We start from the raw sequence: 56088 nt of genomic DNA on the forward strand, positions 1-56088 counted from the left end.
TACGCCTGTGCAAGCAATGAGGAAGCCGCGACGCCGTTGCAACCCGACGGCGTGCAGGCTGTCCATGGAAGGGACGGCGGCCAGCGCCGTCCGATGAGAGTCGACGACCAAGGAGACGGCATGAAACTGTTCAAGAGTCTGGCGGTGCTCGGTGCGCTGTTGCTGATGATGCCGCTGACGGCGAGTGCCGACGAGGCGGCGGCGCAGCGTCTGACCCACCTGCTCGATCCGCTCAAGACCTACGCGGCCGATTTCGATCAGCAGATCCTCGACGGCAGCGGCAATCGCCTGCAGGAAGCCAAGGGCCGCATGTGGCTGTCGCGCCCCGGCAAGTTCCGCTGGGAGGTCGACGCCCCCTATCGCCAGGAGGTGGTCTCGGACGGCGATCAGGTCTATCTGTACGACCCCGACCTCGAGCAGGTCACGGTGCAGCCCCTCGACAAGCGGGTCACGCACACGCCGGCCCTGCTGCTGTCCGGCAGCAGCGCGGCATTGACCGACAGCTACAAGGTCTCGCGCACGCAGCAGGGGGCGGCGGAAACCTTCACGCTGATTCCCAAGACGCCCGATACCCTGTTCGAGTCGCTGAAGCTGACCTTCCGCGGCGAGCAACTGGCCGGGTTGCGGATGACCGACAGCACTGGGCAGCAGACGGCGATCCGCTTCGACGAGGTCGAGACCAACCCGAGGCTGGAAGCGTCGCGCTTTACGTTCGAGATTCCCGACGGTGCCGACGTGATTCGCGAAGCCGGCTGAACGGGCTTCTCGCGGTACTGCCAGGACCCCGGTCGCGGTGTGCGCGACCGGGGTCTTTTTCGTGCGCGGCTCAGGTGCTTTCGGTGCCGCGATCGGCCTGGGCGTCGAGCTCGGCGCGCCAGGCCTGCATCTGCTTGAAGCGTTTCTCCTGACCGTACTCGCTGGGGGCGAAGAAGGTCGTTGCCGGCAACTCGTCGGGCCAGCAGTCGTGAGCGTGGCCGGCGGGATAGGCGTTGGGTTCGTTGTGGGCGTAGCGGTAGCCCTCGCCGTGACCCAGCGAGGCCATCAGCTTGGTCGGCGCGTTGCGCAGGTAGGTGGGCACCTCGAAATCGGGGTGCTCGGCGACGAAGCCCTTGGCGCCTTTCCAGGCGCGGTCGATGGCGTTGCTCTTGGGGGCCACGGCGAGATGGATGGCGGCGTGGGCGATGGCCCGCTGGCCCTCGTAATCGCCGAGCCGCAGATAGGCGTCCCAGGCGGCCATGACCAGGGGCAGGGCGCGGGGTTCGGCGTTGCCGACGTCTTCCGAGGCGATCGCCGCCAGGCGGCGGACGACGTCCAGCGGGTCGCCGCCACCCTGCATGAACTGGGCCATGTAGAGCAGCGCCGCGTCGGGCCGCGAGGAGCGAATCGACTTGTGGATGGCCGAGAGCAGGTCGTAGTAGTGATCGCCCTGCTTGTCGAAGGCGCTGGCCTGATGGCCGAGCACCTCCTCGAGGGCGTCGCGCGTCAGCCGCTCGCGATCGCCGTCCGTCCGGGTGAAGTCGCAGGCGGTCTCGAGCAGGCCCAGCGCGCGTCGGGCATCGCCGCTGCTGGCCCGGGCGAGGGTCGTCAGCACCTCGGCGTCGGCCTGGATGCGGCGCTGGCCCAGACCGCGTTGCGGGTCGTCGAGCGCGCGTTGCAGCACCTCGATCAGATCCGCTTCGTCGAGCTTCCTGAGCACGTAGACCCGCGCCCGGGAGAGCAGTGCCGAGTTGACCTCGAAGGAGGGATTCTCGGTGGTCGCGCCGATCAGCGTCAGCAGTCCCGATTCGACATGGGGCAGCAGGGCGTCCTGCTGGCTCTTGTTGAGGCGGTGGATCTCGTCGAGGAACAGCACCGTGCGTTGCTGCCGGGCCTGGGCGGCGCGGGCCCGCTCGACGGCGGTGCGGATCTCCTTGACCCCGGCCATCACCGCCGACAAATGCTCGAGGTTGGCCTCGGAGGCCGCGGCGAGGATGTCGGCGAGCGTGGTCTTGCCGACGCCGGGCGGGCCCCACAGGATCATCGAGCGCAACTGGCCGCTCTCGGCCATGCGGCGCAGCGGCTTGTCGGGCCCGACCAGCGCCTGCTGGCCGATGTAGTCGTCGAGGCGTCGCGGGCGCATGCGAAAGGCGAGCGGCGCGCTGTCGGCGTCTGCCGATTGGCTGAAAAGGTCCATAATGAATCGTCGGTTCGTCGTGCGAAGTGGGTGCCTGGGGTGTCATTCAACGGGCACAACGGCGTCTTTGCCACTAGTTTTATACAGTCGACGGGCCGAAGGACAGTGCCCTGCGCCGTTCGTCGTCCGCTGACATTCGCGCGTCGCGAGGTATCGCCTTAACTGGGCCGTGTCCGAAACACTGGCGAGCGCCGGCATTTTTCAGGCACGGTGACGGATGAGTCCAGTGCTCCCCCCTGTCGGTCAATGCTCTAGCAGAGGAGGCTCCCCCCATGCCCATGCTCAATCAATTGCGCCAGGACCATGCCAACATGGCGCGTCTGCTGCACGTGCTGTCGCTCAAGCACAAGACGCTGGACGAGGGCGAGCGGCCGAACTTCCAGCTGGTTCGTGAGGTCGTCGACTACATCCTCGACTACATGAAAGGCTTCACCGTGCCTCTCGAGCAGATCTGCGGCGAGCGTCTCATCGCCCGCGTTTCCGGTGTCGAGGATCTGATCGCCCGTCTCACCGCCGATTACGAGGCGCTGCATCAGCGGCTGATGCGGCTGTCCGAGAGTCTGGACATGATCCTGATGGATGCCGTGGTGCCCATGGATCGCTTCGCCGATGACCTCAAGGCCTACCTGGATGCCCACCGTGCCTACCTGCGTGCCGAACGCGAGGAACTCTTTCCGCTGATTCGCGATCACTTCGACGACGCCGACCTCGACCAGTTGGCCAGGGCGTTGCCGGAGGGCGCCGAGCAGGAACTGGCACGCCTGCAGGAGGCGTATTCCGAACTGTACGCCGAATTCCGCGAGGCGCCGTCGCCGTTGAGCTGAAAGGCGTGATGGTACTGTAAAAGTAACCAGTATTCGTGGCGTGCGCAAGGCGTTGGGCCAAGCCCGGCGGGCTGCGGTAGACTAGGCGGCCTACGAGCGGGGTGAGGGACGACGATGGACCGCCTTCAGGCGATGCAGACCTTTCGTGCGGTGGTCGAGGCCGGGAGCTTTGCCGGCGGTGCGCGCAAGCTGGGCCTGTCCAACGCCATGGTCAGCAAGCAGGTGGCGCGGCTCGAACGCCAGTTGGGGGTGCGCCTGCTGACGCGCACCACGCGGCGGTTGCAGCTCACCGCCGAAGGCGAGCGTTACCTGCACGGGGCGTCCCGGCTGCTCGACGAGTTGTATGAGCTAGAGGCGGGCCTCGGCGAGCAGCGCGGTGAGCTGCGTGGCCGCTTGCGGCTCTCGGCGCCGCTGGATTTCGGGGTGGGCGAGCTGATACCCGCGCTGCAGGCGTTCGAGCATCGCCATCCGGAGATCCAGCTCGACGTCATGCTCGAGGATCGTTGTGTCGATCTGGTGGCCGAGGATTTCGACCTGGCCATCCGGATCGGCGAACTCGACGACTCGAGCCTGATCGCGCGGCGGCTGCTGAGCATGCCGGTGGGGGTCTATGCAGCGCCCGCCTATCTGGCCGAGTACGGCGAGCCGACGCATCCGGACCAGTTGAGCGGCCATCGCTGCCTGCATTACAGCCTGCAGCGCGAGGGCCCGAACTGGGTCTTCGAGGTCGACGGGCGCCTCAGGCGCTACCCCGTCCGCCCGGTGCTGACCTGCAACAACGGACGCGCGCTGGTCGAGGCCGCGGCCCGTGGCATGGGGCTGGTCTACAAGCCGGCCTTCCTGGGCGAGCCGGACGTGGCGCAGGGGCGCCTGACCCGGGTCCTCGAGGGCTTCGCCGTGCCGGCGCTGGGTGTCAATCTGCTCTACGCCGAACGCGACCTGATGCCGGCACGGCTGTCGGCGCTGATCGCGTCCCTGGTCACGCACTTTCACCGCGAGGCGCCATGGCCGGCCCGATCCTGATCTTCGACTCCGGTGTCGGCGGGCTGTCGGTGGCCGCGGCGATTCGCGAGCGGCTCCCGGCGGCGACGCTGGCCTATGTCTGCGACAATGCCATGCTGCCCTACGGCACCAAGCCCGATGCCTGGCTGGTCGAGCGGATCACCGCCGTGTGTCGCGAGGCGGTTCGGGTCAGTGACGCCGCCGTGCTGGTGGTGGCCTGCAATACCGCCAGCACCCTGGCCCTGGAGGCGTTGCGCGCGGCGCTCGACATCCCGGTGGTGGGCACCGTGCCGGCGATCAAGCCCGCGGCGGCGCTGAGCCGAACCGGCACCATCGCCTTGCTGGCGACGTCGGCGACCGTCAATCGTGCCTATACCCGGCGGCTGATCGAGGAGTTCGCCGGGCACTGCCGGGTGCTGCGTCTCGCCGCCGATCCCCTGGTCGCCGAGGCGGAGCGTCATCTGGCCGGTGAGCCGGCCGACGAGGCGACCCTGGTGGCCAGTCTGGCGCCGCTGTGGCGCGAGCCGGAGCTCGACACCGTGGTGCTCGGCTGTACCCATTTTCCCCTGCTGCGCGCGCGGTTCGCCGCCTGTGCGCCCCGCGTCGTGTCCTGGGTCGATTCGGGCGACGCGATCGCCCGTCGCGTCGCCGCTATCGTCGCCACCCCGCTCGCCGGCCAGACGAACCGGGCCTGGGCCACCGCTCCCGGCCGTGCGCTGGCGGCGATCCTCGCCGAGCGTGGCTTCGGTTCCCCGCAGGTCCTGGACCCCGGAGCCGTGCGTGTCCCGGTGGCGCGCTGACGCGCTTTTTCCGTTTACCCTCATCGAAGGAGATGTCGTGGCCGTACCCGTCGTCGAACCCGAGCGCTACACCGCCCAACTGGAAGCCAAGCGTGAGCGCATCACGGCGCAGTTCGCGTCTTTCGATCCGCCGGCGCTGGAGGTGTTCGCCTCGCCGGCCAGTCATTACCGGATGCGCTGCGAGTTCCGCGTCTGGCACGAGGGCGACGACCTGTTCTACGCGATGTTCGAGGTCGACCCGGCGGATCCCAAGAACAAGCAGGTGATCCGGCTCGATCAGTATGCGGTGGCCAGCCGGACCATCAATGCGCTGATGCCCCGGCTTCGCGAGGCGGTGATCGACGACCCGGTATTGCGGCACCGGCTGTTTCAGGTGGAGTTTCTGACCACCCTCAGCGGTGAGGCGCTGGTCACCCTGATCTATCATCGCCGGCTCGACGCGGCCTGGGAGGCGAAGGCGCGCGCCCTGCAGGAGCGACTGAACGTGTCGATCATCGGCCGCGCCCGCAAGCAGCGTCTGGTGCTCGATCGCGACCACGTCTGGGAGCGCCTCGCGGTGGACGGGCGCACGCTGGTCTACCAGCAGGTCGAGAACAGCTTCACCCAGCCCAACGCCGAGATCAATCGCGCCATGCTGGGCTGGGCCCGGGACGTGACGCGGGACGGCCAGGACGGTGATCTGGTCGAGCTCTACTGCGGCAACGGCAACTTCACCGTGGCCCTGGCCGAGAACTTTCGCCGGGTATTGGCCACCGAGATCTCGCGCACCTCGGTGGCCTCGGCGGGGGTCAACCTCGCCGCCAACGGTGTCGACAACGCCGTCGTCGCCCGCATGTCGGCGGAGGAGTTCGCCGAGGCGCTGGCCGGGGAGCGCCAGGGCCGCCGGGTCAGCGAGATGGCGCTCGACGACTACCGCTTCACCACGGTGCTGGTCGACCCGCCACGGGCCGGGCTGGATGCCGAGAGCTGCGAGCGGCTGCGCGCCTATCCGCGGATCGTCTATATCTCCTGCAACCCGACCACCCTGGCCGAGAACCTCGCTCAGTTGCAGGATACCCACCGCATCCGGCGCTTCGCGCTGTTCGACCAGTTTCCCTGGACCGACCATTGCGAATGCGGCGTGCTGCTCGAGCGTCGCGGATGAGCGCGCAGGCGCGTTTCGCCGCCGCCGTCAAGAGGCGATGCGCAACTGACATGCACCATGAGAAAGCCGGCATGACGATGGGGCGCGCCGATTGAGCTAGAGTATCCTCACGGGTAGCGTGATAGACCACGTCACAAGCACATCCCCGGTCGCAGGCAGCGACCGGACGCAGCCGAGGTGATTGATGCAACACGTCGCTATCGATGGCAAGCAGGAATTTCTGGCCCAGCTTCGCGAACAGCTCGCCAAGCGCCTGCCGGAGGAAAAGGTCAAGGAAGTGGCCACGTTCGCCGAGGATTTCTACGCCAGTGCGCCCCTGGAGGATCTGCTCGAGCGCCACCTCGACGATACCTACGGGGCAACGCTGACGACCTGGCACTTCATCCAGCACTTTGATCCGCGCTCGCCCAAGGTGCACGTCTACAACCCCGATTTCGAGGAGCATGGCTGGCAGTCCTCGCACACCGTGATCGAAGTGCTCCACGAGGACATGCCGTTTCTGGTCGATTCGGTGCGTATCGAACTCAACCGGCGCGGCATCACCGTGCATGCCATCCACAACGCCGTGCTGGCGGTCGAGCGTGACAGCAAGCACGATCTCAAGCGGGTGACCGGAACCCAGGCCAAGAACGCCCCCGAGTCGCGCGAGTCGATCATGGTCATCGAGATCGACCGCCACTCCGATCCCGACACCCTCGAGGAACTGGAGAACAGCCTGCTCGACGTGCTGGGCGACGTGCGCACCGCCGTCGAGGACTTCGACCCGATGCGCGACAAGGTTCGCGACGCCCTCGAGGAACTCAAGTCGGTGCGCCCCGAGCAGGTGGACAAGGCGGACCACAAGGAGGCGGTGGCCTTCCTCGAATGGCTGCTCGACGACAACTTCACCTTTCTCGGCTACGACGAGTACGAGGTGGTCGAGAAGAAGAAGGGCCAGGACGACCTGCGCCCGGTGAAGGGCAGCGAGCTGGGCGTGTTCAAGCTCGACCAGCCCCGCTATCGCGAGCGCATCCGCAGCGACATGGGGGTGGAGGGCGATCATTACGTGCTGATCCCCGAGCTGCTGTCCTTCGCCAAGAGCGCCTATCACTCGCGCATTCACCGGCCGGCCTACCCGGACTACATCTCCATCGAGCGCTACGACGAGAACGGCAACGTCATCGGCGAGCGGCGCTTCATCGGCCTCTACGCCGCGGTGGTCTACAATGACTCGCCACGGCACATCCCGGTGCTGCGCAAGAAGATCCAGGCGGTGCTGGACGCCTCGGGGGTCAACCCCAAGGGGCACAACGGCAAGCACCTGTTGCAGATTCTGGAGGTCTATCCCCGCGACGACCTGTTCCAGATCAGCAGCGAGGAACTGACCCGCACGGCGCTGGGGATTCTCAACATCCGCGAGCGGCGCCGCGTGCGACTGTTCGTGCGCGAGGATCGTTTCGGGCGTTTCTACTCCTGTCTGGTGTTCGTGCCTCGCGACGTGTTCTCCACCGATCTGCGCCTGCGTGTCCAGCAGCTGCTGTGCGAGGAGCTCGATGCCACCTTCGGCGACTTCAACACCTATCTGTCGGAGTCGGTGCTGGCGCGTATCCAGTTCATCCTGCGCTTCAACGACGAGACGCCGGTCGACTACGACCTGCGCAAGATCGAGAAGAAGATCGCCGGCCTGGCGCGCAGCTGGCGCGACGACCTGCTCAATGCCCTGGTCGAGGGCGTGGGCGAGGAGAAGGCCAATCGCCTGATGAACGTCTATCGCGATGCCTTCCCGAGCAGCTATCGCGACGACTTCACGGCGCGCACCGCGGTCTACGACATCCACCACCTCAGCGAGGTCGAGCAGGGCGAACCGATTTCGGTGAGCCTCTACCGGCTGGTTGAGGAGGACGAGGAGGGCGTCAATCTCAAGCTGTTCCACGGCGACGCGCCGGTTCCGCTGTCCGACGTCCTGCCGGTGATGGAGAACCTGGGCCTGCGCGTGCTCGGTGAACGCCCCTATGGCGTGCATCGCGAGGATCGCGCCTTCTGGATCCACGACTTCACCCTCGAGCACCACGGGCGGGAAGTGGTCAACCTGCAGGACATGCGCGAGACCTTCATCGACGCGCTCAAGCGTATCTGGACCGGCGAGGCCGAGAACGACCCGTTCAACCGGCTGGTGATCGGCGCCAACCTGGACTGGCGCGAGGTCGCCTTGCTGCGCGCCTATGCACGCTATCTCAAGCAGATCCGTTTCGGCCTGTCGCAGCTGTATATCGCCACCACCCTGGCCAACTACCCGGAGATCACCCGCGAGCTGGTCACCCTGTTCGGCCTGCGCTTCGATCCCGAGCGCCAGGACGGCGACGACGCCGGCAACGCCAAGGCGATCGAGCAGTGTGTCGAGCGCGTCAACGGCCTGCTCGACGAGGTCGGCAGCCTCAACGACGATCTGCTGCTGCGCCGTTACATCGAGCTGATCCAGGCGACATTGCGCACCAACTTCTACCAGCGTGACGACCAGGGCCACCACAAGGACTATATCTCCTTCAAGCTCGACCCCACGCGTGTGCCGCTGATGCCCAAGCCGCGGCCCAAGTTCGAGATCTTCGTCTATTCGCCGCGGGTCGAGGGCGTGCACCTGCGCGGCGGCAAGGTCGCCCGCGGCGGGTTGCGCTGGTCGGATCGCCACGAGGATTTCCGCACCGAGATCCTCGGCCTGGTCAAGGCGCAGCAGGTCAAGAACGCGGTGATCGTGCCGGTGGGCGCCAAGGGCGGTTTCGTCTGCAAGCGGATGCCCGAGAACGCCGACCGGGATGCCGTGCAGAAGGAAGGCATCGCCTGCTACCAGATCTTCATCCGCGCGCTGCTCGACCTGACCGACAACCTGGACGGCGGCGAGGTGGTGCCGCCCGCCGACGTGGTCCGTCACGACGACGACGACCCCTACCTGGTGGTCGCGGCGGACAAGGGCACGGCGACCTTCTCCGACATCGCCAACGAAATCTCCCTGGAGTATGGCCACTGGCTGGGCGATGCCTTCGCCTCCGGCGGGGCGCACGGCTACGATCACAAGAAGATGGCGATCACCGCCCGCGGCGCCTGGGAGTCGGTCAAGCGCCACTTCCGCGACATGGGCGTGGACACCCAGAAGGATCCGTTCACGGTCGTCGGGGTCGGCGACATGGCCGGCGACGTGTTCGGCAACGGCATGCTGCTCTCCGACAAGATCCGGCTGGTCGGGGCCTTCAACCACCTGCACATCTTCGTCGACCCCGATCCCGATCCCGAGACCTCGTTCGCCGAACGCAAACGGCTGTTCGACAAGCCGCGCTCGAGCTGGGAGGAGTACGACAGCTCGCTGATCTCGGAGGGTGGCGGTGTCTTCAAGCGCAGCGCCAAGTCGATTTCGATCACCGCGGCGATGAAGAAGGCCTTCGGCATCACGGCCGACAAGCTTTCGCCCAACGAGCTGATCCAGGCGATGCTCAAGGCCCAGGTGGACCTGGTCTGGAACGGCGGCATCGGTACCTACGTGAAGTCCAGTCAGGAGACCCACGCCGAGGTCGGCGACAAGGCCAACGACGGCCTGCGCATCGACGGCCGGGACTTGCGCTGCCGGGTGGTCGGCGAGGGCGGCAACCTCGGCCTGACCCAGCGCGGACGCATGGAGGCGGCGCATCACGGCGTGAAGGTGAACACCGACTTCATCGACAATGCCGGCGGGGTCAACTGTTCCGACCATGAGGTCAACATCAAGATCCTGCTCGATGACATCGTCAAGAACGGCGACATGACCGAGAAGCAGCGCAATCAGCTGCTGGCCGACATGACCGAGGAGGTCGCAGGACTCGTCCTGCGCGACAACTACCGCCAGACCCAGGCGCTGTCGCTCAGCGAGATCCTCTCCCGCGAGGGGCTGGGACCCTATCGGCGTTTCATCAACGAGCTGGAAGCCAGCGGCCATCTCGACCGCGAACTGGAGTTCCTGCCCGACGACGAGACCCTGCTCGAGCGTTCCAACAACGAAGAGGGGCTGACGCTGCCCGAGCTGTCGGTGCTGATCTCCTACGCCAAGAGCACCCTCAAGGGCGACCTGATCGCCTCCGAGGTGCCCGATGACCCCTACATCCAGCGATACCTCGAGCGTGCCTTCCCCAAGGCGCTGATCGAGCGCTTCCCCGAGGCGATGTATCAGCACCGCCTCAAGCGCGAGATCGTCGCCACGCAGATCGCCAACGATCTGGTCGATCACATGGGCATCGTCTTCGTGCGCCGGCTGATCGACACCACCGGCGCCAGCCGGGCCGATATCGCACGGGCCTACATCATCGCCCGTGACAGCTTCAACCTGGAAGGGCTGTGGCAACAGATCGAGGCGTTGGACAACCGCGTCGACAGTCGGGTGCAGTACCAGATGATGCTCGACCTGATGCGCCTGCTGCGTCGCGCCACGCGCTGGTTCCTGCGTCAGCGCAGCAGCCTGTCGGTGAGCGAGAGCATCGAGCACTTCGCACCGCGGATCGGCCAGTTGCAGGAGAACATCGGCAAGCGCCTGCGCGGTCAGGAACTGGAAACCTGGCAGGAGCGTCGCGACGAACTGGCCGAGGCCAAGGTGCCCAAGACCCTGGCGAGTATCGTCGCCGCCACCGGCAACCTCTATGCGGGGCTGGGGATCATCGAGGCCGCCAAGCAGACCGGCGAGAAGATCCAGCGCGTCGCCGAACTCTACTACGAGATCGGCCATCGCCTGGAGCTGCCGTGGATGAGCGAGCAGATCGACGCGCTCCAGGTCCGCGACAGCTGGCAGGCGCAGGCCCGCGAGACGTTCCGCGACGACCTGGATCGTCAACAGCTCGCGCTGACGGTGAGCGTGGTCAAGATGGACGATGCGCCACGCGACGTCGAGCCGCGGGTCGAACAGTGGCTGTCGCGCCACGACGATCTGCACAAGCGCTGGCGCGGCCTGATCGACGAGGTCAGCGGCGGCACCCATGGCGGTTATCCGCTGTTCGCGGTGGCGATCCGCGAACTGGTCGATCTCGCCGAGAGCGATGGCGATTGAACCATCGTCCCTGGTCCGGGTCGCTAGGCTCGACGAAATCCCGGTCAACGGGGTTTCGTCGTTGCCCCCTTGAGTCACGAGGGTTGGCGCGAGTCCTCGCACGTGATGGAGTGAGGGGCACGATCCTCGAAGACGGGTCTGATATGCTTGGCCCACCGGATCCATTGCCAATTAGAGAAACGTCATGAAGCATCGCGTATTAACCGTCGCAGTCGCCTTGGGACTCATCGCGGGGACCCCCGAGGCGCTGGCGCAGAGCGCCGCCTTGCAGAAGGCCCAGGAAGCCGCCGATCAGTTCGATATCAGCAAGTACCTCACGGCGCGTACCGACGCGCGTAGCCAGAGCTTCGGCTTCGGGGGAACGCACACACACACCGTCACGGTGAAGAAGCCCGGGCGTTACGTCTTCACCAGCGGCACCCTGGCCGGCGAGTCGGATGACTATCGCATCGAGGCCCAGTTGCTCGACGAGCAGGGGCGGGTGCTCGCCCGCAGCGAAGGACTTGGCCAGAACGGTGGCCTGCACCTCGAGCAGCAGCTCGAGCCGGGCGAGTACACGCTACGCGTCTCGGCCAACAAGTTCGGTTCCGAGGCCCACGGCGGCAACAGTTTCACGGTCTCGGTGGCCGGGTTGAGTGATGAAGGCGAGCGGCTCAACACCGACGAAAGCGGCATCGATGGCGGTACCGATATTCACTTCGGCAGTGACGAGGGCAAGACGGCGTTCGTCGACAACAAGGACGCGGTGGCGACCATCGCCGCACCCGGGGCCGCAGCGTCCGATCGTGCCGGCAAGGCCGCGACGTCGGAGGCTTCCGGAGATCGCCGAGAGCGGCAACCCAAGGCCTTCGAGGAGATCGTCGCGGACATTCGCATTCGCCAGGAAGGCGAGGTCATGACCTTCGACGTCGCCCAGGCCGGCACCATCTCGGTGACCAGTTCGACGTTCCCCGGTAGCGGTGGCGACTACACGCTCCAGGCCAAGTTGCTCGACGAGAACGGCAATGTCGTGGCCAGTGACAAGGGTGTCGGCGCCCAAGGCGACTTCGCCATCGAGACGCCGTTGCAGCCGGGTCGCTATCGGGTCTGGGTCAGCGGACGCAAGTTCGGTTCGGCCATGCAGGGCGCCAACCGGTACACCCTACGCGTACGGCAGCTCAATACCCGACCCTGAACCGGTGATCCCGAGTTCCGACGATCTGCGATATACTCCCGCCGCCTTACCGTCCGCCGAGGAAGCCGATGTACGCGCCCGTCCGTTCGATCCTGTTTCGTCTCGACCCGGAAACCGCGCACGGCGTCACGCTGGGTGCGCTGGATGCCGCGCACCGCTGCGGGCTGACGGGACTGTTGCGCGGCGGGGCGCGGGTCGACGACCCGGTCGAGGTGATGGGGCTGCGCTTCGGCAACCGCGTGGGCCTCGCCGCCGGCCTCGACAAGAATGCCGATCATCTCGACGCCCTGGGGGCGCTGGGGTTCGGTTTCGTCGAGGTCGGGACCGTCACGCCCCGGCCGCAGTCCGGCAATCCGCGCCCGCGGCTGTTTCGCCTGCCGGCGCGTGGCGCGATCATCAACCGCATGGGCTTCAACAACGCCGGGGTCGACCATCTCGTCGCCAGGGTGCGCAAGAGCCGCTATGACGGGGTGATCGGCGTCAACATCGGCAAGAATCTGACCACCCCGGTGGAACGGGCGGTCGATGATTATCTGGCCTGTCTCGAGCGGGTGCACGGCGTGGCGCATTACGTCACGGTGAACATCTCCTCGCCGAATACCCCCGGGCTTCGCGATCTGCAGTTCGGCGAGCACCTCGATGCCCTGCTGGGCACGTTGCGCGAGACCGCGACACGCCTGGATCAGGCAGCGAACCGGCGCGTGCCGCTGGCCGTCAAGATCGCCCCGGACATGGACGACGAGGCGATCGCCCTGGTCGCCGAGGCGCTGATGCGCAATGGTATCGATGGAGTGGTCGCCACCAACACCACGGTCTCGCGCGAGGGCGTGGCGGGGCTGGCGCATGCCGAGGAGGCGGGTGGCCTGTCGGGCGCCCCGGTGCGCACCCTGTCCGATCATGTCGTCACCGCCCTGCGCGAACAGCTGCCCGAGATGCCGATCATCGGCGTGGGCGGTATCGACAGCGGCCAGGCGGCGCGGACCAAGCGCGATGCGGGCGCCGATCTGGTGCAACTCTACTCGGGGTTCATCTATCGGGGGCCGGCCCTGGTCGGCGAGTGCGCCAGGGCGCTGCGCGCGTGAATCGCGTGGCGGCGACACGATAAAAAGGCCCGCGGTGGAGGCGGGCCTTGGAGGGTGTTCTTCACGATGAGACGAAGAGTGTCACATCACCATGGGGTTCTTGTGGATACCGGCCACACCCGTCATGCCGGACCACTGATCCCCTCGACCTTCACGCCAACCGCTCATCCAGTATTCACGTAGATTGATATCCTGGCTGGGGCAGTCGTCTCTAGAGCGTCCGGTAATGCCCGCCTTGTAGCCATGAACATAAGCACGCTGGAAGCGATCACGTTTCTGTCGTTTCATCGGATGACCTCTTAGGTGAGAACCCAATTTATATCGTGACGAGCCACTTCACGACGACAGGCCGAATGCCCCTTGCCGCCGCTGCTCTAGGGCCCGCGGACAGAACGCATGCGTTTTGTAGTAGCTACTGAATTCATTTCTAGTTGAAAAGTGGCAGGGCTGTCGAGCCGTCTTTTGTCACAGTACTGTTACGCAAATGAAATTAAAGGAACATTAACGCATATGAGCGTCGAGCGAGATCGCAGTCAGGCCGTCGCCGCGTCATGCCAGGCGTTCTTCGCCAGTTGCCCCAAGGATATCGAAGGGTTGCTGGCCGACGAACTGAGCGCGCTGGGCGCCGACGTCACCAAGCAGACAGTCGCGGGGGTGCACTTTCGTGCCGAGCTCGCCGTTGCCTACCGTGTCTGCCTCTGGTCGCGACTGGCCAATCGCGTGGTTCTCTGCCTGGTACAGGCGACCGGCGTCGAGGCGCCGGAGGCCATCAAGGCCCGCGTCGCCGAGGCGAACTGGGCGGAGCAGACGGCACCCGGGGCCACCCTGGCGGTGGATTTCCACGGCCAGTCGCGGGAGATCCGGCATACCCGCTTCGGCGCACAGCTCGTCAAGGACGGCGTCGTCGATGCGCTGCGCGCGGCGGGGCGCGAGCGGCCCAGCGTCGACCTGCGCGATCCCGATCTGCGCCTGTACGCGCACCTGCATCGCGGGCGGCTGATGGTGGGCATCGACCTGTCCGGTGGCAGCCTCCATCAGCGTGGCTACCGGCGTGACCCGGGGCATGCGCCGCTCAAGGAGAACCTGGCCGCGGCCCTGCTGATCCGCGCCGACTGGCCGGCGCGCGCCAAGCGCGGCGAGACCCTGATCGATCCGCTGTGCGGGGCGGGGACGCTGCTCATCGAGGCGGCCTGGATCGCCGCCGACATCGCCCCCGGGCTGCAGCGTCGGCGTTTCGGGTTCCAGGGCTGGGCCGGGCACGACGCGTCGCTGTGGCGTGAGGTGCATCGTGAGGCGGAGGTGCGCGCCGGGCTCGGCCGGCGGCGCGTCAAGTCGCGGTTGTTCGGCCGTGATCGCAGTCCCCAGGCGCTGGCCGCCGCCAAGGCCAACGCGATGCGCGCCGGGATTCCGGCGCTGATCGAGCTCGAGGGCGGCGACGTCGACCACTGGCAACGCCCGCCGGAGCACGACACACCGGGGCTGATCATCACCAACCCGCCCTACGGCGAGCGCATCGGCGAGCTGCCCGAGCTGGTCACGCTCTATGCCTCGCTGGGCGAGCGGGCGCGTCGCCAGTTCCCCGGCTGGACGCTGGCACTGTTCACCGGCAACCCCGACCTGGGGCATCGCACCGGCCTGCGTGCCGCGAAGCAGTATGCCTTCAAGAACGGGCCGATCGACTGCAAGCTGTTGCTGATGACGGTGCCGGACGAGGCGCAGGCCGCTGAAACGCCGCAGTCGCCGAGTCGCTCGTCGGGGGCGACCATGTTCGCCAACCGGCTGGTGAAGAACCGCAAGCGTCTGGCCAAGTGGCTCAAGCGCAGTGGCGAGACCTGTTACCGGCTCTACGACGCCGACATGCCGGAATATGCCCTGGCGGTGGATGTCTACGGCGAGCGGGTGCATGTACAGGAGTATGCGCCGCCGCGCTCGGTGGATCCCGACCAGGCGAAGCGCCGGCTGATGGAGGCCCTGGAGGTGATTCCCGAGGTGCTCGGGGTAAGGTCGGAGGCGGTCTATCTCAAGCATCGCGAACGCCAGGCGGGCAAGGCGCAGTATCAGAAGCGCGACGCCAGCGGCGAGCGCTTCCAGGTGCGGGAAGGCCCGGCCACGCTCTGGGTCAATCTGCGCGACTACCTCGACACCGGGCTGTTCCTGGACCACCGTCCGGTACGCCGGTTGATCGGCGAGATGGCCGGCGGCACGCGGTTTCTCAACCTGTTCTGCTATACCGGGGCGGCGACGGTGCAGGCCGCGCTGGGTGGCGCCAGCGAGACGCTCAGCGTGGACCTGTCCAATAGCTATCTCGACTGGGCGCGCGACAACCTGGCGCTCAATCGCCTCGATCCCGCCCGGCACCGGGTGGTGCGCGACGACTGCCTGCGCTGGCTGGAGACGGCCCGGGGCACCTTCGATCTGATCTTCCTCGACCCGCCGACGTTCTCCAACTCCAAGCGCATGGACGGCACGCTGGATATCCAGCGCGACCACGCCGCGCTGATCGAGCGTTGCATGGCACGCCTGGACGCCTCAGGCACCCTGATCTTCTCCAACAACCAGCGCCGCTTCCGGCTCGACGAGGCGCTGACGACGCGTTATCACGTCGAGGAGATCACCGGGTCCACCTATGATCCGGATTTTCGCCGTCGGCCCGATCTCCACCACTGTTTCCTGATCCGCCATGCCGAGGGCGCGGGGTGACGGTGACACCGCCGAGCCGCTGGACCACGCCGTGAGGCCGGCGTCTCGGCGCCGTCCGTAGAATGGTAGGCGAAGGGCTATTCGAGCAGCGACAGCTGGCGCACGGCATCGCGCCCTTCGGGGGTGTCGGCGCGGGTCTCGAGCACCCGCCGGAAGCCCCGCGACCGCTGGATGTGATCGACGTCGTCGAGCCACATCATCGCCTGGTCGTAACCGTCGGCCAACTGGTGCTTGAGGCCGCCGAACTGGGTGCCGATCTGGCCCCAGGCGCGACTGAATATCCAGTCGCCGAACATGTCCTGATGGACATGCACCAGCACGTAGTCATGGTCGCTTTCCCAACGGACGATCACGGTGGCTCCTGAATCGGTGGCGGCTTGTCGCGTCCCGTGCCGCGGCCTAAGATGGCTGGCGGTCGGGGTCCCCATTTTAGCCGCCCCTCGCCCGCGAACAAGGAGCGACCCGCATGCGCATACTCGCCGATCAGAACATTCCCCTCATCGAGGCCTTCTTCGGCGAGTTGGGTGACATCACCCGGTTGCCGGGGCGCGAGATCGACGCCGCGGCGGTACGCGATCACGACATCCTGCTGGTGCGCTCGATCACCCGCGTCGATGCGGCGTTGCTCGAGGGCTCACGGGTGCGTTTCGTGGGCACCTGCACCATCGGCACCGATCATGTCGATCTCGACTACCTGCGCGAGCGTCACATCGGTTTCGCCAGTGCCCCGGGCAGCAACGCCGATTCGGTGGTCGACTACGTGCTTTCCAGCCTGCTGCTGCTGGCCGAGGAGGAGGGCGAGGCGCTGTCGGAGCGCAGCGTGGGTATCGTCGGCGCCGGCAACGTCGGCGGGCGGCTGGCCCGACGGCTCGGCGAGATGGGCGTGCGTTCGCTGATCTGCGATCCGCCGCGGGCCCGCGACGAGGGGCGCGAGGATTTCGTCGACCTGGACACCCTGATCGCGCGTAGCGACGTCATCTGCCTGCACACGCCGCTGGTCGAGGCGGGCGAGCATGCCACCCATCATTTGATGGACGCCCGCCGTGTCGCGGCCATACGCCCGGGAAGCGTGCTGCTCAACGCTGGACGCGGCGCCTGCCTCGACAACGCCGCGCTGCGCCGTCGGCTCGAGGAGCAAGCCGATCTGCGCTGCGTGCTGGATGTCTGGGAGCAGGAGCCGGCCATCGACGAGGCGCTATTCGCGCTGGTGGATATCGCCACCCCGCACATCGCCGGCCATAGCCTGGACGGCAAGATGCGTGGCACCGAACTCGTCTACCAGGCGGTGATGCAGCACTATGGCCTGCCCGTGCGCTGCAAGCTCGGCCAGATCAAGCCGGATCCCTGGCTGCGCAAGCTGGTGCTGACCGAATGGGCGCCGCCCCTCGAGGCGCTGTCGCTGTGCGTGCGCGCCTGCTACGACGTGCGCCGCGACATGGTCGGCTTCGAGCGTTACCGGCGGCGACTGGGCATGGCGCAGGCCTTCGATCGCTACCGCGCCGAGTATCCGGTACGCCGCGAGTTCTCGACGCTGCGTGTGGACTTCAAGAAGAACAACAACGACCTGCGCGAAGCCATCGCCGGGTTCGGCTTCAAGGTCAAGCTGGCGGGCAAGTGACACTGGGTTGCGGTGGCCGCGGGCTGAGCCCGCGGCCTTGTCGCGTCATGCAGGGGCTCACCGGAGAGGGGCTCACCAGAGCGCGACGAGTTCCTTGTGCAGCGAACCCTTGACCTTCTCGACCTGACCGCTGTCGATGTGCCGGGCCAGCGTCGCGAATACCGCGCGGGTCGCGGTGGCGGGGTCGATGTCCTGCTTGGTCTTGGCCATCTCTTCGTCGACGCGCTGCAGGAAGGTCTCCTGATGGCGGGTCCGCTCGGGTTGCTCCGAGGGCTGCCAGCGCTCGAAGAAGGCGCCGCGCAGCAACAGCGGCAACTGGGCGCCCAGGTGCGCCGTCAGCGAGGTCGGCAGGCAGTCGCGCAGGTTTCTGAGTACCGTGCCCAGCAGGTGCCAGGCGGTCTGCCGGCTGGCGTCGGTGTCTTGCATCACGTCATCCAGCCAGACATGCGTGGTGTGCAGGGTTCTGTCGAAGACTTCCAGGCCATTATCGCTCATGACAACACTCCTTATTCGTGCGATGGGCCGGGGTATCCGGCACGTCCATCCGGGACGTGCCGTCACTATAGGCGGTGTCGGCGTGTCTTTCCTTGTGGCTGCGTTGCCAGGTGCAACGAGAGGTTGCCAGAGGTTTCCGGCGGGGCGCTCGCCATGCAAGAGGCCCGCGCATGGCGGGCCTCGATGACAGGAGAGCGGATGCGTCACTGCCGGTAGGCGGACTCCTTGAGCGCGCGGATGCGGTCGTCGAGTGGCGGGTGGCTGGCGAACAGGCGCTCCATCAGCTTGCGGGTCTGGCCGGTGGTGATGGCGAAGGCGGTGAGCGTGTCCGGCATCTGGTCGGGCATCTGGGTTTCCGCCTTGAGACGCGCCAGGGCGTTGATCATCGCTCCGCTGCCCGCCAGCCGGGCCCCGGCGGCGTCGGCGCGGTATTCGCGGAAGCGCGAGAACCAGGCGACGATCACCGAGGCGACCAGCCCGAAGACGATCTCGGCGACGATCACCACCGCGAAGTAGCCGAAGAAGCCCAGCCCGCCCCCGTTGTCGTCGCGGCGCAGGAAGCTGTCGATCAGTTGGGCGACCACCCGGGCGAAGAACATCACGAAGGTGTTGAGCACGCCCTGGACCAGCGCCAGGGTGACCATGTCGCCATTGGCGACGTGGCCGATCTCGTGGCCCAGCACCGCGCGGACCTCCTCGGGGCGCATGCGGTTGAGCAGCCCCGACGAGACCGCGACGAGGGCGTCGTTCTTGTTCCAGCCGGTGGCGAAGGCGTTGGACTGTTCGGCCGGGAAGATGGCGACTTCCGGCATCTTGATGCCGGCGTCCCGAGCCAGTTCCGCCACGCTATCGAGCAGCCATTTCTCGTTGGCGTCGCGGGGCGTTTCGATCACCTGAGCCCGGGTGCTCATCTTGGCCATCGTCTTGGAGAGCAGCAGCGAGACCAGCGAGCCGGCCATGCCGAAGACGAAACAGAAGATCAACAGGGCGTTCAGGTTCAGTCCGTTGGCGTTCAGATAGGGCTCGACGCCCAGCAGTCGCAGGGTAATGCTGGCGACCAGGACCACGGCCAGGTTGGTCGCCAGGAACAGCACGATGCGCATCATATGACGAAACCTCAGTAGTCGGTAAACCAGGGGCAGTCGGTAAAATCAGGTATTTCAGGGTGTTGTTCGACTTCTTAGATAACCGCCGGCGGGGCGGGTTTCAAGCCCCCGGCGGTTTTTTTCGTGATGCGGGAATTACTGCCGGTAGCGGCTCAGAAAGCGCGCGAAACGATCCAGGGCGTCCTCGAGCTGCTCGGCCCAGGGCAGGGTGACGATGCGCAGGTGGTCGGGTTGCGGCCAGTTGAAGGCCGTCCCCTGGACCAGCAGGATCTTTTCCTGCAGCAGCAGGTCGAGCACCAGCTTCTGGTCGTCCTGAATGTTGAAGACCTTGGGATCGAGCCTGGGAAAGGCGTAGAGCGCACCGCGCGGCTTGGTGCAGGAGACGCCGGGGATCGCGTTGAGCTTCTCGAAGGTGATGTCGCGCTGCGCGCGCAAGCGCCCGCCGGGGAGCACCAGGTCGTTGATCGACTGGTAGCCGCCGAGTGCCGTCTGGATGGCGTGCTGGGCCGGCACGTTGGCGCACAGGCGCATCGACGCCAGCATGTTCAGCCCCTGGATGAAGTCGTTGGCGCGCTGCTTGCCGAGCTTGCCGGAGAGGATCATCCAGCCGGAACGGAACCCCGCGCAGCGGTAGCTCTTCGACAGCCCGTTCATGGTCACCACCGGCTGGTCGTCGGCGGCCAGGGAGCCGGTGGAGACGTGCTCGACCTCGTCGTAGAGGATCTTGTCGTAGATCTCGTCGGAGAACACCACCAGATCGTGCTGCCGGGCGATCGCCAGCAGTTCCTTGACCACCTCGGGCGGGTACACGGCGCCGGTGGGGTTGTTGGGGTTGATCAGCACGAGCGCCTTGGTGTGCGTGGTGATCTTGTCGCGGATGTCGGCGAGATCCGGCGCCCAGTCGGCCTGCTCGTCGCACATGTAGTGCACCGGGCGCCCCCCGGAGAGGTTGGCGGCGGCGGTCCACAACGGGTAGTCGGGGGCGGGGATCAGTACCTCGTCGCCGTCGTTGAGCAGCGCCTGCATGGCCATCACGATCAGTTCCGAGACGCCGTTGCCGACGAAGATGTCCTCGACACCCACGTCGGGAATGCCCTTGCGCTGGCACTCCTGCATGATCGCCTTGCGCGCCGAATAGAGCCCCTTGGAGTCGCAGTAGCCCTGGGCGGTGGGCAGGTTGCGCATCACGTCCTGAAGGATTTCCTCGGGGGCCTCGAAGCCGAACGGCGCGGGGTTGCCGATGTTGAGCTTGAGGATGCGCTGACCTTCGTCCTCGAGCCGCTTGGCATGATCGAGGACCGGGCCGCGAATGTCGTAGCAGACGTTGTCGAGCTTGTGCGACTTGCGAATCGGGTGGGGCGAGGTGTCCATGGAATACCGGGGTCCGTTGGCTGACTGAGCGCAGGGCGAGACGCGGCAGGGCGGCGAGCATCGAAAACGCCCGATGCCGCCCGGGCGCGCTGCGTTGCGACAGCATAACCCGGCGGTGCAGGGCTGCAAATGGCGTCAGCCGTCGGCGCCGGGCTCGTCGCTGGGCGGGGCCGGGATGTCCGCCGGCGTCTCCAGGGTCAGCCGGCCCAGCTTGCCATCGCGCAGCTCGTGGAGCAGCACCTCGGCCCCGCGGTGCAGGTCGACTTCACCACCGGCACGCAGCCCCCCGCGCTTGCCGGCGATCGCGGCGACGATCGCCTGACCGTCGAAGCCGGCCCGGGCCAGCAGGTCGGGTTGCGTCGGCCCGTCGGCCTCCACCCGGTCGGCTTCGGGGACGGGCGTGTACGCGGGCAGCTCCTTGAGCTTGAAGCGGCCTTTCAGGGCGTCGGGGTAGCGCCTGGCGAGCTCGGCGGCCGCCACCACCGCGACATCCAGGTAGTCGATGGCGGTGTCGCGGATCGCGCCGCTGGCGGCGAGCCGATAGGCACTGGCCTGATCCTCGATCTTGGGCCACAGCACCCCGGGGGTGTCGGTCAGCGCGATGCGCCCGTCGATGCGGATCTTCTGCTGGCGCTTGGTCACCGCCGGCTCGTTGCCGGTCTTGGCGATCTTGCGCCCGGCCAGGCCGTTGATCAGCGTCGACTTGCCGACGTTGGGGATGCCCATCACCATCACCCGCACGTCGCGGTCGGCGCGCACCTGGCCGGCCAGTTCATGACACAGCGCGGGAATGCGCTTGAGCTCGCGCGCCTGGGTGGTGGTCACGGCCAGCGCCCGCGTGTCGGCCTGGGCGTCGAAGTGGGCGACCCATTCGCGGGTACGCTCGGCATCGGCCAGGTCGGCCCGCGAGAGGATCTTGAGCACCGGCTTGTGTTCGGTGAGTTCGGCGAGCATGGGGTTGGCGCTGGAGTAGGGCAGCCGGGCATCCAGGACCTCGATCACCACGTCGATCTCGGGCAGGGCTTCCTTGATCTGGCGCCGCGCCTTGTTCATGTGTCCCGGATACCAGCCGAGCATGTCGTCCCCCTGACGGTCGTGACCAATGAAAAGGGCGCCATCTTAGCAGATCGGCGCCCGGTGAGGCGGTCGTGGCTGGCTCACTCGTCGGGGTGGAAGTCCAGCGCCACGGAGTTGATGCAGTAGCGCTGTCCGGTGGTCTCGGGTGGGCCGTCGGGGAAGACGTGACCCAGATGGGCATCGCAGTGCGAACAGACCACCTCGGTGCGTCGCATGCCATGGGACTCGTCGAGATGCTGTTCGACCGAGCCCTTGCCCAGCGGACGGTCGAAGCTCGGCCAGCCGCAGCCGGCGTCGAACTTGTGCTCGTTCTCGAACAGCGCCGCCCCGCAGCACACGCAGTGATAGATCCCCTGTGCGTCGCTGACCTGGTGGTCGCCGCTGAACGGCGCCTCGGTGCCGTGCTCGCGGGTGACGCGGTACTGCTCGGGTGTGAGCTGTTCACGCCATTCGGCGTCGCTCTTCTTCAGCTTGTTGCGCATCGACGTTCTCCTCATCGGTGGGCGGCGTTCGTCCCCGCTCATGAGACAACAGATCGGCGGGTCGATTCCAGAGCTTGTCGCGCTGCCGCTCGCGCGATTCGTGCCCTGCGGGGCGGGTATGGGCCACGCCCTGTCAGCCTTTCCCAGCATAGACGCGACACATGGCGGCGTGGCGAGGTTGACACCCGGGGGCGGGCTAATTAATATACGCGCCACCTCGACGAGGCAAGGCACTGCGTCCCATTCGTCTAGTGGTCCAGGACACCGCCCTTTCACGGCGGTAACAGGGGTTCGAACCCCCTATGGGACGCCACTTCCTCTCGAGGTAAAACTGGAAAGCGCGGGAATAGCTCAGTGGTAGAGCATCGCCTTGCCAAGGCGAGGGTCGCGAGTTCGAATCTCGTTTCCCGCTCCAGATTGCGTCCCATTCGTCTAGTGGTCCAGGACACCGCCCTTTCACGGCGGTAACAGGGGTTCGAACCCCCTATGGGACGCCACTTTCCGGTCAGCCAGTTTTGGCGTTGCAAGCGTGCGGGAATAGCTCAGTGGTAGAGCATCGCCTTGCCAAGGCGAGGGTCGCGAGTTCGAATCTCGTTTCCCGCTCCAGTTTCTTGGAGCAGAAGTGTGACAGCGGTCGCGAGCTGGAGCGCCAGCCCGGTCGAATCTCGTTTCCCGCTCCAGATTTTGGAGTCGAAGAAGTTGTGGTGGAGGTCGCGAGCCGATACGTCGGTCCGGTGGAACGCCACCCGATCAAATCCCGTTTCTCGCTCCAGATTGCGTCCCATTCGTCTAGTGGTCCAGGACACCGCCCTTTCACGGCGGTAACAGGGGTTCGAACCCCCTATGGGACGCCACTTGCTTGCCGGCCAGCTTCAGATAAGCGGGAATAGCTCAGTGGTAGAGCATCGCCTTGCCAAGGCGAGGGTCGCGAGTTCGAATCTCGTTTCCCGCTCCAAGATTTTGCGTTGCAGGAAGGGTAGTCGAGGGTCGCGAGCTGGAACGCCAGCCCGGTCGAATCCTGTTTCCCGCTCCAATCTCCCCCTCCGCCAGTCGACGATGCGACCTTCGGCGCCGAGTCCGTCAATCATTGATTTTTCGTGCGCCGCCCGCATATCAGTCACCCTTTGTCGCGCAATCGCGCTGGCGTACCCGATGATCGTCTGAAGACAAGGGCGTTTTATGACAGTACCTGCACTGGCCATCCGGGGCCTGACCAAGGTCTACGGTAATGGCTTTCATGCCTTGAAGGGTATCGATCTGGATGTGCCCCAGGGCGATTTCTTTGCCTTGCTGGGCCCCAACGGTGCCGGCAAGTCGACCACGCTGGGCATCGTCTGTTCGCTGGTCCAGAAGACGGCCGGCGAGGTGTCCATCTACGGTATCGACATCGACCGGGATTTCGCCAAGGCGAAATACCATCTCGGCGTGGTGCCCCAGGAATTCAACTTTTCCCAGTTCGAGAAGGTCGAGGACATCATCCTCTCCCAGGCCGGCTACTACGGCATGTCGCTGCGCGAGGCCAAGCCGCGCTGCGATCAGTTGCTCAAGGACCTGGGGCTCTGGGACAAGCGCAACGGCCCGGCGCGCATGCTCTCCGGCGGCATGAAGCGCCGCTTGATGATCGCCCGTGCCCTAATCCACCGGCCGCGGCTGCTGATCCTCGACGAGCCCACCGCCGGCGTGGACATCGAGCTGCGCCGCAGCATGTGGGACTACATGCGGCGCATCAACCGTGAGGAGGGCACCACCATCATCCTCACCACGCATTACCTCGAGGAAGCCGAGAGCCTGTGTCGCAATATCGCGATCATCAACAACGGCGAAATCGTCAAGAACACCTCGGTGCGTGACCTGCTGACCGAGCTGGATACCGAGACCTTCCTGCTCGACCTGGCGGCGCCGATCGAGCGCGCACCCGAGCTCGACGGCTTCGAGATCGAGCAGGTCGACCGCGCCCAGCTGGCGCTGTCTCTGCGCAAGGGGCAGCGCCTCAATGCGGCGTTCTCGCAACTCAGCGAGCTGGGCATCGACGTCGTGTCGATGCGCAACAGGGCCAACCGCCTCGAGGAGCTGTTCGTGTCCATGGTCAAGGACGACAACGCCCGGGCCGGGGCGAATCGGGCCGCCACGCCGAGCGAGGAGACGCCGTCATGAATCCACGCCAGATCCTGGTCGCGCTGTGGACGCTGGTGGTCAAGGAGGTACGCCGTTTCACGCGTATCTGGCCGCAGACCCTGCTGCCGCCGTCGATCACCATGACCATGTACTTCATCATCTTCGGCAACCTGATCGGCTCGCGGGTCGGCGAGATGGACGGCTTCGACTACATGGCCTACATCGTCCCCGGGCTGATCATGATGTCGGTGATCACCAACAGCTACTCCAACGTGGCTTCGTCGTTCTTCTCCAACAAGTTCCAGCGCAGCGTGGAGGAGATGATGGTCTCGCCGATGCCCAACTGGGTGATCCTCGGCGGTTTCGTCCTCGGCGGCATGGCCCGTGGCCTGGGCGTCGGTCTGATCGTGACCCTGGTGTCGCTGTTCTTCACCGACTTGTCGATCTATCACCCACTGGTGACCGTGGGCGTGGTGACCATGACCGCCACGCTGTTTGCCATCGGCGGTTTCATCAACGCGCTGCTGGCCAACAAGTTCGACGACATCTCGATCGTGCCGATCTTCGTGCTGACGCCGTTGACCTACCTGGGCGGCGTGTTCTACTCGATCGACATGCTCCCGGACTTCTGGCAGGGCGTGTCGATGGTCAATCCGATCCTCTACATGGTCAACGCCTTCCGCTACGGCATCCTGGGGGTGTCGGACATCCCGGTGGCCGGTGCGCTGATCGCCGTGGCGCTGTTCATCGTCGTCTTCTTCCTGCTCGCGCTGTGGATGCTCGAGCGCGGCAAGGGCATCAGGAGCTGACCATGGCGCACCGCCCCGATACCCTGACGGGCGCCCCGCTGGGGCGCGAGTCCACCTATCCCGAGCGCTACGACCCCGGGCTGCTGTTCGCCATTCCGCGTGCCGCCAACCGGGCGCCGCTGGGCATCGCAGCGGGCGACCTGCCGTTCGTCGGCGAGGACGAGTGGCATGCCTTCGAACTCTCCTGGCTCGATGCGCGCGGCAAACCGGTGGTTGCCGTGGCGCGATTCCGGCTGCCGGCGGACTCGCCGAACCTGATCGAGTCCAAGTCCTGGAAGCTCTATCTCAACGGCTTCAACCAGACCCGCTTCGACAGCCGCGAGCGCGTCGTCGCCACGCTGCGGCGCGATCTCGGCGACGCCGCCGGGCGGCCGGTCAGCGTCGACCTGCTCGCCGTGGACGATGCCGAGCTGGCGCCGCGGGCCTTGCCCGGCGAGTGCATCGATGGGCTGGAGATCGCCGTCGACGACTACATCCCCAATGCCGACCTCCTGCGGGCCGGACCCGATAGCGTCGCAGAGACCCTGCACTCGCATCTGCTCAAGTCCAACTGCCCGGTGACCGGCCAGCCCGACTGGGGCAGCGTGCTGATTCGTTACCGGGGGCCGCGGCTCGATCGCGAGGGCCTGCTGCGCTACCTGATCGGCTTTCGCCAGCATCAGGATTTCCACGAGCATTGCGTCGAGCACATCTTCACCGACCTGATGGAGCGCGCCAGTCCCGAGCGCCTGCTGGTGATGGCGCGCTACGTGCGTCGCGGCGGGCTGGACATCAGCCCCTGGCGCGCCACGCCCGGCGAAACACCGCCCTTGCCGTTGCGCCTGGCGCGGCAGTGAACGAATACGATACATTGTCGAGAAAGGTTCTCGTTTATAGGAGGTTGTGCCATGGAGGCGATGCGCCTGCTTCATGAACGCCGCTCGATGGGCAAGCTGGCCGGGCCCGCACCGTCTCGCGAGCAGCTCGACGCCCTCTATCGTGCCGCCCTGCGGGCCCCCGACCACAAGGAACTCACGCCCTGGCGCTTCATCGAGTTCAGCGGCGAAGGCATCGACCGCCTCGGCGAGCTTTTCGCCGAGGGGGAGGCGCGCAAGAACCCCGATCTCGACGCGTCGCATCTGGATTCCATCCGCAAGAAGCCCAAGCGCGCGCCCCTGATCATCGCGGTGATCGCCAGGGTCACGCCCGACCTGCCCAAGGTGCCGGCCGTCGAGCAGGTGCTCTCGGCGGGCTGCGCCGCGCACGCCATGCTGCTGGCCGCCCAGGCGCAGGGGCTGGGCGCGATGTGGCGGACCGGCACCTTCGCCTTCGATCCGGTGGTCCGCGAGGGACTCGGGCTCGGCGAACACGACGAGATCGTCGCCTTTCTCTACCTCGGTCAGCCGGGCGGTCGCTTTCCGCCGATCCCCGAGCGCGATCCGGCCGATTTCGTCGAACGCTGGGACTGAACCGCGATGCGTCGCCCCGGTCAGCCCTTCGCGCATCCGCCGTTGCCCCACGACGCCAAGGCCGAGGACCTCGCCGCTTTCCAGGCCTGGCTGGAGCAGGCGATTCCGCTGGTCGGGCACCTGGGGCTGCAATCCATGGCCTGGGAGGACGACGCCCTTGTCTGGCAGCTACGGCTCGCGCCCAACCTCAACGACAAGGGCAGCGGCTTCGGCGGGTCGCTGGCCGCCCAGGCCACGTTGATCGGCTGGACCTGGACGACGCTCTGGCTGCGGGCGCGTGGGCGCCGTCAGGATGTCGTCGTCGCCCACGCCAGCCAGCGCTATCTGGCCCCGGTCACGGCGGACTACCGACTGATCTGCCGGCCACAGACGGCGCAGGGCGCCAGCGACCTGCAAGCCAGCCTGCGCGAGCGTGGCAAGGGGCGCCTGGCGCTGGCGCAACAGCTGTACGTCGGTGACACCCTGTGCTTCCAGGCGGAGGGCGATTACGCCGTGCTCCCGGCATGAATCCGGAAATCCGCTTGCAATCGCGAGGTTAGCTCGTTAACATGTGCGCCGTTCTGATGCAGAGGCCGCCGGCCAAAGCGCGGGACGACAAGTTGCGGAGGGGTGTCCGAGTGGTCGAAGGAGCACGCCTGGAAAGTGTGTAAGTCGAAAGGCTTCGAGGGTTCGAATCCCTCCCCCTCCGCCACAGAATATAGAGAAGCCGCTGATTTCAGCGGCTTTTTCTTTTTCTATACCCTCTCAGCCCATACTTCAGCCCATACTTTGTGTCTGGCTTTCACTGGCCTTCCCAGGACGCTGTTGGACAGTGTGTCCTTCTGCTGTCCCCCTCACGCCTTCCATTTTCTCGATGTTGCTACCACCCACCTTGGTCGGTCGCCTCCTAGTTCAGGCATGACAGGCCGTACCTCTCTCAGGTAGTGTCGACCTAAGTGTTATGAGAACGACTAGGCCCGGGAAGTGGCGATGTCAGATTTTTCTTCATATGCATCCACGATGCAGGAAGGCAATCCCCTAGAGCGTCAGGATGGCCGGGAACTGCGTATTCCCGCTGCTCGTGCACGGCGAGCGCTGCATCAAGCGCGTGCAGCGCGTCGCCAGCGTCGCCTGGCTGCTGATCAGCGACAACCCGCGCTATGATCAAGCCGCAGGGTATGAAGGACGTGGAGATCCTGGGGCGGTGTGAGATTCGGATTGGAGAAATAAATTAAAGAGTCGTAGAAGCTCAAAAAAATATAATAAATTACTGGTGACGCAAGGGAGAGGGTATGAACCAAGCTGTAAATGTCTTGACTGGCAATTTTCCTTTTGAAGGTGTGATTATAGAGAAGTTGATGATCCACCATGTGTTTGCGCCAGCCGAGGATAAAACTCGGGTGCCGCCTGCAATTAAAGAGCATTTTATTAATTTGAATGCTGAAGAGAAGTCGGCTCTTCAAAGCCGTGTGACTGCCGCGCTTGGCAATAAGTCCCATGGCATTGAGATGAGCATTGATCAGGCGGATGAAGGGAGTTTTTTTCAAATTGCAGCAGAAATGCTGCACTGTGATGTAGACCGCTTTATTGAGCTTTCAGAAGTTTTAGCAAATAATTTGACTGATGCTCTGACGAGAAAGATTCCGGGTGGAGTTATGGCGATCATCTCTGGGCGGGTTGGTGAGCATGCCAGACCGTTTGTCTCAGTGATAAAAGCAGAGTTTCAAGATGGATTTACCACTGAGGCTGTAGATGATCAAACGGTAGCTTTGAACTATGTTAGAGACATTTTTCTTACTGAAGCTCAGAAGCTCTATAAGATTGGCTGCTTAGTTGAGACTGTTTCGGCCCCTCCGGAAAATGGAAGGTATAATAAATCAAATTATAGAGCGTTTTTGTTCGATCATTTGCTGACCAGTGTTGAGACGCGAACTGCAGCTTCATATTTTTATAATACTTTTCTTGGCATGGGGATTAGCTCTTCTTCCAAAAAGCTAACGCAAAATTTTTATGAGTATACTGTTGACTACATCAACTCTCTAGATGTTGATGAAGGTAAGAAATTTGATTATGTAGAGTCGTTGCGGGCAGAGCTTAAAAGTCAAACTGCTATCGTTAGTTCAGCAGATTTTGCCGAAAAGTATCTTGAAGAAGATCACTCTGAAGCCTATGTTGATTACATGCAGGATCGAGGCTTCCCTCAGGGTGGCGTTGAGAAGGATGTAGAGTATATTGAGTCTAAGCTCAGGAAGAAAAGAAAGGTCAATTTCACCTCGGGCATTTCCATAACGGGGCCTTCTGATGACTTCCAGAACTTGGTTACAGTAGAAGAGCGTGGTGACAATGATACTTTAGTTAGGGAAACGCTGCACAAATCCCGCCACAGCTGCCTGGCAGCCGTCGGCGGGGTAAAATCTGGCCACCCTGTCACCACCTGACCGAGCCACCCGATGAAGCAGATCTCTTTCGCCCAGGCAGAGCACCAGAACAAGAAGAAAGTGACCCGCCGCGAGCGGTTCCTGGCCCAGATGGAGGCGCTGGTGCCTTGGCAACGGCTCATCGACGCGCTGTCGCCGTCCTACTTCCCGAATGCAGAGGGCAAGCGCGGCCGTCCGCCCATCGGCCTGGAGCGCATGCTGCGGATCTACTTCTTGCAACAGTGGTATGCGCTCGCCGACGAGGCGCTCGAAGATGCGATCTACGATAGCCAGGCGATGCGTGACTTCGTGGGTATCGATTTGGCCATCGAGAGCGTACCGGACGCGACCACGCTGCTGCGCTTCCGTCATCTGTTGGAGAAGCATGCGCTGACCCAGCGGATCTTCGAAGAGATCAACGCCCACTTGGCTGAGCAGGGCCTGTTCATGCGCGAGGGCACCATCGTCGACGCCACCATCGTGGCAGCGGCTCCTTCCACCAAGAACAAGGCCAAGCAGCGCGATCCGGAGATGAAGCAGACCAAGAAGGGCAACCAGTGGTACTTCGGCCTGAAGGCCCATATCGGCGTCGATGCCGTCACCGGACTGACTCACAGTGTCGTCGCGACCTCGGCCAACGTCGCCGATGTCACCATGGCCGGTGCTCTGGTCCGGGAGGATGACAAGCGGGTATACGGCGACGCGGGTTACACCGGCATGTGGAAGCATCTCGACGAAGAGAAGGATGCCCCGGATTCCAAGTGCTGCGTTGCCGCCAAGCGCGGCGCGATCAAGAAGATGGACGACAGCCCGATGAAAACGCTCCTCCTGGCAATCGAGAAGGCCAAGGCCAGCATCCGCGCCAAGGTCGAGCACCCGTTTCATGTCATCAAGAACCTCTTCGGCTACCGGAAGGTTCGCTACAAAGGGCTGGCCAAGAACCAGGCGCAGCTGTTCACCCTGTTCGCCCTCGGCAACCTGGTGCTGGCGAGAAGGTGCGAGGGGGATGCCGACGGGGCCAGTGTGTCTTGAATTTGGCTTGGCAGCCGGAAAACCGGCTGCCAAGAAAAACGGGCCACTTGAAGTGGTCATGTAATGACCGCTGAGACGATGATCGGGCCAGACTGAACGGTTCAGCCGCGCAGAGCCGATTTATTCAGTGGTTCCTTAGCTCCGGCTTGAATCATGCTGTCACTGTTCAGGTCGGGGACTTCGATGTCTTCCGCACCGGCCTCCACGGATGCATGCATGGTGGAGTGTAGTATTGGCTCGACAAATGGAAGGTGTTCTTCCGTTGCGGCTACATTGTAAATGCCGCTGAAAACAACAGTTGCTCCTCCGGTGATGAGGAGTAGCATGGTGATGATTCCACCCAGCACCATCTTAAACATTTTTTATCCATCCTGTTTGATTTTTCAGCATCATGTCGGCTAGTAGCCTACTAGGTGAGTTGATGGAAGATGTTGTGCATTTCGTTATAAATCGTTCGGCTTTAATGTTTGACGTCTCTCGCCTTGCAAGTTTGATTCTTTAGCTTCCGCTGGACTATCAAGTTGTTGTGGGTGTGCTAGTTGTTGCCAGAAAGCGTTTGATCCGGCTTCTGCATCAATTCCTAAGGTGGCTCGCTGCTATAAGCGTTACGAAACTGTAAGAAAGGGAAAAAGGGTGTCAGCATGGTAAAGAATTGATAGTTGTGTGAATGTTGTTGTCCTGATTTGGCAGTGGCCGCTCAGGTGTCTTTATATTTACCTTTCCAAAGCTTCATATCCTGCCGAGTTTCTCCAGCACAATCAAGCCTAGCCCTGATACCTCAGAGGCTATCCATCAGGAATCTTTCCGGGCATATAGAGGTGCTCCCTCACCATGCTTCAAGTGGCCCGGATGAAGACCTATATGGATGCCCATCTCATACCGCATGGTCGAGCCCTGTTGTCGAACGTCTCCAAGAGGGGGGCTTCGGACAGAGAAAATCGGCCAGGCTCATTACCTATCTGCGGGTGGTCTACAGCTGGGTGCTCCGTTGACCGGGAAGAAGGCAATGGATGTCAGCAGCCATCCAGGGCATCCAAGTGGAGGCAGTGAGCAGATCATACCAAAGCCAGAACGAGGTTATTGTCTAACCCTGCCCAACGCTGTATGCTCCTCAGCCTACTCAAGGTTGTGTGCTCGTCTTCATGACACTCGTTCGCCGTATAGTGTTCATTTTGTTCGCTTTCGTCCTGATTCCCGTCTCGGGTCAGGCGAACCTCATCGCGGACATTGAAGAATGCAGCCACGCCGCTCAGGCAGCGTCGGTGGCAGAGCAGGGTGGCGCCTCCTGTGACATGCCTGACACCTCGAGTCAGCCAGACTGCAGCGGGGAAATGGACTGCCATTCCAGTGCCATCTTCGAGCTCTCTGCCAGCAAGACGCTGCCGACCCTGGCCCGTTCATCCATGATCCAGCTCATGGACGGCTTTTTCCCGCTGCGATCCCCCGGCGTGATCTGGCACCCTCCCAAAGCCTGATTCCCTCGTTCTCTTAGCTTTTGCGAGTCAACACTCGCGGGCGACTTGTGCGGCGGCCGCCGCGTCAATGAACGTGCAGGAATCCATCCATGATGTACCAACTTTGGTTCAGGCGCCCTGTGGCGGCTGTCCTGGCTTCCCTTGTGCTTGCCTCCCCCGGCGCCATGGCGTTGTCTCTGGAGGGCACCCTCGAGGCAGCCCTCGACCGTTCCCCCTCGCTCGGCGCGCGCACCGAGCTTGTTGACGCTGCCGAGCACGCCATCATTCCCGCTGGCGAGTTGCCGGACCCCAAGCTGAACCTCGGTCTGCGAAACATCCCGGTGGAAGGTCCCGATCAATGGCGCCTTCAAGAGGACCGGATGTCGATGCAATCCATCGGCCTGGTCCAGCCGGTACCCAGCCGGGCCAAGCGTGATGCCCGAGTGGACCAGGCGGAAGCCGGCCTCTCCGTGGCCAGGGCGAATCGTGAACTCGCCGAACTCGACATTCGCCTGGGGGCCGCCGAGGCGTGGATTCGCGGTTTCGCCGTGAAGCAGCGCCTGCGGCTGCTCGATGAGCTGTACCGGGAAAATCGGCTTCTCAAGGAAGCCACGAGAGCCCGGCTTTCCGGCGGAGGTGGACTGGCTGCCGAGAGCGTCATTCCCGAGCAGGAGAAGTTGCTCCTGGACGAGCGGCAGGATCAGCTTGAACGCAATCGCGCCGTATCGAAGCTCAATCTCGCGCGATGGCTCGGCGAGGACACCGATCTATCCGTAACCGGTGAATGGCCCCGTTGGACCATTGCGGATGACCAGATCCTCGATGCCTTGCCCAGCCACCCCCAACTGAAAGTGGTGGAAGCCCGTCAGGGGGCGGCCGCGGCCGAGCTGGCGCTGGCCACTGCCGCCAAGTCGCCGGATTGGTCATGGGGGGTGGACTACCAGCACCGGGATGATGCGTTCGGGGACATGGTAAGCCTCCGCGTGTCGGTCGACCTGCCGTTGTTCTCCCGGTCGCGCCAGGATCCGATGATCGACGCCCGCGAGCGAGGCCTGTCATCGGTGCAACACGATTATCAGGACACTCGCCAGGTCCTCCTGGCAAGCGCCAGAACCCAGCTTGCCGAGCATGACCGCCTCGTTCGCGCGATCGAGCGTCTCGATAGTGGCCTGCTCCCTCTCGCCGAAAGGAAGGTCAGTCTCACGCTGGCCGACTACCGGGCAGCCAGCGGGACGCTCCAGAGCGTCATCAACGCTCGCCGTGAACTGATCGATCTGCGCATGCGGCGCATTGACCTGCAAGAGCAAAAGGCTCTCGTGGCGTCGTCGCTGTACCTGACCTATGGAGGGGCCTTCCAATGATGAAGTCCATGAAACGCCTTGCCGTCCTGGTGGCCACAGCAGCTGCGTTGGGGGCAGCGGGCATCCCTACCGCACTGGCGACAGTCGATGATGCCGGGCGTGAGGTGCTCTACTGGTACGACCCGATGTACCCGCAGCAGAAGTTCGACGCCCCTGGCCCATCGCCCTTCATGGACATGGACCTGGTGCCCCGCTATGCGGATGAGTCCACCGGGGCGAGTGTCAACATCGATGCCTCCATCGTTCAGAACCTCGGCATTCGTACCGGCAAGGTCGCCCGGGAGACGCTGGACGATACCACTGAGGCCACCGGCATCCTGGCATTCAATGCCCGTGACCTGGCCATTGTGCAGACCCGTAGCGGCGGGTTTGTCGAGCGCGTCTACGGGCTGTCCCCTGATGACGTCGTGGAGAAGGGCGCCCCCCTGGTTGATCTGCTGGTTCCCGAGTGGCTGGCCGCACAGGAGGAGTACCTCGCCATGCGGCAGCTCCAAGAGCCGGAGCTGACGGCCGCGGCTCGCCAGCGGATGCGGATTGCCGGCATGCCGCTGGACCTGATCGAGCGTCTGGAGCGGACAGGGATGCCGCAGACCACCTGGACCATCACCAGCCCGGTCGACGGCGTCATCACCTCGCTGTCCGTGCGGGAGGGGATGACCCTTGCCCAGGGCAGCCCCGTCGCCGAGATCAATGGGCTGAACACGGTCTGGCTGGAAGTGGCGGTGCCGGAGGCGCAAGCCGGTGCACTGGCGGCGGGTGGCAGCGTTGAAGCTCAGCTCCCAGCGTTTCCCGGGGTGTCGTTCGACGGGGTGATCCAGTCCGTCCTGCCCAGGACCAATGCCGACAGCCGCACCGTCCGTGTCCGGGTCGAACTCCCCAACGCCGAACAGCGCCTGCGCCCGGGAATGACGGCCAATGTCGCGCTCAATCACCACGCCAGCGAGGCGCTGGTCGTGCCCGGCGATGCGGTCATCCGCACCGGCCACAGGACCCTGGTGATGCTGGCCGCTGGGGACGGTCGCTATCAGCCGGCCGAGGTCCTGGTTGGCCGCGAGGGGGTCGGCAAGACCGAGATCATCGAAGGCCTCCAAGAGGGGCAGGAGATTGTCACGTCAGGGCAGTTCCTGCTCGACTCCGAAGCCAGCCTGCGTGGACTGGAAGCCCGTTCCCTGGAGGAGGGGAAAGCGATGCAGCTCCATGAAGCGGAGGGCGTCATCGAAGGGATCATGGGCGACATGATCACGCTCAACCACGGGCCGTTCGAGTCCCTCAACATGCCGGGCATGACCATGCCGTTCATGGTGGGCAACCGGGCCCTGCTTGAGGATGTGCCGGTGGGCGCGCAGGTCCGAGTGGGCGTCACCCAGACGGATCTTGGCCTCATCGTCGAGAAGATCGAGCTCCTCGACAGCCAGGCCCATTCCGGCCATGGAGGGCACTGAACATGCTTGCCATGCTGATTCGTTGGTCGGTGTCCAACCGCTTCCTGATTCTCCTGGCCACGGTCTTCTCGGTGGCCTGGGGCGTCTGGTCCGTCAAGCAGACCCCGGTGGATGCCCTTCCGGATCTCTCCGACGTCCAGGTCATCATCCGCACCCCGTTCCCCGGGCAGGCTCCCCAGATCGTCGAGAATCAGGTGACCTACCCTCTGGCCACCACCATGCTGTCGGTGCCCGGCGCCAAGACGGTGCGCGGCTTCTCCTTCTACGGGGACAGCTACATCTATGTCTTGTTTGAGGACGATGCCGATCTCTACTGGGCGCGCTCTCGGGTCCTTGAGTACCTCAACCAGGCCCAGGGGAAGCTGCCTGACGGGGCGGTGCCGACGCTCGGACCGGACGCGACCGGCGTGGGCTGGGTCTATCAATATGCTCTTGTCGATCGCACCGGCAAACATGACCTGGCGCAGCTGCGCTCCCTGCAGGACTGGTTCCTGAACTACGAACTGAAGAACCTCCCCAACGTGGCCGAAGTCGCCACGGTAGGCGGGATGGTCAAGCAGTATCAGGTCGTCCTCGATCCGGTACGGATGGCCAATCTCGGCATCCCTCAGCAGGTGGTTACCCAGGCTATCAAGAACGCCAACCAGGAGGCCGGCGGTAGCGTCCTGGAGATGGCGGAAGCCGAGTACATGGTCCGGGCCTCGGGCTACCTGGAAAGCCTGCAGGACTTCCGTGACATCCCCCTGCGTCTGGATGGCGACGGCGTCCCGATCACGCTGGGGGACATCGCGCATATCCAGATCGGGCCCGAGATGCGCCGCGGCATCGCGGAGCTGGACGGGGAAGGCGAGGTGGTCGGTGGCGTTGTCGTGCTTCGCAGCGGGAAGAACGCTCGCGAGACCATCAGGCTCGTCAAGGAGCGGCTCGATGAGCTCCAGGGGAGTCTCCCGGAAGGGGTGGAGGTCGTCACCACCTACGACCGCAGCCAGGTCATCGACAGGGGGGTGAGCAACCTCACGCAAAAGCTGGTGGAGGAGTTCATCGTGGTGGGGCTGGTGTGCCTGCTCTTCCTGTGGCACTTCCGCTCCTCGCTGGTCGTCATCATGACGCTGCCCATCGGGGTGCTGATCTCCTTCGTGATCATGCAGCAGCAGGGGATCAACGCCAACATCATGTCGCTGGGCGGTATCGCCATCGCCATCGGGGCCATGGTCGATGCGGCCATTGTCATGATCGAGAACGCGCACAAGCACATCGAACGGTGGCACGAGAGGCATCCGGGCAAGACGCTGAAGGGGGCCGAACATTGGCAGGTCATTACCCAGGCCTCCATCGAGGTGGGGCCGGCGCTGTTCTTCAGCCTGCTGATCATCACGCTCTCGTTCATTCCGGTGTTTACCCTGGAAGCCCAGGAGGGACGCCTGTTCGGCCCCCTGGCCTTCACCAAGACCTATGCGATGGCCGCGGCGGCGGGCCTCTCCGTCACCCTGGTGCCGGTGCTGATGGGCTACTGGATTCGCGGCAAGATCCCGTCCGAGTCCCGCAACCCACTGAACCGAGGGCTGGCTCGCATCTATCGTCCTGCCCTGGACGGGGTCCTGCGGTGGCCGAAGACCACCGTGGCAGTGGCCATGATGATGTTTCTCTCCAGCCTGTGGCCTGCCACGCAGCTGGGGGGCGAGTTCCTCCCGCCAATGGATGAAGGAGATCTGCTCTACATGCCCACGGCGCTGCCCGGGCTGTCGGCACAGAAGGCCTCGGAGCTGCTGCAGCAGACGGATCGCATGATCAAGTCGGTCCCCGAGGTCCACCGGGTATTCGGCAAGGCGGGCCGCGCCAACACGGCCACCGACCCGGCGCCGCTGGTGATGTTCGAGACGACGATCCAGTTCAAGCCCAGGGATCAGTGGCGTCCCGGCATGACCCCGGAAAAGCTGGTGGAGGAGCTGGATGCCGCGGTACAGGTTCCCGGCCTCGCCAACATGTGGATTCCGCCGATCCGCAATCGTATCGACATGCTGGCGACCGGCGTGAAGAGTCCCATCGGTGTGCGAGTCTCGGGAAGCGACCTGACGGCCATCGACGAGATCACCCAGGAGATCGAGCGCATTGCCCGCGATGTCCCGGGGGTCAACTCGGCCACCGCGGAACGTCTTGCCGGCGGGCGCTACATCGACGTCGATATCAAGCGATCCGCGGCGGCGCGGTATGGCCTCAACATTGCCGACATCCAGGCCGTGGTGGCAGGCGCGATTGGCGGAAAGACGGTCGGGGAGACGGTAGAGGGGCTCGCCCGCTACCCGATCAACCTCCGCTATGGTCGTGAGTGGCGTGACAGCCTGTCGGATCTGCATAACCTGCCGATCTATACGCCCCAGGGCAGCCAGATCACGCTGGGCACGGTTGCCGACATTCATGTGGAGAGCGGCCCGCCGATGCTCAAGAGCGAGAACGCCAGGCTGTCGGGGCTGGTCTTCGTCGACGTGCGTGGTCGTGATGTGGCCTCCGTCGCCAACGAGCTGAGGGCGACGCTGGGTCAGAAGCTCTCGCTGCCCGCGGGGATGAGTGTCAGCTACGCCGGCCAGTTCGAGTACATGGAGCGGGCCAATGAACGGCTGCAGCTGGTGATCCCCGTCACGCTGATGATCATCCTGGTACTGCTGTACCTGACCTTCCGCAGCGTCACTGACGCCTTGCTGATCATGGCCATGCTGCCCTTCGCGCTGACCGGCGGGGTCTGGTTCCTGTATCTCCTCGGCTACAACCTCTCGGTGGCCACCGGGGTCGGGTTCATTGCCCTGGCCGGGGTCGCTGCGGAGTTTGGCGTCATCATGCTGCTCTACCTGAAGAACGCCTGGCATGAGCGGCTGGCCTCTGGGCATGGCGGCGAGGCCGGCCTGCTGGAGGCCATCCGCACAGGCGCCGTCCAGCGGGTGCGCCCCAAGGTGATGACCGTCGCCGTGCTGATTGCCGGTCTGGTTCCGATCCTGTGGGGCAGCGGAACCGGCAGTGAAATCATGAGCCGGATCGCCGCCCCGATGATCGGCGGCATGGTGACGGCGCCGCTGCTTTCCCTCTTCGTCATGCCGGCAGCCTACCTGCTGATGCACCGACGCCAACTGCGTGCAAGCGCAACCCACCGCAACACCCTCGAAACCTCGAAAGGAGTCAACGCATGAAAACCCTGCTTCTCGCCTCAGCTATCGCACTGGTGTCGCTCTCCGCCCAGGCCAACGAAATGACCGGCCACGGCTCCCAGGAGCAGATGGCGGACATGGGGCATGACCAGGCTCAGGAACAGCAGCTGACGACGGCCACCGGCGAGGTCCGCAAGTTGGATCGCGACAAGGGGGTGGCCATCATCGCGCATGAACCGGTCCCGGCGCTTGGCTGGCCGGCGATGGTCATGCCGTTCAAGATGTCGGAAGAGGCCATGGCCAGCCTGGCAGAGGGCGACACCATCACCTTCGATTTCTCGCCGGACAACACCACAATTCAAGCGATTCATTGACCGGATGGACCCCAGCGGTGGACGGCGGCAAAGAACCGTCTGCATGGGGTGGCGCGTGATGAGAATGGCCTGGCGGCCGGATATCTCGGTTGCCAGGGAAACAAGCCACCTGAAATGTGGCTGAACTCAAAGCAGCTTGACCTTGAGGCGGCACTCAGGTTTTAAGCTTATAACGCAATCTTGTCCTATTCCCTGTGGCAGGGAATAGATTCTGCCATCGGAAAGTCGAGGAGAGGGGATATGATCAAGCACAAGCAGGTACTCGCAGTTGCATTGGCCGCTGGTCTTGGTATTGCCGCCAGCGTCACCGCCTCTGCACAGGGCATGCAGCAGGGCGGTATGGGGCCCGGCATGATGGGCTACGGCCAGGGAGGCATGGGGCCCGGCATGATGGGCTACGGCCAGGGAGGCATGGGGCCCGGCATGATGGGCTACGGCCAGGGAGGCATGGGGCCCGGCATGATGGGTCACGGCCAGGGAGGCATGGGGCCCGGCATGATGGGCTACGGCCAGGGAGGCATGGGGCACGGCATGATGGGCTACGGCCAGGGAGGCATGGGGCCCGGCATGATGGGCTACGGCCAGGGAGGCATGGGGCACGGCATGATGGGCTACGGCCAGAGCGGCATGGGCCCGGGCATGATGCCCTGTCCATTGATGGCGAAGGGCATGAGTATGATGCAGCAACTTTCGCCCGATCAGCGTAGCCAGATGCGTGAGCTGATGCAGCAACAACGCCCTGCCCATTTCGAGCGCATGGGGAAGATGATGGACTTGCGCATGGAACTGATGGAAGTGATGCATGCCGAGTCCCCTGACCCCGAGCAGGTCAAGACTCTGCATGGCCAAATGGGTGAGCTTCGCGGCGAGATGATGGCCGAGATGGTGCGGATGCGCAGCCGCATGCTCGACCTGCTCACCGATGAGCAGCGTGAGCAGTTGCATCAGGGGGCTGCTTCTCCCGAAAGCACGCAGTGAATCGTCCCTCTTACATGCATAACAGCCCGCTGTATGGATGTCACTGACGCGACTCGGCCCCAGTCCGCTGATGCGCGTCAGTGACTCAATGCTGGGCCACGGACGGCCCTCGATGATGTCGTCGGCACGGGCTGGGCCGTCAGTGGGGAGTGCTTCCAGTCGCTCGGCCGAGTCGCTGTTAAGGTCGATGCAGCGAGCGCCTTTGCAAGACAAAGGATCAGCGCTCGACGTGGGGGCATGCCCGGGAGTGCAGAAATTGGTGAGTGAGCTGTTCACCCTCTAATTCATCGCATTTTGTGTTTGAGACCAGCGTACTAGCTAGGTGCTGCTGATGAAGTCAGCCCAGTCCTGCATCATCGCCCTCCGCTTCTCGAATAGGTCACCGCGGCGATAGGCCGCTTCCACTTTGTTTTCAATGGTGTGAGCGAGAGCCATCTCTGCGACGTCGCGGGGATAGCTGGTGACTTCGCCCGTCCAGTCGCGAAAGCTCGAGCGGAAGCCGTGGGGTACGTAGTCGCCACGTTCGCTGCCGACACCGTACCCCATGCCGCGCATCAGCTGCAGCATGGCCATATTGGAGAGAGGGCGACCATAGCGAGCGCCGGGGAATACGTGTGTATTGCCTTGTACCTTCGGCAGCTGGGCCAACAGCTCCACCGCTTGCCGTGACAGCGGCACACGGTGTTCGCGGCGTGCCTTCATCCGGTCAGCTGGGATCGTCCAGGTTTCATTGTTGAGGTCGATCTCCAGCCAATCAGCGCGCAGGACCTCTGAAGTGCGCGTAGCTGTGAAGATCAGGAATTGCAGTGCCTTGGAGGAGATGCTGGTATAGCCCTGAAGCTCTGACATGAAGGCAGCGACATCATCGTAGGGCATGGCGGGGTGGTGGGTCACTTTCTTGACCCTTGCCGGCTTGGCCAGCAGCTTGTCGAGGTGGCCACGCCAGCGGGCAGGATTTACGGGGTCTCGGTAGCTGTGCGCTGCGGCGTAGTCGAGAACGTTCTCAATACGGCCTTGCACACGCTTGGCTGTCTCGGTTTTGTTGGTCCAGATCGGCGACAGGATCTTTAGGACGTCCTGGGTGGTGACCTCATCCACTGGCATGGAACCGATCACCGGTCGGGCATACGCCTTGAGCGTGCTGACCCACTGCCGCGCGTGCTTGGCGTTCCGCCAGCTACGGCGGTGAGATTTGATGTAGCGAGCGGCACAGCTGGTGAAGGTGGGAGTCGTCTCGTCTGCTTGTTCTTCCTCTACCTTGGCCTCAAGGGGGTCAACGCCCTCCTTGACGAGACTACGGTTTTTTCCGGCACGAGCACGCGCTTCAGAAAGGCTGACGTCCAAATAGCTACCAAGGCCCATGTCGCGAAGCTTGCCATTTCGCCGGAACCGATAGATCCAGCTAGCTCCCCCTTTCTTGCCGATCTTGAGGTACAGGCCTTCGCCATCGTTGGTCAATCCGGGCTTGGCCTCCCTGACCAGTTTCTGTACCCCGCGTGTGGTGAGCTTTCCCATGGCAGCCTCCTCGTTGCTTGAGAAGCAGCGTACCATACCTGAGCCCATACTCCAGCCCATACTTTGATTCTGCAATCGGCGATACAGCTTCGGATGTCTCTGGACGAAAAAGCCAAAAAAATATATATAAAACAGTTAGTAAAAGTTTGAAGATAGACTTCCCTGTATTTTAATCAAGCGGACTCCCCCTCCGCCAAGAATTTTGAAAAAGCCGCTGATTTCAGAGCGGCTTTTTCTTTTTGTATGTCCTGCCAACCCACACTTTGACCCACACCTGGTGCCTGGTTCCATCGGCCCCTACAGGACATCTTTGAGCGGCCACTCTCGCCGAGCTCTTGGGCATCCCGAAGCCTCCTTCCCCTAGAATTGATCATCTGCATACTCACACATGACAGCAGAGGAACTCTGGACTTACCGGGGTGTCCGCACCACATCATGCCATCGAGGAGGAGTGGAGCAAGCTGGGGGGAGGTATCTATCCTCTTCTGTAGCTTTTAGGCTACAATGCTTCCGATGATGGAGCTCACACACTATCTCACCGCCGACGGCCACGATCCCTTCCAAGCCTGGCTGGATGCCATAAAGGTCAAGGACCGCCAGGCAGCCATGCGCGTGCTGACTCGCCTCAACCGCCTGGCCGCCGGCAATGCCGGCGACACCAAGGCCGTTGGTAATGGGGTGCTGGAGCTGCGGATCGACTATGGCCCTGGCTACCGGGTGTATTACACCAAAGTGGGCAGGCGCCTTGTGATGCTGCTAATTGGTGGGACCAAGAAGCGCCAGCAGGCGGACATCGAGCAGGCCAAGGCGTTTCTGGCCGACCACCGAAGGAGAGCCCGGATATGAAGCGCCACGACGATGCTGTGATTGAGATGCTGCGCGATGACCCTGACATGGCGCTCGACTACCTGCGTACCGCTTTCGACGAGCTGGACGAGGAGGGGGGAGAGTCTGCCTTCCTGCTGGCGCTGCGCCATGTGGTGGAAGCCCAGGGCGGGATGGCTGCAGTAGCAGAGCGCGCCAAGGTTTCACGTGAAAGCCTGTACCGAGCGCTGTCGCCCAAGGGAAACCCGACGCTGCGCACCATGACTGCCGTGATCAAGGCGACCGGCATCCACTTCCACGACCTGATGCGGCATGCATCCTGACCCCTATCGTAGGCCAGGCCCCGCAACGCAAGCCTCTGCCGACCGCACAACAGGCCGTCGCGTCTAACCGCCTAGTTGTGTGGTCCCGCGAAGAAGGGATTCGTTAGGTCGACCATTACTGCGCGGGCCCAAACAGGCTTTCTTGCTGGCAAAGTAACGGCCGAAGCCAACTGTTGCATGACCTCGGTTCATTATTGGTCAGATGACATCGCTCAGCTGTCTTTAGGTTTTACGTGCCCGAGCCAGTTCCTGCATGGCGACACGGGCGAGAAACCCGGAGCGTGTCTTGTCGCCCGGGTTATGGTCCACGAAGTCATCGATCTGTTTGACCAGAAGGTCGGGCAGCGTGACGTTGATCTTGTGGCTCTTGCCCAGATACGGGGTCACGTCGATATCGACCACCGCCCAGATCCAGCCCGCATAGTCGGGGTTGTCGATGTGGCTCTCGACCGTCTGCGCCTGGGGAATGGGGTCGCCGTGTTCGACCGCGACCTCGAGCCAGCCCTCGATGGCTTCGCGCACGTTGGCCAGCGCTTCCTCGAAGGTGTCGCCGGCCGAGAAGCAGCCGGGCAGGTCGGGAACGGCAACGCCATAAGCGTGTTCGTCGTCGCCACGCTCGATCGCGATGGGGAATAACATGGGTCGATCTCCGTCAGTGACTGGGGCAGCAGGGTCCGGCCTCATTCGAGGCTGGCGCTTTTTCTGATTCCCCTGACCAGCCCCGTTTTCAGATCCTTCTTGGGATGAGGCACCGTGACGGTGCCGGGCTTGGTGGGGTGTCTGAAGTGGTGATGGCTGCCGGTGACTCTGACCAGCTCCCAGCCGTCCCGCTTCAGTTCCTTGATCAGTGTTCTGCTGTCCACCTCCTGCCCCTTGCCGTCGATTTTGGAGTTATAATAACTCCATTACAGCGAGTGCGCCAAGATTTTATAACCCCAGTAACTCCGTGTTGTGTATTGAATCGGTTCATGGGCCATCCGATCTTGCCCAGCAACAGTGGACACCTGGTTAAGGGGGGGCTCTGAAAAGAGGTGTCCACTGGCAAGGCAAGCCACATCGACGAACAGACCCGCACCCGCTGTTCCAGAACGATAAGGATGAAGTCCGAGAGATCGCTTACATCGGTGTCCACGATGGCTGGGTAGGATCCGCTTCCGGCTTGATCCCGAACCAGCGCGAATCGTGAGGATTGCCCGGGTCAGCTCAACCCGTTTCCATCAGATGCTTCACCTCCTGATAAGCGGCCAGCCCCCAGGGTCCCAGTTCACGGCCGATGCCGCTGCGCTTGACGCCGCCCCACGCGGCTTGTGGCGGGGCGATCTGGTCGGTGTTGATCCACACGTTGCCGGCTTCCAGGCGGCGGGCGACCCGGGCGGCGCGCTCGGGGTCGCCGCCCACCACGCTGGCCGCGAGCCCGAAATCGCTGTCGTTGGCCAACGCGACCGCCTCGGCGTCGTCGGCCACCTGGCGGGCGCAGAGCACCGGGCCGAAGATCTCCTCCCGCCATAGCCGGCTGTGGGGGGGTATGTCCCGGTACAGCGTCGGGGCGATGAAGTAGCCGTGCTCGGGAAGATCGCGATGGCGAGCGTCGCGCAGCGCCGTCAGGCCCTCGTCGCGAGCGACGGCCAGATAAGCCGCGACCCGTTCGCGCTGACGCCGGTTCACCTGCGGGCCCTGGGTCGTGGCGGGGTCCAGCGGGTCGCCGAGCACCAGGGCGTCGATGCGTCTTGTCAGGGCGGCGTAGAGCGGCTCGGCAATCGCCTGGTGGACCAGCAGCCGCGAGGTGGCGGAGCAGACCTGGCCGGCATTGAAGAAAAGCCCGTTCATCACCCGCTCCGCGGCCTGCTCGGGGTCGGCATCGTCGAGGACCAGGATCGGCGACTTGCCGCCGAGTTCCAGGGAGACGTTGCGCGTGCCTTTGGCGGCGGCGCGCATCACCGCTTCACCGGCGGGATTGCTGCCGGTGAAGGAGAGCTTGTCGATGCCGGGGTGCCGGCTCAGCGGAATACCCACGCCGTCGGCATCGCCGTTGATCAGGTTGAGTACCCCACGGGGCAGCTCGATGGCGGCGGCGATCTCGGCGATCGCCTGCTCGGGCAGCGGCGCCACCTCGGAGGGCTTGAAGACCACCGTGCAACCGGCGGCCAGCGCCGGTGCCAGCTTCCAGGCGCTGGTCACCAGCGGGAAGTTCCAGGGGGTGACCAGGGCCGCCACGCCGACGGGGTCGCGATAGCAGCGCGCTCGGACAGCGTCGTTGTCGAGAGTCACGCTGGCGCCCTGGCGGGCGTCCAGCTCGCGTGCCTGGACGGCATAGTAGCGGTAGCAGGCCACGGCGTCGTCGATGTCGAAGGCGGCTTCGGCGAGCGGCTTGCCGCCGTTGCGAGCGATCAGCGGCATCAGCGCGCCACGGCGCCCTGCGAGATCGTCGGCCAGCCGGTCGAGCCAGGCGCCCCGTTCGTCTCCCGGGCGGTCCCGCCAGTCGGGCAGGGCGCGCCGCGCCGCCGCGACGGCGGCATCCACGTCCTTGGCATCGCCGGTGGTGACGCGGCCCAGCGGTACCTCGTGGTAGGGGTCGACGATCGTCAGGGTCCGGGTGGCTCGGCTGGCCACCCAGCGGCCATCGATGAATTGATGCAGGGAATCGGGCATGTCGGGCTCCGTGGGTCAGCCGGGCAGCAGGCGTCGGCGGCGGGGAGCCGCCGGCCGCGCCCCGGGGAAGCGGTGTTCGACGACACGCATCACGCCGGTGAGGATCAGCGTCAGGGCGATGTAGATGCCGGCGATCAGCAGCAACGGTTCGTAGACCAGGAAGGTCTCGTCGCGCACCAGGTTGGCGGCCTTGAGCAGATCCATCATGGCGATGGTCGAGACCAGCGGTACCGACTTGAGCAGCAGGATCGCCTCGCCGGTCAGCGTCGGCAGGCACAACTGGATGGCGCGCGGCAGCCACAGGCGGTGAAGGACCTGCCAACGGCTCAGGCCGAAGGCACGACCCGCGGCCAGCTCGCCGTCGGGCACGCTGAGCAGGGCGCCGCGAAGTACCTCGCCGGTGTAGGCGCCGACGCTGATGGTGAAGGTCAGGGCACCGTAGAAGAACGGATCGCGCAGCAGTGGCCAGATCAGGCTGTCGCGCACCCCGGGGATCTCGGGCAGCAGGCGGCCGACGCCGTCGTAGAAGAAGAACAGCTGGACCAGCAGCGGCGTGCCGCGAATCACCGTGGTGAAACCGCGCACCGCCATCGCCAGTGGACGGGGTCCCCGGATCTGCGCCAGGGCCAGGGCGATGGCCAGCGCCAGGCCGAGCGTGCCGGAGACCGTCACCAGCCACAGGGTGTTGACGAAACCCGTCCACAGGTACTGCTGATAGAACGGATCGGTGAGCCAGGAAAAGTTCATCGACGCATCTCCTAGAGACCGGGCTGGCCACGCCGCACGTAGCGTTCGGCCCGGGCGAACAGGGCGTTGGAGCCCAGCGTCATCACCAGATAGAGCGCCCCGGCGATGGCGTAGAACAGGAAGTAGTCACGCGTGCTGGCCGCTGCCTGCTGGGCGGTGAAGAACAGCTCCTCGAAACCCACCACGCTGATCAGGGCGGTATCCTTGACCAGGATCAGCCACAGATTGGACAGCCCCGGCAGCGCGTTGGGCAGCATGGCGGGCACCGCGATGCGATGGAACCGCGTCCAGCGGGAGAAGCCGTAGGCATCGGCGGCCTCGAGCTGGCCTCGGGGGATGGCCAGGATGGCGCCGCGGAACACCTCGGTCATGTAAGCGCCCTGGACGAAGGCCAGCACGCCCACCGCGCAGACGAAACCGCCGATCTCGACGTGGGCGTCGTCGCCGAGGGCGGATAGCACGGCGTTGAGCGCCTGGGTGCCGGCGTAATAGAGCAGGATGATCAGCAGCAGTTCGGGAATGGCACGTACCAGCGTGGAGTACACGGTACCCAGGGCGCGCAGGGGCGGCCAGGTACTGAGTCGCGCGCCGGCACCGACAAGACCCAGCCCCAGGCCGATGGCGTAGGCCAGCAGGGCGATCTCGACGGTCATTAGGGCGCCGTGCAGGATCGGCGCCGCCCAGTCGAGCGGCCCGGCGTTCGGAGGATTGGACATGATGGCAGCCTCGGTCGATGAAGGGAGGCCCGCCGCCGGGCGGGCCGGGAGCCGGGGCGTTCGCCCGGCGGTCGCCTTCAGTCGCTGCAGATGTCGGTGCCGAAGTACTTCTGCGAGAGCGAGGCGCACTGGCCATCCTGCATGACACTGGCGATCGCCGCATTGAGCTTGTCGCGCAGCGTGTCATCGTCCTGGCGCAGGCCGATGCCCACGCCGTCGCCGAAGGTCGGGTCGTGGGGCGCGGTGGCGCGGATCTCGTAATCCTGCGCCTCGTCACGCTTGACGAACTCGGTCATGGCGATCTTGTCGGCGAGGATGGCATCGACGCGGCCGGCGAGCAGGTCGCGATTGGCCTGTTCCTGACGGTCGTAGATCTTCAGTTCGACGCCGGTATCGGCCAGCTTGCGCCGGGCGAAGGTGGCATTGGTGGTCGAGCCCTGCACGCCGAGGATCTTGCCGTCGAGCCCCTCGGGAATCTGCAGGTCGTTACCCTTGGCGGTGACGTAGGCCGCGGGGGTGTAGTAGTAGGGGTCTGTGAAGTCGATGACTCGCTTGCGCTTGTCGGTGATCGACAGCGAATTCATGATCATGTCGATCTTGCCGCTGTCGAGCGCCGGGAAGATGCCGCTCCAGCCGGTGGGCGCGATCTCGCAGTCGGCCTGCATCTGCGCGCACAGGGCCTGGCCGAGCTCCACTTCGAAGCCGGTCCAGCCACCGTCGGCGTTCTTGTAGGTGAACGGCGGGTAGGGCTCTGCCGAGATGCCGATCCTGAGCGGTTCCTCGGCCAGGGCGGCGGTGGCGGAAAGGATCAGCGCGGCGGCGCCGGCAGTGTGGGTCAGGGTCTGGATCAGAGTCTTGGTCGTCATGATGTTTCCCATCGTTGTTGTGACGGACCGTCGCGGGTCCGTGTCGCTTGCAGGGTGTGACCGGCATTGCCCGGGTCAGGCCACGCTGGTGACGAATTGCCGGCAGCGCTCGCTGGCGGCGTTCTCGAAAACCTCGCTGGGGGTGCCGGTCTCCTCGATGAGCCCCTGGTGAAGGAACACCACCTGGTGAGAGACGTCGCGGGCGAAACGCATCTCGTGGGTGACCAGCAGCATCGTGCGGCCCTCCTCGGCGAGGCCCCGGATCACGCTCAGCACTTCGCTGACCAGTTCCGGGTCGAGCGCCGAGGTCGGCTCGTCGAACAGCAGCACGCGCGGTTCCATGGCCAGCGCCCGGGCGATCGCCACGCGCTGCTGCTGGCCGCCGGAGAGGTAGGCGGGATACTGGTCGCGCTTGTCGGCCAGGCCGACGCGGTCCAGGTAGTGTTCGCCGATCGCCACGGCCTCGCGTCGGCGCAGTCCGCGAACGCGCATCGGTGCCTCGATGACGTTGCCGAGCACGGTGAGGTGGGGCCACAGGTTGAACTGCTGGAAGACCATGCTCACCCGGGCCCGCAGGCGCTGGAGCTGGCGACGGTCGAGGCCGATGTTGTGGCCGTCGGCGTCGTGGCGGAAGCGGATGGCTTCCCCGGCGATGGCCAGCTCGCCGCGGTCGGGGCGCTCGAGCAGGTTCATGCAGCGCAGCAGGGTGCTCTTGCCGGAGCCGCTGGAACCGATGATCGAGACCACCTTGCCCTCGGCCACGCCCAGCGAGATGTCGTCGAGGACCGTCAGGTCGCCGTAGCGCTTGACCAGGTGGCGGGCCTCGATGGCCAGATTGTCGTTGTCGATGTGATCAGTCATGAACGGTAGCGGGGGTGGAGTGTCGAGCTAGCCATACCCCTCCTGTTGCCGGTGAAAAGATCGCGGCCCGGTGGCTGTCGCCGCCCGCGGCCGCCCGGGGTGCTCAGTCGCTGGTGACCAGGCAGGCCGCGGCGCAGCGCGCCACGCGACGACAGGCCTCACGCAGGCGTTCGGCATCGACCGTCAGGCTCAGACGCACGAAGCCGGCCGCCGAGGGGCCGAAGGCCTCCCCCGACAGCACCGAGACGCCCTGCTCGTCGAGCAGGCGGTCGGCGAACGCCTGGGCGGAAAGGCCGGTGCGACGGATATCGATCATCATGAACATGCCGGCCGCGGGGCACAGCACGTCGAGCGTCTCGCTGTCGGCGAGCGCCGCCAGCACGGCATCGCGTCGCGCGCGATAGGTATCGCGCATGGTGGCGAGCTCCGCCGGCGGATTGGCCAGCGCCTCGCAGGCCGCGTCCTGGATGAAGTCGGGGCTGCCGTAGAGCATGCACAACGCCAGGTTGCTGAGATGGCCGATCAATGTCTCGGGACCGATCACCCAACCCAGCCGCCAGCCGGTCATGGCATGGGATTTCGACAGGCTGCCGATCACCGCGGTGCGCTCGGTCATGCCGGGTAGCGCATCGGGAGAGTGGTGCACCGCGTCGAAGGTCAGTTCGGCGTAGACCGCGTCGCACAGCAACCAGAGGTCGTGCTCCCGGCACAGCGCCGCCAGTGCCTGCCAGTGGGCGGCGCCGAGTACCTGGCCGGTGGGATTGTGCGGGCTGTTGAGCAGCATCGCCCGGGTGTGCGGCGTGATGGCCGCGGCGAACTCGGCCGGGTCCGGCTGGAAGGCGTTCGCAGCGCGCAGCGGCACGCGCACCAGGCGGGCGCCGGCGGCCTGCAGGGCCGCCTCGTAGGTGACGTACATCGGCTCCGGCACCAGTACCTCGTCACCCGGCTCGAGCACGCACTGCGCCACGGCATACAGGCCGCACTGGGCACCGGCCATGACCGCGACATTGGCCGGGGAGGTCGAAGCCGCACCGCCCTGGCGGCGATGGGTGTCGGCGATCAGCTCGCGCAGGCGCGGCTTGCCCTGGACGTCGGCGTAGTGGGTGGCGCCGCCGCGCAGGCTGTTCACGGCGCTCTCGATGATCGGTTCGGGCGTGGTGAAGTCGGGGTCGCCCACCGACAGCACGATCACGTCGTCGCCCCGCGACTGGCGCTCGAGCGCGCGGTAGTGGATGTTCCAGGCGGCGGCACCGTCACCGGCGATGCGTTCGGTCAATCGGGAATAGTGCATAGGGGCTCCTCGGGCTATCGCGTCGGGACGGCGCAGTGCGACCCGTCAGGGGCGGACGGAAGGTGTTTGCGTGCGTCCGTCACAGACTGGCCTCCACGGCGGGGAGCGCCGGTTCGCCGTCGCGGGTGGTGACGCCCTCGAGAAACGTGGCGAGTTGCTGGGGATGGGCTTTCAGCCATTCGTGGGCGACGGCCTCGAGGTCGCGTTGCTCGAGCCCGAACTGGCGGATGAACTCGCTCTGCTCGTCGGCGCTGAAGACGATCTGGTCGAGTAGCCGCACCAGATTGGGATTGGCCTCGCTGAACGGCTTGGCGACGATGGTGCGTACGTCGCTGCGTCCCTGATCGTCGCCGTAGACGCCGGCGGGGTCGTCGAGGATGTGCATGTCGAACTCGGGGACCATCCAGTGCGGCGTCCAGCCGTAGAAGGCGATCCAGCGATGGTCCTCGTAGGCGGCGCGGACTTCGCTGAGCATGCCGGGGGTGGAGGATTCCATCAGTTGCCAGTCCCCCAGGCCGTAGGTGTCGTCGTCCTTGGCCTGATGGATGAAGTCGCTGACCGTGGAGCCGGTCTCGATCGAGTAGTAGCGCGCGCCGAAGCGCTCGCGGTTGGCCGGCTCGTCGAGATCCTCGGCGCTGGTCACGCCGGCCGCGTAGACATAGCCGGGGACCGCGAAGCCCATCCGCGCGCCGTTGACGTTGTTGCCCAGATCGACGATGGCCCCGGCAGCCATGGCGGCATCGAAGCTCTGCTGCTGGGCGGGCAGCCAGCCGGCCAGGAAGACGTCGCTGTCGCCGGTCTGCAGGGTCTTGTAGCCGACCGTGCTGCTCAGTTCCTGGCGATCGACGCGATAGCCCAGCGGTGTCAGTAACTGGGCGACGATCTCGGTCTTGACGGTCACGCCGGGCCAGGGCGGGACGATGAAGCGGACGCTGTCGTCGCGGTCTGCGGCCCGTACCGAGGCGCTCAGTGCCAGTGTCGCCAGCAGGGGGAACGTCCAGTAAGCGTACGCTTTCATGTCATCTCCTCATCAGTATCGGTCAGGGGTCGTCTTCTCGTTGTCAGGCGGTTCGCCAGTCGTCGGCGTCGATCTCGATCAAGGTGGGTCGGTCGCACCGGCTGGCGAGGATCAGCGCCTCGCGCAGCGCGCCGGTCGAGCCGACGTGTCGGCCGTGGCAGCCGAAGGCCTCGGCCAGGCCGACGAAGTCCGGTGCCGGCAGGTCGACACCGAGCCGGGCCACGGCGTTGGCATCCATGTAGCGCCGGATCTCGCCGTAGCCCTGGTTGTTCCAGATCACCACGACCAGCGGCACGCCGGCGTCGCGTGCCGTGGCCAGTTCGCCGAGGGTGAACATCAGTCCGCCGTCGCCGACCAGGGCCACCACCGGCCGTTCGGGCACGCCCAACGCGGCCCCCAGCGCGGCGGGCAGGCCGTAGCCGAGGGTGCCGTAGCCGGTGGCGGCGTTGAACCAGCGCCGGGGCGCGGGCATCTCGACGAGAAAGTTGCCGGCGTAGACCGCGCCGGTGGAGTCGCCGACCAGCGTGGCCTCGGGCAGGGCGTCGCGCAGGGTGTCGAGCAGCCCGGCATAGGGGGCGACGTCGTCGGCCTCGCGCAGGGCCAGGGCCGCCCTGACGCGCGCGACCCGCTCGGCGCCCCCGCGCGTTGCCGTGGCGGGCAGGCGGACGAGCAGGTCGCGGGCCAGTTCGCCGACGTCGGCGAGCAGGGCGAGATCGGCGGCCTGGTTGCGGGCCAGTTGCTGGGGGTCGATGTCGACCCGGATCAACCGCCCGGTGAGCCGGAAGCCGCCGTCGAAGACCAGGTCGTAGTCGGTCTCGCCGAGTTCGGTGCCCAGCGCCAGGATCACGTCGGCGTCACGGGCCAGCTCGCGGCCCGCCGGCAGGCTGGCGCAGGCGCCGAGATCCAGCGGATGGGCGAGCCCCAGCACGCCCTTGGCGTTGATGGTGGTCAGCGCCGGGGCGTCGAGACGCTCGACCAGGGCGCGCACCGGTTCCGCGGCATCCGCGCACCCGCCGCCGAGCAGCACCAGCGGGCGCTCGGCGGCGGCCAGCCAGTCCGCCGCCCAGGCCAGCGCGGCATCCGGCGCGGCGGGCGGGAAGACGTCGGTGACGCCGGGGCGCGCGTCGTCGGGGGCCGGTTGGGTCATCACGTCGAGGGGGATCTCGATGTGTACCGGGCCGGGGCGGGCGCTGGCAAAGATCGCGAACGCGCGCGCCAGCACCTCGGGCAGGGCGTCGATCGCCTGCAGGGTGTGGCTGAACACGCTGACTCCGGCGAGGGTGCCACGCTGATCGGGCAACTCGTGCAGGCGCCCCTGGCCGCGGCCCAGGGTGTCGCGGCGGTTGACGCTGGAGATCACCAGCATGGGCACCGAATCGGCCAGGGCCTGGGCCATGGCGGTGGCGATGTTGGTCATCCCCGGGCCGCTGATGATGAAGCAGGCCGCCGGCCGCCCGGTGGCCCGGGCATAGCCGTCGGCCATGAATCCGGCGCCCTGTTCGTGACGCGGCGTGACGTGCCGCAGCCGGCTGCCCGCCAGGTCGCGATAGAGCTCCACGGTGTGTACCCCGGGGATGCCGAACACGGTGTCGATGCCATGGGCGTCGAGCAGGTCGATCAGGTAGCGCGAGCCACGGGTCATGGCGTTGCCTCGACGGTCTGTGTGGCGCCGAAGGGCGCGCGCGAGAAGATGCGCTCGACCATCGGCACGAAGGCTTCGAGCGGCCGGGTCGGGTAGTCGGGGTCGAAGGCGCACTGGTCCCATTCGTCGCAGAAGCGCACCGTGCGCGCGTAGGCCGGATGGTCGCGATAGGCCTCCCGGGCCAGCGGATCGAGACCGTAGAAGGCGCGGTAATGATACCCCTGAAACAGCTCGTGGTGGCGGATCATCCAGACGTTGAGCGGATCGACGTAGGGTTCGAGGATCGCCGCGGCGATCTCGGCATGGTTGGCTGGGGCCAGGTCGTCGCCGATGTCGTGGAGCAGGGCGCAGACCACGGTTTCCTCGTCGGCGCCGGCCTCCAGCGCGCGGGTGGCGGTCTGCAGGCAGTGGGTGTAACGATCCACGGGATAGCCGTGGGTGTCACCCTTTAGCCGCAGCAGGTGTTCGAGCACGCGCCGGCTGGCGTCGTTCTGGTAGACCTGGAAGTGCGCATCGATGATCGCCCAGTCATCGTGGGTGCTTTCGTCGAAGCGCTTGAAGCGTGCCTGACTCATGACGTGGCTCCCTGGCGGGTGACGGAGGCGTCGGGCGCGTGCCGGGCGCGCAGGACGCGGCGGCGGCTGGCGGTACTGTCGCGGTCGACGTAGCCCTGGCGGAGGTGTCGCACGCCGCCCTCGAGCTGGAAGGGGGTGCGGCCGTGGAGCAGGCGGTAGTTGTCCATGATCAGCATTTCGCCGGGGGCGAGCTTGAGGTGCACGGTCAGCGCCGGGTCGGTGATCAGGCGGTAGAAGTGCTGGCGGGCCGCGTAGTAACGCGTCAGCAGCTCGGGATCGTGGGCGGGGATACGCTCGGTGCGGTTGGAGTAGCGTACCCGGGCCAGGCGGCCGTCGCCGTCGAGTTCGATCAACGGGCCTTCGCTCTCGAGATCGGTGGTGGCGTCGGTATAGCGGAAGGTCGACGGCAATTCGGTGAGACACGCGAAGTGCTCGGGGGCTTCCTCGCGCAGGCGCAGCGCCGCCATGAAGCCGTCGACCAGGGTGCTGTCGCCGCCGTCCGCGGCGTTGCTCAGACAATGCAGCCAGATGTAGCCGGGGATCGGGTCGCGATAGGGATTGTCGGTATGCGGCTCGAGACCGCGCTGGGTCATGGTCAGGTCGTAGGCCTCGGCCACCGACTTGACGTCGGCGATACCGCCCCAGTTGGTGCGGCGCAGCGGCCCGATGCGATCGATCAGGGGCTGCATGCCATCCTCGCTGACCGGTACCCCGGCGACCTTGACGAAGCCATGACGTTCGAGGTCCTCGAGCATGGCCAGCAGCGCGGCGTCGTCGTCGAGCGCGGCCGCGAAGTCGGCACCGGGCAGCGACTCGAGCGTGGCGTCCCACAGTGCCAGCCCGTCGGCGACGCTGGCCGGGGGCGGCGCGTCGGCGAACAAGGTATCGAGGCTGAAGCGGGTGTGGTGACCGTCACTGAAGTGCAGCTCGAGGGCCGCGGCGTCGATGTGCGCCGCGGTCACGGCGATGTCGAGCGGCAGCAGGGCGGCCTCGATCAGGCGCTGGCCGGTCTGCGGGTCCAGGGTGGCCGCATCCGGGGCCCGTTCGCGCAGCCACAGGGCGGCGAAGTCCCGTTCGCGGCCCGCCGCGCCAAGCGTCAGGCGGCGGCCGTCGTCCTTGATGACGACATCGGCGGATGGGGGCATGGACGATTCTCTCTCCACGGCTGACTGAATGGGGCGCCGGGGCGCCAGCGCTATCTACCCTAGGGGCTGGCGGTGAGCAGGGTTTGCAATTAGTCGCCATATATTTGACTATTTTGGCCATGAGCGATGTCACGCCACGGGATTGGCCCTACCCGCGACCCCATCAACCGCCGGTTCCCCGCCCCGGCGAAGCCGCGCACACGGTGAGTGTCTGGCTGGTCCCCCGGTTCTCGATGCTGACGCTGTTCTGCCTGCTGGAGCCCTTGCGCGTCGCCAATCGCTTCGGGCGTGAACTCTTCGCCTGGCAGCTGCTCTCGGCGGATGGCGGGGCGGTCGTCGCCAGCAACGGCGTGCGCATCGACGTCGACGCCGCGCTGGGCGAGGCGGACGTCGGCGAACTGCTGATGGTGATCTCCTCCTACGAGGCGGAAGCCGAGGTGACTGCCGCGGACCATGCCGCCTTGCGGCAGGCGGCGGCCCACGGCGCGCGGGTCGGCGGGCTGGACACGGCGCCCTTCATCCTCGCCCGCGCCGGGCTTCTGGAGGCGCAGCGGGTGGCCCTGCACTGGGAGAGCGTGCCGGCGTTTCGCGAGGAGTTTCCGCACATCGCGCTCAGCGAGGCGCGCTTCGAGTTCGCCGGGCGGCGCTTGACCGGCTCCGGCGGTGCGGCGGGGATCGACATGATGCTGCAATGGATCGAGCACGATTACGGCCCGGCGCTGGCGAGTGCCGTGGCGCGCCAGCTGGTGCACCAGCGGGTCAGCGAGGACGAGACCTGGAACGCCGGGTCGGCGCGCACCCTCGACAACCTGCCGCGTCCGGTGGTGCGCGCCCTGGCGATCATGGAGGCGCATCTCGATCAGGCGCTGCCGATTCCCGAGGTCTGTCGGCTGGCCGGGCAGTCGCAGCGGCAGCTGACCCGGCTGTTCACCGAGGCCTTCGGCGAGACCCCCAAGCAGTGCTATCTGGGCATGCGCCTCGATCAGGCCCGGCGGATTCTCGCCGACAGCCGCTGCCGGGTGACCGAAGCGGCACTGGCCAGCGGTTTCATGCAGCTGGCGCACTTCTCGCGGGCCTATCAGGCGCGTTTCGGCGAACCGCCGAGCCGGACCGCCGAGCGAGGTTCGGCCTGATGGCGGTTCAGGAGGCGGGAGCTTAGGCGTCGCGCGCCGCCACGCGGCGCTGGCGTTCGGCACGCCTGAGCATGCGCAGCCGCGAGCGCACCTCGTCGCGCTCCAGATAGCAACCCTGCAGCCAGCGGTGCCCGGAGCGGCCCTCGAAGGCGTCCCGGGCGTGCAGCAGGCGCCGATTGTCGAAGATCACCAGATCCCCCGGACGATAGGTGAAGCGCATGGCGAAGTGCGGTTCACGGAGCATCCGCTGCAGGGTCATCAGCGCCTCGTAGGCGGGTTCCACCGCCTCGAACGGCGCCATCAAGGGCCCGCGCAGGAAGTCGGCGATGCGCACCTCCACCAGCCGGCCGGCGGCGTCGAGCTGGATCATCGGCGCGTGCCAGACATGGTCGGTGGTGCGCGCGGTATTGGCATAGCACCAGGTCACCGTGGTCAACGTCTCGAAGGCGCGCGGGTCGCGGTCGCGCAGCGCATCGGCGACGGCGAAGCCGTCCATCATCACCGCCTGGCCGCCCTCGACGCTGTTTTCCAGGCAGTGCAGCAACTGCAGCCCCGGCTGGTATTCGCGGGTGGGCAGGTCGACGTGGGGCGGCAGGGCGATCGAGGTATAGGCGTTGGAGTCCGGCTCGGGCTTGGCGCGGACGTCGAACAGGCTGCCGAAGTTGGTCGGCCTTACCGGACCGATGCGCTCGGCGATGCGCGCCAGGGTGCCCGGCTCGGTGGGCAGGTTGCGCAGCCGTACCAGGCCATGGCCGAGCACCGCTGTGAGGGCCGCGTCGAGCAGTGCCCGGGCGTCGCGATCGTCCGGGTCGCGCGCCAGCCAGTCGCCGGCATCGAGACTCTGCGGCACGGCGTGGGTCTCGCCGGTCCAGCGGATGACCGGCACCAGCGGGGCGTCGAATTGCCGGGCGTTGGAATAGTCGTGAGCGCGCAGCCAGCCCGGATGGAAGCGCAGCGTGCGGTCCTCGGGGGCGAAGGTCACGTTGAGGGCGCCGGCGTCATCCAGCCAGGCCGCCGCGACGCTCGGCCAGGCGGCGAGACGCGACAGATCGAGGATGCGCTCGCGGGTCGCCGGATTGACGGTGCTGTCGTCGGCGGCATTCTCGCGCAGCCAGATACCGTGGTAACGGCTGCGGCGGCCGTCGGCCCAGACCAGGGTGACCTGACCGGCGGTGTGCTCGACCCGCTCGGGCATCACCTCGATGGGCCAGGCATCGTAATCCGGCGTGATCGGTAGCGGCGGGGTATCGGTGGGCATCTCGGCATCCTCGGCATCGGTGAATGATGGCTTCGAGGATGCCGCGACGAGGATACCGGACATTCACACGACACGACACTCGCTTGACGCGAGTCGTCGTGTCAGTCGGCCGCGCCGTGTCGCGACTCGCGGGGGCTCTCGCCGTAGTGCTGGCGATAGGCCCGTGAGAAGCTGGAAGCCGAGTTGAAACCACAGGCCAGGCCGATGCCGAGAATCTCGTGGTCGGTTTCCTGGAGCAGCTGGCGGGCCCGCGCCAGGCGCAGGTGCCGGTAGTGGTCGCGGGGGCGGACGCCGAGCTCCTGCTCGAAGTGGCGCTGCAGCTGACGCAGCGAGATGCCGACGCGCTCGGCGATGGTCTGGATGGCCAGCGGGGTCTCGAGGTGGCGTTCCATCAGCGCGACCGCCGCGATCAGCGCCGACTTGTGGCTGCCCAGCCGCTGGACCAGCGCCATGCGCTGGCTCTGCCGGGGCGTTCGCCCCTGGTCGTGGATCAGCTGTTCGGTCACCGCCGTGGCCAGTGCGGGGCCGTGGCGCCGGGCGATCAGGTCCAGCGACATGTCCATGGCGGCCGCGCCGCCGGCGCAGGAAAACCCCGTCTCGGCGATTTCATAGCGCGACTCCACCGCCTCGATGGCCGGAAAGCGTTCGCGAAACGCCGGCAGGCTTTCCCAGTGCAGGGTGACCCGATGGCCTTCGAGCAAGCCGGCGCGGGCGAGGATCACGCTGCCGGTATCGATGCCGCCGAGCACGCAGCCCTCGCCGGCCAGGCGGTGCAGCCAGCGGATCGTGCGGCGGTGCAGGGCGGCCTCGGGGTCGAAGCTGCTGCAGACGGCCAGCGTCGGCAGGCGCGGGGCGCTGTCCAGGGAGGCATCGGCGAGCAGGGTCATGCCGT

51 protein-coding genes and 7 tRNA genes (1 of these 58 cut by a window edge) are annotated in these 56088 nt (G+C 65.4%); 34 read left to right on the forward strand and 24 right to left on the reverse strand.

All coding sequences use genetic code 11. From position 1 onward, the window contains the following. Positions 1 to 120 precede the first annotated feature (120 nt). The gene (gene lolA / locus KGR00_RS04450) at positions 121 to 756 is read left to right on the forward strand and encodes an outer membrane lipoprotein chaperone LolA (RefSeq protein WP_224417529.1); all 636 of its coding nucleotides are present in this window, start codon (positions 121 to 123) and stop codon (positions 754 to 756) included. Positions 757 to 826: 70 nt separating this feature from the next. Here the strand turns inward: lolA and KGR00_RS04455 are convergent, their stop codons facing one another. Further along, the gene (locus KGR00_RS04455; RefSeq protein ID WP_224417528.1) at positions 827 to 2173 is read right to left on the reverse strand and encodes a replication-associated recombination protein A; all 1347 of its coding nucleotides are present in this window, start codon (positions 2171 to 2173) and stop codon (positions 827 to 829) included. 278 nt (positions 2174 to 2451) lie between these two features. Between KGR00_RS04455 and KGR00_RS04460 the strand changes: the two genes are divergently transcribed. The 7 genes from KGR00_RS04460 (at position 2452) to KGR00_RS04490 (ending at position 13237) form a co-directional block, all read left to right on the forward strand. Beyond that, positions 2452 to 2997, forward strand: a complete 546-nt coding sequence (locus KGR00_RS04460; protein ID WP_224419812.1) for a hemerythrin domain-containing protein — start codon at positions 2452 to 2454, stop codon at positions 2995 to 2997. Positions 2998 to 3111: 114 nt separating this feature from the next. Then, positions 3112 to 4020 carry a LysR family transcriptional regulator gene (locus tag KGR00_RS04465; RefSeq protein ID WP_224417527.1) on the forward strand — a complete coding sequence of 303 codons (909 nt, stop codon included), beginning with the start codon at positions 3112 to 3114 and terminating at the stop codon, positions 4018 to 4020. Further along, positions 4002 to 4799 (forward strand): glutamate racemase, encoded by a 798-nt coding sequence (murI, locus tag KGR00_RS04470; protein ID WP_224417526.1) that lies wholly within the window; start codon positions 4002 to 4004, stop codon positions 4797 to 4799. Before KGR00_RS04465 ends, murI begins: the two co-directional genes overlap by 19 nt. Before the next feature lie 37 nt (positions 4800 to 4836). Continuing rightward, positions 4837 to 5943, forward strand: a complete 1107-nt coding sequence (trmA, locus tag KGR00_RS04475) for a tRNA (uridine(54)-C5)-methyltransferase TrmA (RefSeq protein WP_129140188.1) — start codon at positions 4837 to 4839, stop codon at positions 5941 to 5943. A gap of 184 nt (positions 5944 to 6127) precedes the next feature. Further along, positions 6128 to 10981 carry an NAD-glutamate dehydrogenase gene (locus tag KGR00_RS04480; RefSeq protein ID WP_224417525.1) on the forward strand — a complete coding sequence of 1618 codons (4854 nt, stop codon included), beginning with the start codon at positions 6128 to 6130 and terminating at the stop codon, positions 10979 to 10981. 184 nt (positions 10982 to 11165) lie between these two features. Continuing rightward, a complete protein-coding gene (locus KGR00_RS04485) occupies positions 11166 to 12155 on the forward strand; it encodes a hypothetical protein (protein ID WP_224417524.1) in 990 nt (329 codons plus the stop codon). A gap of 68 nt (positions 12156 to 12223) precedes the next feature. Next, the gene (locus KGR00_RS04490; RefSeq protein WP_129140185.1) at positions 12224 to 13237 is read left to right on the forward strand and encodes a quinone-dependent dihydroorotate dehydrogenase; all 1014 of its coding nucleotides are present in this window, start codon (positions 12224 to 12226) and stop codon (positions 13235 to 13237) included. Between the two features lie 81 nt (positions 13238 to 13318). On the opposite strand, the gene rmf is transcribed toward KGR00_RS04490, so the two are convergent. Continuing rightward, positions 13319 to 13525, reverse strand: coding sequence for a ribosome modulation factor (gene rmf, locus KGR00_RS04495; RefSeq protein WP_129140184.1), 207 nt, complete (start codon positions 13523 to 13525; stop codon positions 13319 to 13321). 222 nt (positions 13526 to 13747) lie between these two features. Here rmf and rlmKL point away from each other — a divergent pair, with 222 nt between their 5' ends. Continuing rightward, entirely contained in the window at positions 13748 to 15937 is a 2190-nt protein-coding gene (rlmKL, locus tag KGR00_RS04500; protein ID WP_224417523.1) for a bifunctional 23S rRNA (guanine(2069)-N(7))-methyltransferase RlmK/23S rRNA (guanine(2445)-N(2))-methyltransferase RlmL, read from the forward strand. 77 nt (positions 15938 to 16014) lie between these two features. Here rlmKL and KGR00_RS04505 read toward each other — a convergent pair whose 3' ends face one another. Continuing rightward, positions 16015 to 16290 (reverse strand): hypothetical protein, encoded by a 276-nt coding sequence (locus KGR00_RS04505; RefSeq protein WP_129140182.1) that lies wholly within the window; start codon positions 16288 to 16290, stop codon positions 16015 to 16017. 113 nt (positions 16291 to 16403) lie between these two features. On the opposite strand from KGR00_RS04505, the gene pdxB reads away from it, so the two are divergent. Further along, complete coding sequence (gene pdxB / locus KGR00_RS04510) at positions 16404 to 17555, forward strand: 4-phosphoerythronate dehydrogenase PdxB (protein WP_224417522.1); 1152 nt, start codon at positions 16404 to 16406, stop codon at positions 17553 to 17555. A gap of 72 nt (positions 17556 to 17627) precedes the next feature. Here the strand turns inward: pdxB and KGR00_RS04515 are convergent, their stop codons facing one another. The 5 genes from KGR00_RS04515 to msrB form a co-directional block, all read right to left on the reverse strand. Continuing rightward, positions 17628 to 18050 carry a DUF2267 domain-containing protein gene (locus tag KGR00_RS04515; protein ID WP_224417521.1) on the reverse strand — a complete coding sequence of 141 codons (423 nt, stop codon included), beginning with the start codon at positions 18048 to 18050 and terminating at the stop codon, positions 17628 to 17630. A 203-nt stretch (positions 18051 to 18253) separates the two neighbouring features. After that, on the reverse strand, positions 18254 to 19156 hold the full coding sequence (gene htpX / locus KGR00_RS04520) for a protease HtpX (protein WP_224417520.1): 903 nt from the start codon (positions 19154 to 19156) through the stop codon (positions 18254 to 18256). Between the two features lie 135 nt (positions 19157 to 19291). Beyond that, positions 19292 to 20527, reverse strand: coding sequence for a pyridoxal phosphate-dependent aminotransferase (locus KGR00_RS04525; protein WP_224417519.1), 1236 nt, complete (start codon positions 20525 to 20527; stop codon positions 19292 to 19294). Positions 20528 to 20662: 135 nt separating this feature from the next. Further along, positions 20663 to 21604: a ribosome biogenesis GTPase YlqF gene (gene ylqF, locus KGR00_RS04530; protein WP_224417518.1), complete on the reverse strand. Its 942-nt coding sequence runs from the start codon at positions 21602 to 21604 to the stop codon at positions 20663 to 20665. Positions 21605 to 21684: 80 nt separating this feature from the next. Next, positions 21685 to 22086, reverse strand: coding sequence for a peptide-methionine (R)-S-oxide reductase MsrB (gene msrB / locus KGR00_RS04535; RefSeq protein ID WP_129140176.1), 402 nt, complete (start codon positions 22084 to 22086; stop codon positions 21685 to 21687). Positions 22087 to 22323: 237 nt separating this feature from the next. Here msrB and KGR00_RS04540 point away from each other — a divergent pair. From KGR00_RS04540 to KGR00_RS04610, 15 genes are all read left to right on the forward strand, one after another. After that, a tRNA-Glu gene (locus KGR00_RS04540) sits at positions 22324 to 22399 on the forward strand. A 27-nt stretch (positions 22400 to 22426) separates the two neighbouring features. Next, positions 22427 to 22501 (forward strand) — tRNA-Gly (locus tag KGR00_RS04545). A 6-nt stretch (positions 22502 to 22507) separates the two neighbouring features. Further along, positions 22508 to 22583, forward strand: a tRNA-Glu gene (locus tag KGR00_RS04550). Between the two features lie 34 nt (positions 22584 to 22617). Next, positions 22618 to 22692, forward strand: a tRNA-Gly gene (locus tag KGR00_RS04555). A gap of 172 nt (positions 22693 to 22864) precedes the next feature. Beyond that, a tRNA-Glu gene (locus tag KGR00_RS04560) sits at positions 22865 to 22940 on the forward strand. Positions 22941 to 22966: 26 nt separating this feature from the next. Next, positions 22967 to 23041: transfer RNA gene (locus KGR00_RS04565), tRNA-Gly, on the forward strand. A 224-nt stretch (positions 23042 to 23265) separates the two neighbouring features. Further along, positions 23266 to 24240 carry an ABC transporter ATP-binding protein gene (locus tag KGR00_RS04570; RefSeq protein ID WP_129140175.1) on the forward strand — a complete coding sequence of 325 codons (975 nt, stop codon included), beginning with the start codon at positions 23266 to 23268 and terminating at the stop codon, positions 24238 to 24240. Beyond that, a complete protein-coding gene (locus KGR00_RS04575; protein ID WP_129140174.1) occupies positions 24237 to 25010 on the forward strand; it encodes an ABC transporter permease in 774 nt (257 codons plus the stop codon). The genes KGR00_RS04570 and KGR00_RS04575 overlap by 4 nt, the downstream gene beginning before the upstream one ends. Before the next feature lie 2 nt (positions 25011 to 25012). After that, a complete protein-coding gene (gene queF, locus KGR00_RS04580; protein ID WP_224417517.1) occupies positions 25013 to 25846 on the forward strand; it encodes an NADPH-dependent 7-cyano-7-deazaguanine reductase QueF in 834 nt (277 codons plus the stop codon). Between the two features lie 51 nt (positions 25847 to 25897). After that, entirely contained in the window at positions 25898 to 26458 is a 561-nt protein-coding gene (locus KGR00_RS04585) for a nitroreductase family protein (protein ID WP_224417516.1), read from the forward strand. A gap of 6 nt (positions 26459 to 26464) precedes the next feature. Further along, complete coding sequence (locus KGR00_RS04590) at positions 26465 to 26965, forward strand: YiiD C-terminal domain-containing protein (RefSeq protein ID WP_224417515.1); 501 nt, start codon at positions 26465 to 26467, stop codon at positions 26963 to 26965. A gap of 96 nt (positions 26966 to 27061) precedes the next feature. Beyond that, positions 27062 to 27149 (forward strand) — tRNA-Ser (locus tag KGR00_RS04595). A 339-nt stretch (positions 27150 to 27488) separates the two neighbouring features. Beyond that, positions 27489 to 27647, forward strand: coding sequence for a hypothetical protein (locus tag KGR00_RS04600; RefSeq protein WP_162500852.1), 159 nt, complete (start codon positions 27489 to 27491; stop codon positions 27645 to 27647). Between the two features lie 82 nt (positions 27648 to 27729). Next, a complete protein-coding gene (locus KGR00_RS04605; protein ID WP_224417514.1) occupies positions 27730 to 28875 on the forward strand; it encodes a nucleoid-associated protein in 1146 nt (381 codons plus the stop codon). Between the two features lie 12 nt (positions 28876 to 28887). Beyond that, complete coding sequence (locus KGR00_RS04610) at positions 28888 to 29886, forward strand: IS5 family transposase (RefSeq protein WP_169956362.1); 999 nt, start codon at positions 28888 to 28890, stop codon at positions 29884 to 29886. A 101-nt stretch (positions 29887 to 29987) separates the two neighbouring features. Here KGR00_RS04610 and KGR00_RS04615 read toward each other — a convergent pair whose 3' ends face one another. Beyond that, entirely contained in the window at positions 29988 to 30245 is a 258-nt protein-coding gene (locus KGR00_RS04615) for a hypothetical protein (RefSeq protein ID WP_224417513.1), read from the reverse strand. A 783-nt stretch (positions 30246 to 31028) separates the two neighbouring features. Between KGR00_RS04615 and KGR00_RS04620 the strand changes: the two genes are divergently transcribed. The 6 genes from KGR00_RS04620 (at position 31029) to KGR00_RS04645 (ending at position 38632) form a co-directional block, all read left to right on the forward strand. After that, positions 31029 to 31361, forward strand: a complete 333-nt coding sequence (locus KGR00_RS04620) for a hypothetical protein (RefSeq protein WP_224417512.1) — start codon at positions 31029 to 31031, stop codon at positions 31359 to 31361. A gap of 89 nt (positions 31362 to 31450) precedes the next feature. Further along, entirely contained in the window at positions 31451 to 32701 is a 1251-nt protein-coding gene (locus tag KGR00_RS04625; protein WP_129140141.1) for a TolC family protein, read from the forward strand. Beyond that, on the forward strand, positions 32698 to 34143 hold the full coding sequence (locus KGR00_RS04630) for an efflux RND transporter periplasmic adaptor subunit (RefSeq protein WP_129140140.1): 1446 nt from the start codon (positions 32698 to 32700) through the stop codon (positions 34141 to 34143). The genes KGR00_RS04625 and KGR00_RS04630 overlap by 4 nt, the downstream gene beginning before the upstream one ends. A gap of 2 nt (positions 34144 to 34145) precedes the next feature. Then, a complete protein-coding gene (locus tag KGR00_RS04635) occupies positions 34146 to 37322 on the forward strand; it encodes an efflux RND transporter permease subunit (RefSeq protein ID WP_129140139.1) in 3177 nt (1058 codons plus the stop codon). Continuing rightward, positions 37319 to 37654 (forward strand): copper-binding protein, encoded by a 336-nt coding sequence (locus KGR00_RS04640; protein ID WP_129140138.1) that lies wholly within the window; start codon positions 37319 to 37321, stop codon positions 37652 to 37654. Before KGR00_RS04635 ends, KGR00_RS04640 begins: the two co-directional genes overlap by 4 nt. A gap of 240 nt (positions 37655 to 37894) precedes the next feature. Continuing rightward, a complete protein-coding gene (locus KGR00_RS04645) occupies positions 37895 to 38632 on the forward strand; it encodes a Spy/CpxP family protein refolding chaperone (RefSeq protein WP_224424162.1) in 738 nt (245 codons plus the stop codon). 318 nt (positions 38633 to 38950) lie between these two features. On the opposite strand, the gene KGR00_RS04650 is transcribed toward KGR00_RS04645, so the two are convergent. After that, complete coding sequence (locus tag KGR00_RS04650) at positions 38951 to 40147, reverse strand: site-specific integrase (RefSeq protein WP_129140136.1); 1197 nt, start codon at positions 40145 to 40147, stop codon at positions 38951 to 38953. A 513-nt stretch (positions 40148 to 40660) separates the two neighbouring features. Between KGR00_RS04650 and KGR00_RS04655 the strand changes: the two genes are divergently transcribed. Both KGR00_RS04655 and KGR00_RS04660 read left to right on the forward strand, forming a co-directional pair. Next, positions 40661 to 40993 carry a type II toxin-antitoxin system RelE/ParE family toxin gene (locus KGR00_RS04655; RefSeq protein ID WP_224417468.1) on the forward strand — a complete coding sequence of 111 codons (333 nt, stop codon included), beginning with the start codon at positions 40661 to 40663 and terminating at the stop codon, positions 40991 to 40993. Beyond that, complete coding sequence (locus KGR00_RS04660; RefSeq protein ID WP_224417467.1) at positions 40990 to 41295, forward strand: addiction module antidote protein; 306 nt, start codon at positions 40990 to 40992, stop codon at positions 41293 to 41295. Before KGR00_RS04655 ends, KGR00_RS04660 begins: the two co-directional genes overlap by 4 nt. Before the next feature lie 222 nt (positions 41296 to 41517). Here KGR00_RS04660 and KGR00_RS04665 read toward each other — a convergent pair whose 3' ends face one another. From KGR00_RS04665 to KGR00_RS04720, 12 genes are all read right to left on the reverse strand, one after another. Next, on the reverse strand, positions 41518 to 41934 hold the full coding sequence (locus KGR00_RS04665; protein WP_224417466.1) for a type II toxin-antitoxin system HicB family antitoxin: 417 nt from the start codon (positions 41932 to 41934) through the stop codon (positions 41518 to 41520). A 41-nt stretch (positions 41935 to 41975) separates the two neighbouring features. Further along, complete coding sequence (locus tag KGR00_RS04670) at positions 41976 to 42158, reverse strand: type II toxin-antitoxin system HicA family toxin (RefSeq protein ID WP_224417465.1); 183 nt, start codon at positions 42156 to 42158, stop codon at positions 41976 to 41978. Between the two features lie 340 nt (positions 42159 to 42498). Further along, positions 42499 to 43944 carry an aldehyde dehydrogenase family protein gene (locus KGR00_RS04675; protein ID WP_224417464.1) on the reverse strand — a complete coding sequence of 482 codons (1446 nt, stop codon included), beginning with the start codon at positions 43942 to 43944 and terminating at the stop codon, positions 42499 to 42501. A 15-nt stretch (positions 43945 to 43959) separates the two neighbouring features. Continuing rightward, the gene (locus tag KGR00_RS04680) at positions 43960 to 44691 is read right to left on the reverse strand and encodes an ABC transporter permease subunit (RefSeq protein ID WP_224417463.1); all 732 of its coding nucleotides are present in this window, start codon (positions 44689 to 44691) and stop codon (positions 43960 to 43962) included. An 11-nt stretch (positions 44692 to 44702) separates the two neighbouring features. Continuing rightward, on the reverse strand, positions 44703 to 45407 hold the full coding sequence (locus tag KGR00_RS04685) for an ABC transporter permease subunit (RefSeq protein WP_129140130.1): 705 nt from the start codon (positions 45405 to 45407) through the stop codon (positions 44703 to 44705). A gap of 77 nt (positions 45408 to 45484) precedes the next feature. After that, positions 45485 to 46273 (reverse strand): transporter substrate-binding domain-containing protein, encoded by a 789-nt coding sequence (locus tag KGR00_RS04690; protein ID WP_224417462.1) that lies wholly within the window; start codon positions 46271 to 46273, stop codon positions 45485 to 45487. A 75-nt stretch (positions 46274 to 46348) separates the two neighbouring features. Further along, the gene (locus tag KGR00_RS04695; RefSeq protein WP_129140128.1) at positions 46349 to 47134 is read right to left on the reverse strand and encodes an amino acid ABC transporter ATP-binding protein; all 786 of its coding nucleotides are present in this window, start codon (positions 47132 to 47134) and stop codon (positions 46349 to 46351) included. A 103-nt stretch (positions 47135 to 47237) separates the two neighbouring features. Beyond that, positions 47238 to 48425, reverse strand: a complete 1188-nt coding sequence (locus KGR00_RS04700; protein ID WP_224417461.1) for a pyridoxal phosphate-dependent aminotransferase — start codon at positions 48423 to 48425, stop codon at positions 47238 to 47240. Between the two features lie 79 nt (positions 48426 to 48504). Then, entirely contained in the window at positions 48505 to 49443 is a 939-nt protein-coding gene (locus KGR00_RS04705) for an ABC transporter substrate-binding protein (protein WP_224417460.1), read from the reverse strand. Between the two features lie 43 nt (positions 49444 to 49486). After that, positions 49487 to 51085 (reverse strand): 5-guanidino-2-oxopentanoate decarboxylase, encoded by a 1599-nt coding sequence (locus KGR00_RS04710; protein ID WP_224417459.1) that lies wholly within the window; start codon positions 51083 to 51085, stop codon positions 49487 to 49489. Beyond that, positions 51082 to 51660: an HD domain-containing protein gene (locus tag KGR00_RS04715; protein WP_129140124.1), complete on the reverse strand. Its 579-nt coding sequence runs from the start codon at positions 51658 to 51660 to the stop codon at positions 51082 to 51084. The genes KGR00_RS04710 and KGR00_RS04715 overlap by 4 nt, the downstream gene beginning before the upstream one ends. Continuing rightward, positions 51657 to 52805: a TauD/TfdA family dioxygenase gene (locus tag KGR00_RS04720; protein ID WP_129140123.1), complete on the reverse strand. Its 1149-nt coding sequence runs from the start codon at positions 52803 to 52805 to the stop codon at positions 51657 to 51659. The genes KGR00_RS04715 and KGR00_RS04720 overlap by 4 nt, the downstream gene beginning before the upstream one ends. Positions 52806 to 52924: 119 nt before the next feature. Here KGR00_RS04720 and KGR00_RS04725 point away from each other — a divergent pair, with 119 nt between their 5' ends. After that, the gene (locus KGR00_RS04725) at positions 52925 to 53938 is read left to right on the forward strand and encodes a GlxA family transcriptional regulator (RefSeq protein WP_129140122.1); all 1014 of its coding nucleotides are present in this window, start codon (positions 52925 to 52927) and stop codon (positions 53936 to 53938) included. Positions 53939 to 53960: 22 nt separating this feature from the next. Here KGR00_RS04725 and KGR00_RS04730 read toward each other — a convergent pair whose 3' ends face one another. Both KGR00_RS04730 and KGR00_RS04735 read right to left on the reverse strand, forming a co-directional pair. Continuing rightward, entirely contained in the window at positions 53961 to 55196 is a 1236-nt protein-coding gene (locus KGR00_RS04730) for a TauD/TfdA family dioxygenase (protein ID WP_129140121.1), read from the reverse strand. 101 nt (positions 55197 to 55297) lie between these two features. Then, positions 55298 to 56088, reverse strand: the 3' portion of a protein-coding gene (locus tag KGR00_RS04735) for a GlxA family transcriptional regulator (protein ID WP_224417458.1). It continues 181 nt past the right edge of the window; 791 of the gene's 972 nt are visible here — the last part of the coding sequence; its start codon lies beyond the right edge, outside the window — the gene reads right to left on this strand; it ends in the stop codon at positions 55298 to 55300.

Origin of the sequence: Modicisalibacter sp. MOD 31.J (genome assembly GCF_020147985.1) — a bacterium.
Taxonomy (GTDB): domain Bacteria; phylum Pseudomonadota; class Gammaproteobacteria; order Pseudomonadales; family Halomonadaceae; genus Modicisalibacter; species Modicisalibacter coralii.

Coding starts and splice junctions, on each gene's coding strand:
- KGR00_RS04490 (WP_129140185.1), top strand. CDS start 12,224: ATGTACGCGCCCGTCCGTTCGATCCTGTTTCGTCTCGACCCGGAAACC.
- KGR00_RS04610 (WP_169956362.1), top strand. CDS start 28,888: ATGAAGCAGATCTCTTTCGCCCAGGCAGAGCACCAGAACAAGAAGAAA.
- KGR00_RS04465 (WP_224417527.1), top strand. CDS start 3,112: ATGGACCGCCTTCAGGCGATGCAGACCTTTCGTGCGGTGGTCGAGGCC.
- KGR00_RS04665 (WP_224417466.1), bottom strand. CDS start 41,934: ATGTTATTCCCCATCGCGATCGAGCGTGGCGACGACGAACACGCTTAT.
- KGR00_RS04620 (WP_224417512.1), top strand. CDS start 31,029: ATGACACTCGTTCGCCGTATAGTGTTCATTTTGTTCGCTTTCGTCCTG.
- KGR00_RS04660 (WP_224417467.1), top strand. CDS start 40,990: ATGAAGCGCCACGACGATGCTGTGATTGAGATGCTGCGCGATGACCCT.
- KGR00_RS04655 (WP_224417468.1), top strand. CDS start 40,661: ATGATGGAGCTCACACACTATCTCACCGCCGACGGCCACGATCCCTTC.
- KGR00_RS04680 (WP_224417463.1), bottom strand. CDS start 44,691: ATGAACTTTTCCTGGCTCACCGATCCGTTCTATCAGCAGTACCTGTGG.
- lolA (WP_224417529.1), top strand. CDS start 121: ATGAAACTGTTCAAGAGTCTGGCGGTGCTCGGTGCGCTGTTGCTGATG.
- KGR00_RS04730 (WP_129140121.1), bottom strand. CDS start 55,196: ATGCCCACCGATACCCCGCCGCTACCGATCACGCCGGATTACGATGCC.
- KGR00_RS04600 (WP_162500852.1), top strand. CDS start 27,489: ATGGCCGGGAACTGCGTATTCCCGCTGCTCGTGCACGGCGAGCGCTGC.
- ylqF (WP_224417518.1), bottom strand. CDS start 21,604: ATGCTCGGCTGGTATCCGGGACACATGAACAAGGCGCGGCGCCAGATC.
- KGR00_RS04700 (WP_224417461.1), bottom strand. CDS start 48,425: ATGCACTATTCCCGATTGACCGAACGCATCGCCGGTGACGGTGCCGCC.
- KGR00_RS04635 (WP_129140139.1), top strand. CDS start 34,146: ATGCTTGCCATGCTGATTCGTTGGTCGGTGTCCAACCGCTTCCTGATT.
- KGR00_RS04690 (WP_224417462.1), bottom strand. CDS start 46,273: ATGACGACCAAGACTCTGATCCAGACCCTGACCCACACTGCCGGCGCC.
- KGR00_RS04515 (WP_224417521.1), bottom strand. CDS start 18,050: ATGAGCGATAATGGCCTGGAAGTCTTCGACAGAACCCTGCACACCACG.
- KGR00_RS04705 (WP_224417460.1), bottom strand. CDS start 49,443: ATGAAAGCGTACGCTTACTGGACGTTCCCCCTGCTGGCGACACTGGCA.
- KGR00_RS04675 (WP_224417464.1), bottom strand. CDS start 43,944: ATGCCCGATTCCCTGCATCAATTCATCGATGGCCGCTGGGTGGCCAGC.
- murI (WP_224417526.1), top strand. CDS start 4,002: ATGGCCGGCCCGATCCTGATCTTCGACTCCGGTGTCGGCGGGCTGTCG.
- KGR00_RS04485 (WP_224417524.1), top strand. CDS start 11,166: ATGAAGCATCGCGTATTAACCGTCGCAGTCGCCTTGGGACTCATCGCG.
- KGR00_RS04715 (WP_129140124.1), bottom strand. CDS start 51,660: ATGAGTCAGGCACGCTTCAAGCGCTTCGACGAAAGCACCCACGATGAC.
- msrB (WP_129140176.1), bottom strand. CDS start 22,086: ATGCGCAACAAGCTGAAGAAGAGCGACGCCGAATGGCGTGAACAGCTC.
- KGR00_RS04725 (WP_129140122.1), top strand. CDS start 52,925: ATGAGCGATGTCACGCCACGGGATTGGCCCTACCCGCGACCCCATCAA.
- KGR00_RS04460 (WP_224419812.1), top strand. CDS start 2,452: ATGCTCAATCAATTGCGCCAGGACCATGCCAACATGGCGCGTCTGCTG.
- KGR00_RS04625 (WP_129140141.1), top strand. CDS start 31,451: ATGATGTACCAACTTTGGTTCAGGCGCCCTGTGGCGGCTGTCCTGGCT.
- KGR00_RS04455 (WP_224417528.1), bottom strand. CDS start 2,173: ATGGACCTTTTCAGCCAATCGGCAGACGCCGACAGCGCGCCGCTCGCC.
- KGR00_RS04695 (WP_129140128.1), bottom strand. CDS start 47,134: ATGACTGATCACATCGACAACGACAATCTGGCCATCGAGGCCCGCCAC.
- KGR00_RS04590 (WP_224417515.1), top strand. CDS start 26,465: ATGCGTCGCCCCGGTCAGCCCTTCGCGCATCCGCCGTTGCCCCACGAC.
- KGR00_RS04720 (WP_129140123.1), bottom strand. CDS start 52,805: ATGCCCCCATCCGCCGATGTCGTCATCAAGGACGACGGCCGCCGCCTG.
- htpX (WP_224417520.1), bottom strand. CDS start 19,156: ATGATGCGCATCGTGCTGTTCCTGGCGACCAACCTGGCCGTGGTCCTG.
- KGR00_RS04645 (WP_224424162.1), top strand. CDS start 37,895: ATGATCAAGCACAAGCAGGTACTCGCAGTTGCATTGGCCGCTGGTCTT.
- KGR00_RS04650 (WP_129140136.1), bottom strand. CDS start 40,147: ATGGGAAAGCTCACCACACGCGGGGTACAGAAACTGGTCAGGGAGGCC.
- KGR00_RS04710 (WP_224417459.1), bottom strand. CDS start 51,085: ATGACCCGTGGCTCGCGCTACCTGATCGACCTGCTCGACGCCCATGGC.
- KGR00_RS04685 (WP_129140130.1), bottom strand. CDS start 45,407: ATGTCCAATCCTCCGAACGCCGGGCCGCTCGACTGGGCGGCGCCGATC.
- KGR00_RS04640 (WP_129140138.1), top strand. CDS start 37,319: ATGAAAACCCTGCTTCTCGCCTCAGCTATCGCACTGGTGTCGCTCTCC.
- KGR00_RS04570 (WP_129140175.1), top strand. CDS start 23,266: ATGACAGTACCTGCACTGGCCATCCGGGGCCTGACCAAGGTCTACGGT.
- KGR00_RS04605 (WP_224417514.1), top strand. CDS start 27,730: ATGAACCAAGCTGTAAATGTCTTGACTGGCAATTTTCCTTTTGAAGGT.
- KGR00_RS04615 (WP_224417513.1), bottom strand. CDS start 30,245: ATGTTTAAGATGGTGCTGGGTGGAATCATCACCATGCTACTCCTCATC.
- KGR00_RS04480 (WP_224417525.1), top strand. CDS start 6,128: ATGCAACACGTCGCTATCGATGGCAAGCAGGAATTTCTGGCCCAGCTT.
- KGR00_RS04525 (WP_224417519.1), bottom strand. CDS start 20,527: ATGGACACCTCGCCCCACCCGATTCGCAAGTCGCACAAGCTCGACAAC.
- rmf (WP_129140184.1), bottom strand. CDS start 13,525: ATGAAACGACAGAAACGTGATCGCTTCCAGCGTGCTTATGTTCATGGC.
- KGR00_RS04575 (WP_129140174.1), top strand. CDS start 24,237: ATGAATCCACGCCAGATCCTGGTCGCGCTGTGGACGCTGGTGGTCAAG.
- rlmKL (WP_224417523.1), top strand. CDS start 13,748: ATGAGCGTCGAGCGAGATCGCAGTCAGGCCGTCGCCGCGTCATGCCAG.
- pdxB (WP_224417522.1), top strand. CDS start 16,404: ATGCGCATACTCGCCGATCAGAACATTCCCCTCATCGAGGCCTTCTTC.
- KGR00_RS04585 (WP_224417516.1), top strand. CDS start 25,898: ATGGAGGCGATGCGCCTGCTTCATGAACGCCGCTCGATGGGCAAGCTG.
- queF (WP_224417517.1), top strand. CDS start 25,013: ATGGCGCACCGCCCCGATACCCTGACGGGCGCCCCGCTGGGGCGCGAG.
- KGR00_RS04630 (WP_129140140.1), top strand. CDS start 32,698: ATGATGAAGTCCATGAAACGCCTTGCCGTCCTGGTGGCCACAGCAGCT.